Origin of the sequence: Motilimonas sp. 1_MG-2023 (assembly GCF_030547455.1) — a bacterium.
In the GTDB taxonomy this organism is placed as follows: domain Bacteria; phylum Pseudomonadota; class Gammaproteobacteria; order Enterobacterales; family CBDFNC01; genus Motilimonas.
The window spans coordinates 1-57,671 of sequence record NZ_JAUOPX010000012.1; the positions used below are offsets into that span (position 1 = coordinate 1).

The following is a 57,671-nucleotide window of genomic DNA, read 5'->3' on the forward strand; positions in this document are numbered from 1 at the left end:
GGTAAAGCGGCGGTGGGCAGTGTGTTAACTTTGTCATTGGTTGATGGCACAGCAGATGGCAGCGACTATGAAGCGGCGTTTGAAGTGAGCTTAGATGGCGGTCAAACGTGGAGCGTGTCAAATGGCACGGTGACGCTGACTAATGGCGGTGACCAAGAAGTACTGGTGCGCACGCAAACCATCGATGACGCGATGAAAGAAGCGCCAGAGACCTATGCACTTAATGCCACATTAGTGAGCGGTGCGGACACCCTCAATGCAACGGGCACTGCGACCATTAACGATGAGCCCGTAGGCCAAGAGGACACCGTGCTGGTGTCGATTGCCGGCCCTGGCAGCGTGGTGGAAGGCAGTGTTGCGCAAGATTACACCGTGACCTTAAGTGAAGCGGTGCCAGCAGGGCAGTCAGTGACCGTTGATTTGGTTTACAGCGGCGTAGCCCAAGACGGCAGCGACTTTACCAAAGTGGCGCAAGTGACCATCCCAGCGGGTGAGACCAGCGTTAAGTTTGATATTACGACACTGGACGATGTGCTTGCCGAAGGCAGTGAAGACTTCACTATCACCTTAGGCAACATCAACGATGGTGGCGTGTTTGAAGCCATTAAAGCCGATCCAAGTAGCAACGCAGTGACCACCACCATTAACGATGAGCCCGTAGGCCAAGAGGACACCGTGCTGGTGTCGATTGCCGGCCCTGGCAGCGTGGTGGAAGGCAGTGTTGCGCAAGATTACACCGTGACCTTAAGTGAAGCGGTGCCAGCGGGGCAGTCAGTGACCGTTGATTTGGTTTACAGCGGCGTAGCCCAAGACGGCAGCGACTTTACCAAAGTGGCGCAAGTGACCATCCCTGCGGGTGAGACCAGCGTTAAGTTTGATATTACGACACTGGACGATGTGCTTGCCGAAGGCAGTGAAGATTTCACCATCACCTTAGGCAACATCAACGATGGCGGCGTGTTTGAAGCCATTAAAGCCGATCCAAGCAGTCACGCAGTGACCACCACCATTAACGATGAGCCCGTAGGCCAAGAGGACACCGTGCTGGTGTCGATTGCCGGCCCTGGCAGCGTGGTGGAAGGCAGTGTTGCGCAAGATTACACCGTGACCTTAAGTGAAGCGGTGCCAGCGGGGCAGTCAGTGACCGTTGATTTGGTTTACAGCGGCGTAGCCCAAGACGGCAGCGACTTTACCAAAGTGGCGCAAGTGACCATCCCAGCGGGTGAGACCAGCGTTAAGTTTGATATTACGACACTGGACGATGTGCTCGCCGAAGGCAGTGAAGATTTCACCATCACCTTAGGCAACATCAATGATGGCGGCGTGTTTGAAGCCATTAAAGCCGATCCAAGTAGCAACGCAGTGACCACCACCATTAATGATGAGCCCGTAGGCCAAGAGGACACCGTGCTGGTGTCGATTGCCGGCCCTGGCAGCGTGGTGGAAGGCAGTGTGGCACAAGATTACACCGTGACCTTAAGTGAAGCGGTGCCAGCGGGGCAGTCAGTGACCGTTGATTTGGTTTACAGCGGCGTAGCCCAAGACGGCAGCGACTTTACCAAAGTGGCGCAAGTGACCATCCCAGCGGGTGAGACCAGCGTTAAGTTTGATATTACGACACTGGACGATGTGCTTGCCGAAGGCAGTGAAGACTTCACCATCACCTTAGGCAACATCAACGATGGCGGCGTGTTTGAAGCCATTAAAGCCGATCCAAGTAGCAACGCAGTGACCACCACTATTAACGATGAGCCAGTAGGCCAAGAGGACACCGTGCTGGTGTCGATTGCCGGCCCTGGCAGCGTGGTGGAAGGCAGTGTGGCACAAGATTACACCGTGACCTTAAGTGAAGCGGTGCCAGCGGGGCAGTCAGTGACCGTTGATTTGGTTTACAGCGGCGTAGCCCAAGACGGCAGCGACTTTACCAAAGTGGCGCAAGTGACCATCCCTGCGGGTGAGACCAGCGTTAAGTTTGATATTACGACACTGGACGATGTGCTTGCCGAAGGCAGTGAAGACTTCACCATCACCTTAGGCAACATCAACGATGGCGGCGTGTTTGAAGCCATTAAAGCCGATCCAAGTAGCAACGCAGTGACCACCACCATTAACGATGAGCCAGTAGGCCAAGAGGACACCGTGCTGGTGTCGATTGCCGGCCCTGGCAGCGTGGTGGAAGGCAGTGTGGCACAAGATTACACCGTGACCTTAAGTGAAGCGGTGCCAGCGGGGCAGTCAGTGACCGTTGATTTGGTTTACAGCGGCGTAGCCCAAGACGGCAGCGACTTTACCAAAGTGGCGCAAGTGACCATCCCTGCGGGTGAGACCAGCGTTAAGTTTGATATTACGACACTGGACGATGTGCTTGCCGAAGGCAGTGAAGACTTCACTATTACCTTAGGCAACATCAACGATGGCGGCATATTTGAAGCCATTGCAGCGGATAGCAATAACAACCAAGTGATCACAAGCATTGTGGATAACGACTTACCTACGTTTACGTTAACTGCAATCGATGGTTCAGCTAGCAATGCCGTTAATGAAGGAGAGGTCGCGGGATATCAAATTCGTATTGGAAATAAAGGCGTTGCAGATGGGATTGATGTGACTCTCGAGTTAAAAGTGACTGAGGGTACGGCACTAAACCCTGAAGACTTTACTGGCCTACAAGGGATCACATTCGATGCTGCTAAGGGCGTATATGTTGTGACCTTAACAGGTCCATTAGCGCCAAATTCAGTGGTTGCTAATCTAAGCGCTAATACAGTTGAAGATACAGTGTATGAATCAAATGAGAATTTCAACGTTTCCCTTGAATCCACTTCTTTAGGCTCGGTTAGCGGTAGCGTTGAAACAACGATTTTAAATGATGATGCCGCTGTATTAAATCCAATTGATGTGGTGGTAAATGAAGCTGGATTGGTGGATGGCAGTAACCCTGGCATTGGCCACATTGTGACAGGCAACTTATTGGGTAGTGATGCGAGCTTATCCATCAGCAATATTGCAGGCGGTGTATTAGATGCAAATACGGGCATTATTACAGTAACCACAGTGCAAGGTGTGTTAACGGTTGAGACCACGGGGGCTAATGCAGGTCAGTACCAATACCAGTTAAATGATACCTTTGCTCATCAAGCTGGCAATGGCACCAACACGGCTGATAACGCTAATTCATTTGATATCACTGTTTCAGGTCATAATGGTGTGGCTACTAACCTGAAACTTAATGTGGATATTGTTGACGATATCCCAACGGCGAATATTGTATCGCCAGATCCTATCGACTTTACCCAACAAACCACAAACCTCATATTTGTTCTTGATGTTTCCGGATCTATGGGTTGGGATATGGAAGGTGACAGGTCTGGCGATGCCAATTGGGGTGGCACAAGTCGTCTTGAAATTGCAAAACAAAGCTTGTCTAAGCTTATCGATGCTTATAGCAACCTCGGTGATGTCAATATTAAGATAGTGTCTTTCCAATCATCAGTAGACAAAGAATCGGGTTGGTTAACCCTTGCTGAGGCAAAATCATTTCTCGCCCAATTAAATGCGAGTGGTGGAACAGATTACGATGATGCTCTTAGGGCACTTGTAGACGGCTTTAATCCGCCAACTAAGGCTGATGGAAGCGCTGCTGATTTAACTAAGGTTTACTTTTTATCTGATGGGGAGCCCGGCTCTAATACTGATAGGAGTGAAATCACTAGCTACCAGCCAACTTGGGAAGCTTTTGTTAATGAGCAAGGCATTGAAGCTGAGGCAGTTGGTATCGGATCTAATGTACCATCACAATATCTTGATATAGTTTCGCATCCCTCTAAACCTGACGGTAGTGAGCCAACCCAAATTGTGACCACGGCAAATGGCTTGATGACAGTATTATTAGATTCGGTTAAAGCTGTCGTCAATGGAGATGTCGATACTAAGGTTTTAGGTAACATATCAACGGGTATTAATTATGGCGCTGATGGTGGCTTTATTGAGTCAATAGAGGTTGATGGTAAAGTCGTCAATAGACCGAGTGGCACTGATCTTAAAGTTAAAATTGATACGCAAAATGGCGGGGAGTTAGTATTTGACTTTGCGACAGGTGAGTACTCTTATGTAGTGACTATGGGTGACAAACCTGCCAATTCAGACACTTTTGCTGACAACATCATCGTTAATATTGTCGATAATGATGGTGATAAAGTGAGTTCTGATTTTGATATCAGTGTTAAATTCCCAGTGATTGACACTACTCCTGTAGCTAATGTTGATGCTGATCAGGTCAATGAGGTGGTTAGCCAACCTGATAATGACCCTAGTGCAATGATTAACGGCAACGTGTTAGTTAATGATATGTTCGGTAAAGATGTTACAAACCCCGTTATCGGTGTTGTTGCGGGGACGCAAAACGGCAATGTTAGCGGTGGAACAAGTCAAACGATTGCCGGCAGCTTTGGTAGCCTAGTACTGAATACGGATGGTAGCTATGTATACATCTTGAATAATAAAAACGCACAAGTCCAAGCGTTGAATGAAGGTGAAACATTATTAGATAGCTTTACTTATACCATCACCGACGATAATGGTGATCTATCTTCTGCGGTTCTTAACATCACTATCAATGGTGTAACCGACCCAATGCTTGATGCCATCGATGATTCTGCTAGTACCTTTGTTGGTCAGCCTGTGTACATTGATATTTTAAATAATGATGTCAATCCTGCTGATTCAAATCCTAATGATGCCAACACCGAAATAACCATTACAGGTATTAAAGTCATTAGTGGTAGCGGCGAGGCTTATATTGTTAATGGTGAATTAGTTTATGTGCCAGGCAAAGATCAAGAAACCGCGCAAATAGAATATTATGTCACCAACAGTCGTGGTGAAGTTGATACTGCTGTGGTCACGGTGAACGTTACTCAGAGAGATTTTACTGGTTCAACCTTGACTGGCGAAAGTGGTAATGATCAGATCACCACTGTGACAGGGACTGATAGTGGTTCAAAAGAGTTCCAGCTCCAATTAGGTGGCTATAATGGTTATAAAACCGAAAATGGTCAGCGAGTTTGGGTAAACATTGGTGCGCGTGACGAACGATTAATTGCGACGCAAGAGGAACAGTTGATAGATTCATCTGGTGGTAATGATTACGTTAAGGGATCGATTGGTTCAGATACCATCTATTTGGGCGATGGATTCCGAGAGCTTGATGCTGCTTCAACTAAGGCTTTCCTTGATCAAGAAGCGTTAAAAGATCAAGCTGAGTTAGATGCATATCATACTAGTTCTGTTTCTAGTTCTATTGTGGATATAGCTGATGGCGGTGCAGGTGATGATGTTATCTACGGTGGTAGTCAAGGCGTTGATGATCCAAGCGTGACACAAGATGCACTTGAGCGTCCTATTTCTCATTACGACTATATTTATGGTAATGACGGTAACGATATGATCGATGGTGGTTTGGGTTACGATGTGCTTCGTGGTGGCTCAGGCAATGATCTTATCAAAGGCGGTGAGGGTGATGATGATATTGCCGGTAACTCAGGTAATGATATCTTAATTGGCGGGGAAGGAAGTGATACTTTCCGTTTCTTTGCTGAAGACATCGTAAAAGAAGCAGACAATACTAAGCAAGATACTGGGGTTAAAGACACGATTATCGACTTTGATATTAATAGCGATAAACTTCACTTAAGCGATTTACTACAAGGTGAATTACCAAGCACCATAGATGATTACTTAACGGTATATGAAAACGCTAACGGTGGAATTGATATTGTTGTTGATGCAGATGGAAAAGGCGCTTCAACAGATACCATGACCATTACTCTTGAGGGCGTAAGTTACAGTGATGCTGGAGCAGGTATTGATACCGGCAGTGAATTTATTCAAAAATTAATTCAAGATGGTAAGTTAATCATCGATTAATTGTTTGCTATTTTCTTCACTGAATTAGCCATCATGCTTTGTTAAAAAGGCATGGTGGTTTTGTTTACCAAGCAAAGGATGCAAAAACTACGTGCCAAACCAAGGTGATAAACCAGTCAATGATCCACTTGTTGATCCATTATTAGAATGTTTGGTTTTTCTAACCAAGCATTATGGTGAGCCGCATTCTGGGGATGTGCTAACCGCAGGTCTTCCTATGATAGATGGTAAATTGTCACTGCGTTTAGTGAGTCGGGCTGCTGAAAAAGGAGGCTTGAACTCGCGGATCAGCGCGATGGCATTGAAAGATATTTCAGCGTTATTACTTCCCTGTATTTTAGTGTTGGATGAGAACCAGGCTTGTGTGTTGTTGTCGCTCGATAAAGAGAACAGCACTGCTAAAGTGATTTTCCCACTCGCCGGGGAAGGTGAAACCGAGATTGAATTAGCTGAACTTAAAGCACTATATCAAAACCAAGTTATTTTTGTAAAACCACAACATCGTTTTGATAAGCGAACGCCTAAGCTAATTGAAACCGGTCATGGTCACTGGTTTTGGAGTACCATTCGAGGATCTTTACCTATTTATCGCGATGTATTAATCGCTTCTTTGCTGATTAATATTTTTGCTGTGGTCAGCCCCTTATTCGTAATGAACGTTTACGATCGCATTGTGCCTAACTTGGCATTTGACTCTTTGTGGGTGTTAGCTATCGGTGTGTCGATTGTGTTTGTGTTTGATTTTATCATGCGGCAAATGCGCAGTTATTTTATCGATGTTGCTGGGAAAAAATCAGATATTTTATTGTCTTCTAAGATTTTTTCCAAGGTAATGGGGATGCGCTTAGAGGCCCGACCCGCTTCCACAGGGGCTTTTGCTCGTCACTTACAAGAGTTTGAATCGGTACGCGATTTTTTTACCAGTGCTACGGTTGCTGCGCTAGTTGATGTGCCTTTTGCGTTATTAACATTAACTGTGATCTGGTTAGTTGCTGGCCCGATGGTATTCATTCCTGCAGCCTGCTTGTTCATTTTGCTCGCCTATAGTTTTGCTATTCAGTTGCCGTTGCGACGTAGCATTGACGAAGGCTCTCGCTTGGCCGCGCAGAAATATGCCAACTTAGTCGAAGGCCTTAATGGCATTGAAGGGATTAAGGTGACGGGAGCAGAAGGGTTATACCAACACCGCTGGGAAGAAGCAGTTGCTCATATGTCGAACTGGAGCATCAAAACCCGTAAGTTAAGTAATTCTGTTTCCAGTCTCTCCTCTTTTTTACAACAAATGCTCAGTGTGTGTTTGATTGTATACGGGGTGTACCTGATTAAAGATGGTGAGCTTAGCATGGGTGGAATGATCGCAGCAGTCATGCTGAGTGGTCGTGCTTTGGGGCCTTTAAGTCAGCTGTCTTTATTGCTCACCCGCTACACCCAAACAAAGTCAGGGTTAGCTATTTTAGAAAATATTATGGCAATGCCAGATGAAACGGAAGAAGGCAAACGCTATATTCATCGCGCTCGAATGAATGGAGACATCGAGTTTCAAGGGGTAAGCTTTAAGTATCCAGATCAAGAAAACAATGTGCTCTCAGATATTAACTTGAGTATTCGAGCTGGTGAAAAGGTCGCTATTATTGGCCGAATAGGTTCGGGTAAAACCACGTTACAAAAATTGTTAATGGGTTTGTACCGTCCCACTGCAGGCGGCATCCACATTGATGGCATTGAGCAAAATCAAATCCATCCGGCAGACTTACGCCGCACCATAGGCTGTGTGTTACAAGATGCTCCTCTCTATTTTGGCTCGATTAGAGAAAATATATGTTTAGGAGTGCCATTTACGTCTGACGACTTAATTTTAAAAGCCGCTCGTCGCGCGGGTGTGACGGGATTTACTGACCGTGACCCTAATGGCTTAGATCGTCAGGTAGGTGAGTGTGGTCGTTTTTTATCCGGTGGACAGCGTCAATCTGTGGTTATTGCACGCTCTTTATTACTTAACCCCAATGTTTTGGTCATGGATGAGCCTACCAGCGCGATGGACAATCGTTCAGAGCTGCATATAAAACAACAGCTAGCCAGTTTAGATAAGCATCAAACGCTCATTTTGATCACTCATAAAACCAGCATGTTAGACATTGTTGATCGTCTAATCGTAATGGACAGCGGCAAAATAGTTGCGGATGGGCCAAAAGAAGCTGTGCTTAACGCGCTTAAAGAAGGGCGTGTCACCATTGCAGGCCGTACCATGCGGGAGGCAAGTAATGGATAATTTACACAATCAAAATAAATTGCCAAATAAACATGATGTTGAGTTTGTTGATGAAACCAGCTCCGCCAGTTTATTAAATACCGCATTCAGAGCCCGCTTGTTACTTTGGGTGATGTTTTTATTTTTTGTTTCTGCGTTGGTTTGGGCTTACTTTGCTGAATTAGATGAAGTGACGGTTGGGACGGGAAAAATTATACCATCTTCGCAAGTTCAGGTAGTGCAAAACCTAGAAGGCGGTATTTTACGTGAAATTTATATTAAAGAAGGCGACGTCGTAGAGAAAGGCCAAGCTTTAATGCGTATTGACGATACTAAATTCCGAAGTGACTATCGTGAACAAGAACAAAATGTTTTCACTCTAAGCAGTGATATTATTCGTCTTAAGGCAGAGCAAGCAAGTGTAAAGGTATCAAAAGACAATAATGTTCCTTGGCAGGAGCAAGTAAGCATTGATATGGTCGAACTTGAATATAGTGATGAGTTTGAACAACAGCACCCGATGCAAATTTCGGCAGAAACGGCGCGTTACAAACAAGGCATTGCGGGGTTGAATAATCAGTTGCTGATCATGGCGCAACAAATTCAGCAAAAAGAGCAAGAGTTAGTCGAAGTCAATTCAAAGATTAAACACCTACAACGCGCATATGGTTTGGTACGTAAAGAAATAAACCTAACACGGCCATTAGCAAAAGAGGGTGTGGTATCTGAAGTTGAGATTATTCAATTAGAGCGTGACCTTAACAGTACAGCATCAGAATTAGACAGCGCTAAGCTGAGTATTCCAAAAATAAAGTCATCAATAAAAGAAACGATCAGTAAACGACGCGAAATGGCGTTAGAATATCGCCGTAAAGTCTTAGAGCAATTAGATGAAGCTGAAGGTAAAATGGCTTCCCTTAGTGAAGTGCAAGTTGGATTGAAGGATCGGGTTTCACGAACCAATGTTATCTCACCCGTTAAAGGTAAGGTTAAAACGATTAATATCAATACGCTGGGCGGTGTTATTAAGCCTGGTATGGATTTAGTTGAGATCGTTCCATTAGAAGATAACTTGTTAGTAGAAGCTAAAATATTACCCAAAGACATTGCATTTTTAAGGCCTGGTCTTCACGCCGTGGTGAAGTTAACGGCTTATGATTTTGCTATTTATGGTGGCTTGTCTGGAACGTTAGAGCATATTAGTGCAGATACGATCATGGACGAAGAAGGTAATAGTTTTTATTTAATTCGCGTGAGAACTGAACAAGGAAAGATAGGGGTTGGCGACAGTAAATTACCTATTATTCCAGGGATGCTCGCGAGTGTTGATGTGATGACAGGTAAGAAAAGTGTGCTTGATTATTTACTCAAGCCTATTTTAAGAGCAAAGCAATCAGCCTTAAGAGAAAGATAATTATAATCATAATTAAATGGGATATTTATTAAGATGAAAAAAATGTTTTTCAGTACAGTATTGGCTACGGGAGTCTTTATTTCAGCGTCCGGTTATGCTGAGACTCTCGAAAGTAGTGTGGCAAAAACCTTAGTATCAAACCCTGAAATCAATCGAGTGCTTAGTCGTGTTGGCGCGTTTCAAAAAGCTAATGATGGTGCTTTTGCTGGTTATTTGCCAACTATTGATATTAATGCTGGCATTGGTCGTGAGCGAACAGACCGGGATAATTTTGATACCACTACTTACACGCGTAAAGAGTTGGGCTTCAGTCTGAGACAAATTCTGTTTAATGGCTTTGCAACAGGGGCCGAATATGACCGAACCGCTTTTGAAGCTAACGCTGAGCAGTATGCGTTATTGGCGGATGCGGAAGATATTTCTCTAAAAACCATTACAGCCTATTTGAATGTATTGAAATACAGTGAAACTTTATCACTGGCTGAGCAAAACTTAGAAATCCATGAAAAGATATACAAAAATATTAAGAAACGTACTGACTCTGGTATTGGCTCGACATCTGATCTATCGCAAATTGAAGCTCGCTTAGCACGCTCCCATGCTAACAAAGTGAACGCGGAAAATAATCTGTCGGATGCGGAAACACAATATTTACGTTTGGTTAATGAATATCCAGAGAATTTAGAGGTTCCCCAGCCAGATTTTTCAGGTGTGCCGGAATCATTTGCCAATATCGTGCAACGGGCGATGGATAATCATCCGCGCTTAAAATCTTCTCGCCAAGATATTTACGCAGCCAATGCACAACACGAAGTGGCCAAGTCTAAGTACTACCCAGAAATAGCGATTGAAGTTGAGAACAACTTTCTAGAAGACGCCGATGGCACGTTGGGCCGTAATGATGAACTAGTAGGCATGGTACGTATGCGCTATAACTTGTTTAATGGCGGTAAAGATCAAGCCTATGTGGATGAGACGGCATATCAGGTAAACGAAGCAAAACATATCAGTGAAGGAACACTGCGCGATCTTCATCAAGGAGCACGTTTATCTTGGGATGCAAAGCGTTTCTTAGAGCAACAGCAGCGCTTTTTAGAAAAGCATGTGGTTGCTAGTGAACAAACTCGTAATGCTTACGGCAAGCAGTTTAATTTGGGTAAACGCACATTACTAGATGTTCTCAACACAGAAACAGAGCTATTTGAAGCCAAGAAAGATTTGGTTGCCACGCGTTATGAAGTAATGGAAGCTAACTATAGAATCCTTAATTCAATGGGCAGTTTACTCGCTTCATTGCGTATTGCTCCACCAGAAGATTGGCGTCAACAGTTACGCGACATTCAGTAATTTAGTCACAGTATGGATTGGCTTAAAGGCGTATTTACCTCTAGATTTGTAGGGGGAAATACGCCTTTTTTATACGCTTCGTTGTTGATTTCTTCAATGGTTTTTTCTGCTCTTGCCAGTTCACAGATTAACGAAGCGGCATTACTTAAAAAAGTGTTTTCGGTTTACCAAAGTGAGAGAGCGGTAAAGCGTGTAAAAGCTTGGCGAACGCTGGTAGATGAACAGCAAAGTAGTAGCGAACAGCAAAAGTTAGCGGAGGTGAACGCATTTTTTAATCAGTTGCACTTTGTTGACGATATAAAACTGTGGGGGAAAGTGGACTATTGGGCGACGCCTGTCGAGTTTTTGGGGGTTGCTGGAGGGGATTGTGAAGACTTTAGTATCGCTAAGTATTTTACTTTAACAGAGCTTGGGGTTGCAGAAGAAAAGCTGCGTTTGGTCTATGTTAAAGCACTCAGTTTGAATCAGTTTCATATGGTGGTGGCCTATTATCCTGAGCCTGCTGCCATGCCATTAATTCTGGATAATTTAGACGCAGATATTAAACCCGCTAATCAAAGAAAAGATTTGGCACCCGTATATAGCTTCAATGGTAAAAATTTGTGGCTAATGAAAGAAAAGGGCCGAGGCCAGTTAGCGGGCAAGGCTTCGAGATTAAAAAGTTGGAATGAATTGCGCGGTGGTTTGAAAAATAATCGTATGAATTTACCCTTAGTTAGCTTTGATTAAAGGATCATCATGACTCTGTATAAACAATTAAGTCTTGCTGTGTTTTTTATTTTTACTTTGGTACTTTGCGTCGCTTTTTACTATGGTTTTTTGGCCATTAAAGGAGAGACCCTAGGGAATGAGTCGCGCCAGTTTGTACAACTTTCGGAGCAAATAAGTAATGATCTACAGCCTGCTTTATTCGAGTCTCAGTTACAAGGTGCTAAATATATCTTAAATGAGCAGTTGCTGCAGCAAGGGATTGCGCGAGCTAAACTGATTGACAATCAAGGTAAAGCTGTATTAATTATTGATAACACTAACATAGTGGACAGTGCGCCATCTTGGTTTAAAGCGCTGTTTCATGTTCCCGTTTTGTCGCAATCTTTACCTGTTTCAGACTCTGCCATTGGTGAGTTAGTGCTCACCTTTGAGTCATCGCCGTTACCTGTTTATGGCTTATTGTGGCAACAAGTTAAGGAATTAATTATTTGGCTGCTATTTATTTATATCTTTTCCGTATTACTGGCGTGTACATTAATAAAGCGCTTACTCAAGCCATTAGACGATCTTAGCCATGGCGCTGAAGACTTACAGCATCATCACTCAGTGGAGCCGATTTCAGTTCCCCATGTGCAAGAGTTGGAAGGGGTTGCCAAAGCATTAAACGAGATGAGCTCTACGATTAACTTACAGTTTCAACAGCAAGCGGAGGTAGCTGAAACGATCCGTGACAAAATTTTTCGTGATGAGGTTTCAGGATTAGGTAATCGAGCTTACTTTATGGGGCAAGCCAAAGCGTGGATAGACGAATCAGGTAGCGGCGGTTTGGCTTTATTATCGATAGATGTACTTGATGATGTTTACGTAGAGCAAGGAGAAGATGGCAGAAACCAACTTGTTAGTCTATGTGCTGGCGCACTAGTTGAGGCTTTAAGCAGTGATGACAGCTTTGTAGTGGCTCGATTGTCGGTGAATGAATTTGCTTGTTTGTTACCAGGACAGGAAAAGGATCAGTTGCTGGCTATCGCACAGCGTATGCAGTGGGCGGTGTCAGAGTTGGTTGTGAGCCCGATGGATGCCGCGCCATCTATTTCTTATATTGGTTTAGTTCAGCGAACCGAGAATGAATCTGTGACGGAGTTACTTAGTCGAGCCGACAATGCCTTGCAAATTGCTCGTTCGCAACGAGGTGCGCCTATTCATCTAATTGAGTGCACCGAACAGTATAATTTAGGTCGAGTGGGTTGGAAGCATTTAGTACAAGAAGCTATCCATCAAGATTTGTTTTGCTTTAAGGCACAGCCGGTATTGAGCAAGGTCGATCAGCAGGTATTACATGCAGAACTATTTACTTACATTGTAAAAGAAGATCATACTTATTTTGCTGGTCAGTTTATGCCTGCGATAGAGCACTTTAAACTAGGGTGTTTGTTTGACCAATATGTACTGAAAAAACTGCCTCAGCAGCTAAACTTTTCTTCCTATGAGTCGATAGCGGTAAACTTAACGCTTACTTCATGTGTAGATAGTGATTTTCACGATTGGCTAGGACGCTTCTTGGAGCAAAATAAGGCTTTGAAGCATAAAGTTATTTTAGAGTTACCAGAAACAGTTTTTGTTGCTCATGCCGAAGACGTGGCTCCTTTGATAGACATAATAAAAGAGGCTGGTTTCTGTTTTGGGATTGACCAATATGGGCGTCATTTTCAGTCTCTAAATTACTTGGAACAGTTGCGACCTAGTTACGTTAAGGTTGACCACAGCTATACCAATCAAGTGAATGAAATTAAAGGAGATAGCGAGTTTTTAGAAGCGGTTTGTCAGGCTGCAACTAAGCTAAATATCCTCACTATAGCCACGCGAGTTGAAAATCAAATTAAATTAGATCTCTTGTCAGGTTTGCATATCGATGCTTACCAAGGTTTTATCTCACCACCAATGAAACTAGAAAAAATTGATATTGAAAGCTAACCCCTTTTTCTTAAAAATGGGTTAACAAAACGGTATATTAATTTTTGGAGTATCAAACATGCGCGCGATCATTATTTCACTTTGTTTATTCAGTTCCTCATTATTTGCAGGGCAACTGCCCGATGGGCCACATGTTATCACTACAGGTTTTGCTGAAGTCAAAGCGAGTCCTGATATGGCGATTATTGAAGTGAGTGCGGAGGTGATCCATTCTGATGGGTTGCAGGCAAAACAAGAATTAGACAAACGTGTTGAACAGTTTATTGGTTTGGCTGCGAAGCAACTTGGTTTAAGTGAACAGCAAATTGTGGCGCAAACACTTTATACTCACCCTGAATATCAGTATCCAGAGCAAGGTAAAGGCAAACCTGTTTTAGTGGGTTATAAAGCGTCGCGTAATTTAACGGTATCACTGACGGAGCTAGACAAATTAAGTCAATTACTTGATCTGATTTTAAGCCAAGAATTGCAGCAAGTTAATAATATACGATTTGTGATGCAAGATAACACCGCCCTTGCTATGCAAGCTCGCCAATTAGCGATTGAAAGTGCTAAAGAAAAAGCGGCAATGCTAGCTAAGTCGTTTGATGCCACGTTAGGGCCTATCTACCAAATAAATTACCAGCAACGTAACAATGTGCCAGTTGTGCGAGCTAAATCGGCGATGTTAATGGAGAGCGCGCCATCAGGCGGTTATCTCCATGACGAATTAACAGTAAGAGATGAAATACAGGTTGTTTTTACCCTCAATGTGAAAAATAAAAAGTAAAACTGTGACCTATAATTATTATAGATAAGGCACTTTTACTAAGGAGTGTGTATTATTTTACAGCGATATTACACGCCTCTTAATGTGTGACTAACGGACTGAATGAGCGACATGGATATGTTGCATGCTATTTACTAATAATCTTTCTAGGTCTGTTATGTTAAAAAAGAGTCATGGGTTTACCTTAGTTGAAGTGCTTACCGTCATCGCAATCGCAGGCATTATGCTAATGATTGCTGCCCCTAATTTTGCTTCCTTGTCTGCCGATTCTCGTGCTTTTAGCGCTGTTAATGGTATTGCTCGAGATTTAATGTATGCACGAAACCAAGCCGTTAATAATATGACCACCGTTGCAGTTTGTCCGCTAGCTGGTGGCTCTGCGTGTACCAGTGATTGGAGCAAGGGGGTTGATGTATTTATCGACACGAATGAAAACGACAAGCTCGATACGGGTGAAACCTTACTTAAGTCGGGTAGTGCTTTTCATGAAAGTGACCAAGTGAGTTTTGAGCAAAAAAGTGTACGCTTTGGCGCCGATGGCTTAACCCGAAATGTTTCAGGATCTGCCATTTTCTATTATTGTGATGACAAGGAAAGCGTTAAAAAAGGTGTCGTTATTAGTAGTTCAGGCAGAGCTAAAGTGGCTGAACAGGGCTCTATTTCAAAGTGTCATAGTTAACGTCAATTATATAATCTATCTCAGTATCAGTAACCTCATTTGTAATGACTTTGCATTTCGGTTTCTCCCGTCGTCACTTAAGGTTGACGTTTATCAATGCAAGACCAATAAGATAGCTTTAATTGCCGGCCAAATAGTTGCCTGTCCTTTGAATTATTGATCAAAGGTTTGCTCTATATTTTGAGCCGCTTTTGTTTGAAAGCTATTTGTCTTTGCGACACATTCAACCCATTTAGTGATGCCGATGGGGGTTTTTCCATCAGTGTCGTATACCGTTGTTATGTTAGATTTTTTTATATCCTGTTGCATTTTATCGTCTGAGGGATAATTGGAAAAGTAAGAAAAGTGGCCTAAATAGGGTTCGCCATTCTCAAGTTGCAAGGCACACTTATACTCTTGCTTGATTATCGATTCTTGCCCATAAGTGAAATGAGGGACAATTAACAAAAAGCCCCCCACAAGCGAGACTAAGGGGCGACTATTGCCAGCAGTCATCATGAGTGGCTCCTTTTATTTGTTGGTGATTTAGAGTGAAACTCGCGCAATGGCTGTCTCCCGCTTGGCGGTTGATAGGGGTGGCGGTAACGGTAAAGTCTATCAGCCGATCTGTATTGCTTAGCTTCACCTTGTAGCTGCCTCCTTGTGTTTCTATGCTCGCACTAGGATAACCAAGCAAACTCAGATCGTCAGCATACTGATTGTGGTCAAGGTAGTATTGCTCTTGTAAGTTAGCAATCTCTGTCAGCTCCACCGTCGCTTGGCTACGATTACTGGTTAGTATGTATTGCATGTAGCTAGGGTAAGCAATAGCGGCAAGAATACCAACGATAGCGACCGTTATCATAACCTCTATTAGTGTAAAACCTTGGTTAGGCTGTGTGCTGCTCAAGTTATTGCTCCTCAAAGAAACTGTAGATGCGTTTGGGATTCATGGTTGCATTGGTTGTTTGTGAACCACTGTTGACGGTTTCAGTTTCAGCATTCTCTTCTGGATTATCACCAACGACTACATTCACCTGTTCACCTTGTCCGACACCGAGTAAGCGTAGTTCTGATTTGCCCTCTTGGTTGGTGCCAGAGTGAACTACTAATGTGTCGGGCACGCGGTTACCTATTTCTTTGTCGCGCCATGAATGTTGACTAGTCCCATCAAATAAACTGACAGCATAGAGCTTGCCTAATCCAAGGTCATCTATTCCGCAATCTAGGTTTGCCGTCGCATTGGGTGAAAAAGAGGTAAAATAAACCGTCCCTGATATAACGAGCGCACCGCCGAGTGATTTCTCCCCTAGATTGCCAAAGTCATAGCGCCAGCCGGCATGGCTGCTTAGGTTAGCGCGGGATAACATTAAATCGGTACTGGTTGCGATTGGGTTATCGGTTATATTAAATAGTTCGGTGAACGTCACCGGGGTCGGCTTTGTTGCGCTAAATAGGGTCGGGAGAATATAGCTATCTTTCACCATCACAAAGGTATCTTGGTTACTGATATCTGAAGCAGGTTTGGCTCTGTTGCCCGTGCCAACCAATACCATGTCAATAGCCTGATCGAATACTTGATAGCTATCATCAACAGCCACGATTTTTTGAATTAAGGTTCGAGCAACAGTAGGCGCATTAAATATTCTTCGGTCGCCTTTAGTGCTGTTGTCACTTAAACTAGCTAGTTTTATATGAGTCCAATTACTAGGCTCGCCAACCATATCAATACGCCAAAGATTCCCTCCTGTATCTCCCGCATAAACTCGGTCGAGATAGCCATTATCATCACTGTCAAAAGCCGTTACTTCACTTGGAATACTGTATTGCATACAGTGCAGATCACTACTGTCACAGCTAATATTGCTAGACCAGATTTTTTCCCCTGTTTGCGCGTTTACCACAAACACACCGCGTCCCTGGCTATCGATGCAAGGGTCGGTTGCGCTTTTGCTACAGGTATCTTGATTAGTGTCGTAACCGGCACCAAATATAAACACTGGTGTTACTTTGCCATTGATAGGGAGAAAGCCCGATTGCGGTTTTGACCACGTTTGTCCAAGCTCTTCAAAGCCTAGTGAGTTATTCGAAATCTGCCACAGCAGACTTGGGGATGTTGGTGAAGTGAGATCAAAGGTGTAATAGCTTCTCCCCCCTCTGCGCATGCCAATTATGGCAATGATTTGTTTTTCCTCACCGTTCATTATTTCCATCACCGCCGCACTGCCATCCATGCCATATGGATGTTCAGGGGCATCAACATCTTTAATTAGGGATAAGCCGTGGTCAAGTAACTCATCTGGAATAAATGCCCATTCTTCAGTAACCGTTTCCCCTTTATCGTGAAAAAAGTGCACAAAACCAGCGTTAGTTCCAACTAGTAATCTTGTATTGCTGCTATCACTGGAAGGATAGTTAATGGTGGTCGGTTTTGAGTGGAGTGGATCGGCAAAAATATCGTTGCGATAGTCAGCAGTATTACCATCATCGTCAAGGTCATCAACATCTAGGCCTAACAGCCACTCAACTTGTCGGGTTAAACCAGTTTCGTCAGTGCCAAGTTCCGTTGCCAAAGCTAGATTAGTGCTCGCTGAATAGTGTGTTTTTATACTATCAAGTGATAGAGTAATTAAGCTATTACCTGTGTTGGTATAAAGTGTTCGAGAGCTTTGTGCTGCAATGGCATCTGCAACACCACCTTGGGTCACTGAGTTACCATCATTAACCCCGCCCCAAGCGGTCGAAGCGCCTTCTCGAATATTGCCATTGTCATCTATTGCTGCCGCTTTATTCGCATCGCGCAGTACACCTTTATTGTCTATGGTGAGTTTTTTAATGTTGCCTCGCCAGCGCTGCTTTTTACTGGGCATAAACATCGAGTAATAAATAGTGTTTTGATGTTGCGTGCGGTCAAAGCTGGTGGCTGATACCGCGGGGGCATTAAAGCTTGAAGATTGATCGAGTATTTTAATGATGGTTTCTTGAAAAGCTTGCTGTAAGTCGGCAGCATCCGTTGCTGGGAAATATTCACCTCCGCCTTGCTTCGCGGTTTCAAGTAATAACCCACCTGCGCCAGAGGTGGCGCCATCGCCAAAACCTATTGTGTAGGTTGAGATGATTTGCTTACCTGTTTTATTGAGATTAATGTCGTTGTTATTCATGTATTTTGCCAGTGCAGGCATATAGCTTGAATATGACGAGCTACCCTTGGTTAGGCTATAGATAAGCGAATCCGCTTTACCGTCCTGAGTGGGTTCTCCATCTGTCATTAAAATGACGTAGGCCTTATCCTGACAGGTTTTATAGGGGGAGGCATAGGTGCCTTCGGGGCTTTCAGCTTTCAGATCTCTTGGCGGTTTATTTGCTAAGTAAGAGCCGTAATCATAGTCATCATCGCCAAAGTAAACACCTAACCCTGCAAAGTAGCGATAAACTTCATATAAAGACTCACATAATGGTGTATTTCCCATCGCTTGTTGAGCATTAATAGTATTACTAAAGCTGGCTCTGTCTAGCTCAGTCATATTACTAAGAGCTCGTACAATCCGGCCTCCATTACGAGTGCCATCTGACGCGTTGTAATTAAAAACAGTGAGGCCAAAATTAACTGAAGGGGTGGAGCGCACCAGCTCAGAAATGGCATCTTGAGCTATCGCTAAACGGCTTTTCGAAATGGTATTATTTTGATAGTGCCAATAAAGGTATTTTTCTGTATAGAGCGTAACGCCATCGTTACCGCGAAATATATCGGTGCTAGCAGTACTACTATAGGGATTATTTGAACCATTTCTTGGGTAGCCAACATCACCACTGGCTGGGTTGCTGGTGACTTTGTAGTCGACATCTTCACGGCAGTCGAACCAAGCTCCATTATCTGAAGAAAGGGTTCGCCAAGTGCGTTTTTTTGCATACCAACGGCGCATATTACCCGTGTATTTACCTGATGAACTGAGGGGGGCAATAGATGATTGACAATTGTTCTTGGTTGTTAAAAAATAGTTGTCATCATCTTTACTGGGGACTCCATCACCTGCTTTTGACCAATATATTTTACCGCTATTAGGCTCTCCATAGTCTGTCGCAGGGTTGAAGGGCTCTTTAGTTAATAGCTCGGTATTGCGCATACTGCCAGAGTTATCAAAGATGATCATTACTTGCGGTCTTAACCCATTTTGAGCAGAAACATCCGCGATATAGAGCTCTGTGTCATCTGCAATAACCGCACTGCACATACTAATAGTGGCTGCGGGAATTAAAAATCGCTTTTTCATGAGTCACCCTATTCTAGATAAATACTGCCGCGCGCGAATGATCCATGAAGGCGTTAAGCAGTGTGTTTATCCATGCTTATTCATCCAGAATAAGTATGTTCTATTTTTTCAGTAACTTTTGTTCTACGCCCAGTCCTGCAGCGTTTTCACCTTGATGACCACCGCCTGTTTTGGCGCGGCCATATTGTTTCGATAGCCGGGTGTCTAAATAGCGACAAGAGAATAAGCCGACCGAGCTTGGCTCCTTACTACGTGCGCAGCTAGGCTGTTCATTTATGGCAATAATAGCGGTGCTAATGTTCTTAATGTGTTTTACTTCAAATTTAGTATCGAGTGCGGCCGTAGCAAATTGTTGACTAGCATTGGCATTCGTTAATATTTCGCTGATTGCGCCTTCTAATTGTTGGTCGGCATCTATCCGTTGCGCACTGGCCCCCGCCATTTTGAGATCTAGACTGGCATTAGACATTAGCAGTGTCGTTAATCCTGATAATAGGAGCAGTAAAATGATACTGATAAATAGTGCAATGCCTTGCTGAAATTTCATTTCTGCCTCCATCAGATTGCCTTATCTAGCCACATTGGATTACTAAAGCTAATAACACTGGATACCAATAAGCGTCTAAAATTATCGTTCACTGTGATTGTTTTGTCCGCTAGGGTATAGGTATTTTGGTTTAAGTAACTTTTACTCTCTTCTAAAGCTCTAACTAAAATAAAAACTTCAACGCCAATCACTTTGTCATTTGATAATGCCGAGGTCTGGTAATTAGTATTGCCATTGGCTTCTTCAACGATATAGAGTAATTGCATGTCTTCAACGCCAGATAATAAAATTGGCTCCAAAGCCATGCCGCTGTTATTAAGGCTCATTCGGCGAAGTCGAGGAGTATTGGTACTGAGAGAACGATCTAAAAAGTACACATGATGTAAGTATTGCCAAGCATGACTACTAGTGAAAGATGGGTCACTTGGCGGGGTTGAGCCGGATGCAAAAATAGCGGCTTTACTGTGGCTACCCATTAATAGAAAAGGACCGTCTGCAGTAACAGTACCTGCTGCTGGTATTGGCTCTCTTTTGCCCATTAAGCGTTTTAGCGTGATAACATCCGAACCGCGTTTAAGTTGTGAGTCTGGGTCGTCATCAATAATACAGCGCATATAGCTCAGGCTCGACAACTGAGGGATTTCAAATGACCAAAATTGCCGAAATTGAACGCTGCCTTTGGGGAAGGAGCCTCCGCCTAAATCGTCAGTGCAATCACTACTACTGCTAAGCGTTGGTGTGGTAATTTCTTTGTTAACGGTCGCATTCAGCCTTGTCATTAAGTGTGAGGTGGCCACTCCCCAAAATCCGACTTGCCTAAGGTCTTGGCTGATTAATTGCAGTGCAATTCGTCCTGTTTCCTGTAGTTCACCCATTTGATTGGTGTTTTGTGAGCCAGCACGAGATTGAACAAATACCGCGGTGATCCCGCCAATTAGAAATAGCCCGATAGTCATTCCTATCATCCATTCGATGATGCCGAATCCTCGTTGCTTTAGCCTTGTTCTACGCATTTCTGACCAACGTTGTAATAGTGATTTGCCGGCGCTCTTTGCTTTCTGCGCCACAGTTCTTGGCTAACGTCACTGAGGTATCTGCACCATCTTCAAGTTGTTGTCGGCTTTGCCAGCTAATAATGATAGTGACCAAGCCTGATGTGGTTTCGTAACCGATACAGGCATCGGCCTTTGTAAGGCCACCAATTGCGCGTGCGTTGTCACTAACTTGCGTTCCTTTAAGCAGATTTTGCCAATGGATCAGATCAATAGTACGGCGCTCGCTGGCTGAGCAGCTGGAGCATTTGGGTTGCGTTAACGTCTTAGCGGTTTCAATAACACTGCTAACAGCATAAAGGTCGGGGGCGTTGATAAATTCGCTGCTATTTAGGTGAATGCGCTCGGCTATGTCCATCGCGATAAAGCTAGCAAGGGTTCGCTGTTGCGACTCAAAAGCTGATTTTTTAGCGATTCCTTGGGATGCTGCCACACCTAATAATCCGGTGGTTAATATAAACAGCGTGATCATTGCTTCAATTAAACTAAAGCCGCGCAAAAACGTAGTTTTCATTTGGGGTCTTTGAAGCCAGTCTGTTGTTACCATTACCAGCCTCCTTTTGGTTAGAAAACAAATAAACTAATCCGTCTAGTACTTAAGTATATCTGCGTTTTTTTTTCTTGCTGTCAGGATCCTTTACAACTATGACCTTTAATGTGATCATTTTTGCAAGGTGTTTGATTATGCTTGTTTTTATTTTTTGATTTTTGTTGCGGGCAATAATTACGACGGGAAAATTATTCGAGATAAAAGTCCCCTCATCACGAGGGGAGAACATTAATAACCTTGTTCTGTTTCTATGTGGTTTAGTAATGACTTTAGGTACATGACTAAATCACAAACAGAGTTATGTGTTACTGACTAGAAAATTTTAGTAATCAAAATTTTCTTCTACTGCCTTTGCTGCGTCAGAGGTAAAGCTCTGGCCTGAGTGTGCGCATTCAAGTACTTTTTTCACTGCGATTAAAGTTGTCCCGTCTGCTTGAAATACTGATTCTCCGGCTTTTTCTATGGTGCTTTTTTGCATTTTATCCATTGATTTATATTCTGATTGATATTGGTAACGACCTATATAGGGTTCATTATCAGCCAAGATCATAGCGCAGCGGTATTCTTGTAATGGCTTTTGCGCTTGCGCTTGCGCTTGCGCTTGGCTCAGCAGTAGGCTTGATACTAAGAGCACTCCAATGCGATGACGGTAGTGTTTAGGGTTATTTTTTCCAGCAATCATTCGATGTCGCCCCTTTTTGTTGCTGATAATTAAGCGTGAACGTTAAACACGCCGTATCTTTTAATTGCTGGCCGATGGCTTTTGCCGTTACAGTAAAATCAATTTCGCGGTTTGTTGAACTTACCTTGATGTTAAATCGGCCATTTTCGGTCGAGATGCTACTACTGGAGTAGCCTAGCTGATCTAAACTGGCTGCATAACGATTATGATCGAGATAGTATTGTTCCTGTAAATTGGCTATTTCAGTCAACTCTGTAGTTGCTTGAGATCGGCTGCTAGTGAGTACATACTGCATATAACTAGGGTAGGCTATAGCAGCCAATATGCCGACTATTGCTATTGTGATCATAATTTCAATAAGGGTAAAAGCTTGCTGGTTTTTCACGTATTCGCCCCTCATTATAATTCCTCAAAGTAGCTGTAGATCCGGTTTGGTTTCATGTTGGCATCGGTTGATTGGGTGCCAGTGTTCACTTCTTGCTCTTCAGTGCCGTTGTTGGGATCTTCTGGGATCACTACTGATATTTGTTCGCCCTGGCCGACGCCAAGAAGACGAATGACTGATTGTCCCTGCTCATCTTCACCAGAATGCGCCACAATGGTATCAGGAACCTGGTTACCAATTTCTTTTTCACGCCAAGTTTGAGTATTGGTGCCATCAAATAGATTAACGGCATAGAGCTTGCCTAGACCAAGATCACCAATACCACATTGTAAGTTTGCAGTGGCATTAGGGGAAAAAGAGGTAAAGTATACTGTGCCAGCGAGCACTAAGGGGCCCCCCAGCGACTTTTCACCTTTGCCTTTGAATTGATAGCGCCAGCCGGAATTGCTGCTTAAAGTGGCGCGAGACAGCATTAAGTCAGTACTACTTTCAATCGGGTTATTAGTGATATCGAACAGATCGCCAAATTTAATGGGGGTTGGCTTTTCCACGCCGTTACTGCCAAAAGTAGTGGGTAAAATATGAGTATCTTTAATCATCACGAACGTATCTTGATTACTGATGTCAGAGGCGGGTTTGGCGCGATTACCTGTGCCAACCAGCACCATATCAACGGCTTGATCGTAAACTTGATAGCTTTCATCTACTTTAATCACTTTTTGGATCAAGCTACGAGCAATGGTGGGTGGGGTGAAAATACGGCGATCACCTGTGGTTGTGGCATCACTGAGTTTTGCTAGCTTGATGGTACTCCAAGCCGACGGTGAGTCACCCTTTAAGTCGATACGCCAAAGGTTGCCACCAGTATCACCTGCATACAGGCGATCAATAATGCCATCACTATTGCTGTCTAGAGTAGCTATTTCACTCGGAATACTGTGCTGCATACAGTGCGCATCAGTGGCGCTGCAAGTCGTATTATTCGACCAGATCAACTCTCCTGTTTTAGCATTGACAATAAAAATGCCGCGCCCTTCAGTATCTAAGCAGTTGTCGCCTCCACTACAATTATCTTTATTGACGTCGTAACCGGCGCCAAAAATAAATACAGGGATTGTGTCACCAGAAACATTAAGCCAACCGGATTTTGGTTTTGACCAAGTTTGTCCCAGTTCACTAAATGAGCTATCTGATTTGCTTTTTTCCCAAAGTAGTTTTGGTGAGGTTGGCGTCGTAATATCAAAGGCATAGTAGCTTTTACCACCACGGCGCATGCCCATTACAGCAATCAATTGCTTTGTGGAGCCTTGGGTCACGTCAAATACTGTTGCTGTGCCATCCATGCCATAAGGGTGGCTCGCTGCATCTTTGTCATTGATTAATCCTAAGCCATGACTGAGTAATTCAGCAGGAATAAAGGCCCAGTCTTCTGTGACAGTTTGGCCTTCATCATGGAAAAAATGGACAAAGCCAGCATTGGTGCCAACCATTAATCGAGTGGAGTCGTTACCACTTGGGTAAACAATGGCGGTGGGTTTTGAGTGCAGTGGATCGGCAAAGATATCGGTGCGGTAGTCGGCAATGTTATTATTACCATTGGCGTCATTGATATCGTAGCCTAATAGCCAATTTAAGTGTTCATCAAGATTGGTGACATCTATCCCTAGCTCAACAGCTAGGTCACTATCTGTGGCGACATTAAAATATGTTTTAATGTTTTGCTTGTTTAGCGTAACCAAGGCACCTTGAATATTGGTGAAAATTTTACGGTTAGTTTGTTTAGCTATTGCTGCGGCTACACCTCCTTGGCTGACAGAGTTACCATCATTTACGCCGCCCCAACCAGTTGATGCATTTTCACTGATGTAACCATTGGCCGAAATAGCGGGTAAATTGTTGGCGTCGCGTAAAATTCCTTTTTTATCAATAGTGAGTTTTTTAATGTTGCCACGCCAGCGCTGCTTTTTACTTGGCATAAACATTGAGTAATACACGTTGTTTTGATGTTGGGTGCGATCAAAGCTAGTGGCTGAAACAGCAGGTGCGTTAAAACTAGAGGATTGGTCGAGAATTTTAATGATCGTTTCTTGAAAAGCTTGTTGTAGCGCTTTTGCATCGGTGGCGGGGTAGTACTCGCCGCCACCTTGAGTCGCGGTTTCTAACAATAAAACACCAGCTTGTGTTGTTGCAGCTTCACCAAAGCCAATAGTGAAAGTGGACACTGTTTGGGTGCCTGCTTTATCGCTATTAATGTCTTTTGTGTTGAGATGTTTTGCTAGTGTTGGCAAGTAGCTCGAGTACCAATCTTTAGCGCCGGTTAAACTAGCAATTAAACTGTCGGCCATTTTATCTTGAGTTGGCTGACCGTCGGTCATCAGGATTACGTAAGCCTTATCTTGACAGGTTTTGTAAGGCGATTTATAAGTGCCTTCTGGCGCTTCTGCATTGGTATCTCTGGGCGGCTTATTAGCTAAATAATATCCACCGTAGTCAGCATCATCATCACCAAAGTAAACACCTGTTCCAGAAAAATAGCGATAGACTTCATAGAGTGATTCACATAACGGCGTGTTACCTTTGGCTTCTTGGTTATTAATGACGCTACTAAAATCCAGTCGATCTTGAGTGCTCATATCTTTAATGGCGCGAACCACACGGCCACCGTTGCGGGTACCATCACTGTCATTGTAGTTAAATACCGTTAAACCAAAGTTAACCGAAGGTGTTGATTTGACCAAATCGGAAATCGCATCTTGAGCAATACTTAAGCGACTTTTCTTAACTGTATCGGGTTGATGATACCAAGCGAGGTATTTCTCGGTATAAAGGGTAATACCATCTGAACCGATAAATACACTACTCCCTTTTGTTGCTTGGTAGCCCGTTTTCGTGCCATTTATAGGGTATCCGTCAACTTGAGAGCCTGGATTTTGTAGTAAATCCTTGTCTGCATCTTCGCGACAATCAAAATATACCCCTCTACTTTTTTTGAGAGTCAGCCAAGTTTGGCTTTTACTACTCCATCTCCTCAAGTTGCCTGTATATTTACCATTATCTATCAATGGGTTAATTGATGATTGGCAGTTGTTTTCACTCATGTTGAATTGATTGCTACTGGTTACGTCAGGTACCGGTTGTCCGGCCGCGCCCCAATAGATTTTTTGTTGTCCCGATTCGCCATAATCTTTATTGGGATCAAATGCTTCTTTAGTGAGCATTTCTGAGTCACGCATGCTACCCGAGTTATCGAAGATGATCATAACTTGCGGGCGAAGGCCTTTTTGCGCAGAAATATCGGCAATATATAACTCTGTATCATCTGCGAGCGCATTAGTGCAGAGCAAAGCAGTAAAGGGTAGTAAGAATTTGAATCTGTACATTAGTATCCTTTCCATGTTTTTTGGAAATTGAATTAATACGTCCTATGCGTGCCGCGGTAGTATCCGCATCACTTTCCCATCCTAGGAAGGCGTGTTTAGTTTTTAAGTGTTTTTTGTTCTATGCCTAAGCCAGCACTGTTATTTCCTAAGCGACCACTGCCCGTTTTAGCGCGGCCATAATCACGGTTTAATTTTGTGTGCAGATAGCGGCAAGCAAAAATGCCGTCAGAGCTTGGTCTACGGCTGCGTGCACAACTTGGTTGGTCTTGCACTTGTGCGACAGCTGAGCTAACGCCGCTAATGTGGGTTAAGGTGAATTGACTGCCTTTGATGGCGCTAGCAAATTGCAGTGCGCTATCATTTTTGGCTAGTAACTCTTCAATTGCGCCTTCTAGCTGCTGATCCGCATCAATTTTTAATGCCGCGGCGCCTGCCATTTTTAAATCTAAGCTGGCATTTGCCATCAGTAAGGTTGTTAAAGCAGATAGTAAGGCCAGCATTAACATGCTAATAAAGAGTGAAATTCCTCGTTGAGTATGGGGGGTTCTCATAGCTTAAATTCCTTGGCTTAACCATACTGGATTATTAAATGTTACTGAAGTTGAAACTAATAGACGGCGATAATTGTCATTTACCTGAACGGTTTTATCTCCCAGTTGGTAGCTGTTGTTATTTTTATAACCGTGGCTTTGGTCGAGCGCTCTAACCAATACAAACACTTGGGCGCCAATCACCTTATCATTAGGTTGTGCATTGGTTTGAAAGCTGGTCTTACCGGTTGCATTCTCAACGATGTATTGAATCTGCATGTTTTCTATGCCTGATAATAAGACGGGCTCCAATGTCATGCCTGATGTATTTAAAGTTAGCCTGCGTAAATTAGGTGTATTGGTTGAAAGTTGACGATCTAGGTAATAAACATGATGTAGAAATTGCCAGGTTTCACTGTCGTTTAAGGTTGGCACTGAGGGGATGGCAGCATTGCCTTTGAAAATCATCGCTTTAGTATTATTTGCTTGGAAGAAAAAGGGGGCTGTTGCGGTTGTTAAGCCGGCACTAGGCACAGATATTGATTGGCCTAGTAAGCGTTTGATGCTTATTACATCGGTTTCCTTAGTCAGCTGTGTATTGGCGTCATTGTCAATGAGACAATGCATATAGCTTAAACTGCTATTAGCTGGCAGCTCGAATGACCAAAACTGACGATACTGCACACTACTTTTCGGAAAGGAACCATTACCTAAATCATCAAGGCAATCTTTGCTACTTGCTAAATTGGGCACGATTACTTCGTTGCTTTTTACCGCATTGTAACGTGTTACAAGGTTAGCTGTGGCCAATCCCCAAAAGCCAACTTGGCGTAGATCTTGGGTTAATAATTGCAGTGCTACTCTGCCGGTTTCTTGTAGCTCACCCATTTGGTTGGTACTTTGAGCGCCGACTCTTGAGTTTATGAATACTGCAGAGAGGCCTGCGATCAGAAATAGTCCAATAGTGATAGCTATCATCCATTCAATTAAGCCGTAACCAGCTTGATGTTTTTGAGTCGGGGAGTTATGCATCTTTTACTAGTGTCCGTAGTATTAGTTGACGACGCTCATTACTGGATGTGCCACATTTTTTCTCAAAGTTGTTGCTGTCAGTGGCGCCATCAATAAGCGATTGTCTACCAGTCCAACTGATCACAATAAGTACTTTGCCGTTGTTGGTGTCGTAATCAATACAGGCGTCTGCTTGTTTGAGGCCACCAATGGCACGAGTGTCTTGAACGACTTGTTGCCCTTGTAGTAATGCAGCCCAGTGTAAGAGATCTTTCTCTCGCTGCTGAGCTTGCCCACAAGCGGAACATCTTGGGGTTACGATTGATAGAGCTGAGGTTACCACGCTATCAACAGCGTATTGCTCTGGGGAAGAAATTAACTCTTGGCGATTAAGGCGTAGGCGCTCTGCGATATCCATGGCGATGAAGCTAGCGAGTGTTCGTTGATTGGATTCATAGGCAGATTTTTTGGCTATGCCTTGAGAGGCCGCCACGCCAAGCAAACCAGTGGTGAGCACGAATAAAGTGATCATGGTTTCGATTAAGCTAAACCCCTTTTGGGACTTAGTTTGATGTCGGCAGAGGATCATATGGCTCATGTTGAGTTACCTACGACTAAAAATTTAACAAATGAATGAGCGTTCCGCTGCTCGACAAAATCGTCAATTCTTAGCAATCCTTGCTGCGATGTTTTATATCAATAAAAAATTAATAGTTAAAGGAGTATTTTTAAAGTGAGTAAACCAACTAACTAATCTGCTTTTTTGGTTTTTTTTAGCATTTTAATCTGCCTAATGCGTTATTATTAGAAAGCGGTTTTTTTTAATCCGTTTAGGCGGGAAAGGCTTGATTGATAGCGCTATCACTAAATGAAAGGGCTATTTTAAATAGCGTATTAGGTGGTCATAATTTTACAAGATTGTTACATAAATTCATGCTATTCAGTATTTTATGCTGTTTCAATTGGAGAGATATAATTGAGAAGAACGTCTTTTTAATGACTGTTTTGTGAATATTGTGATCTTACTCATCATCACTTTCATCTTGTTTTCGTTTCTGTTTAGAGCAATTAAAAATAATGATAGTTAAAAAACAGAAGGGTAGGATTGATACCGTTAAATTTAGGCCATAAAAAAGGTGGCTAAAGCCACCTTTTCTGAGTCAAAACGCTCGTTGTCAAACTTAGTGTAATACGCGAGCACGTAGTGTGCCTTTAATATTTTTAAGTTTATCAAGTGCGCCTTCACGATCATCACTCGCAACATCGATGACTACGTAACCAATGTTCTCGTTAGTTTGTAGATATTGACCAACGATATTAATACCTTCATCAGAGAAAGCTTGGTTAATTTGGATCATGATGCCAGGAATGTTCTCATGGATATGCAGTAAACGGCTAGTTTTAACGTGCTCTGGTAGCGAAACTTCAGGGAAGTTAACTGCAGACAGTGTTGAGCCGTTATCGGAGTATTTCACTAATTTACCAGCAACTTCGTAACCTATGTTCTCTTGTGCTTCCTGTGTACTACCACCAATGTGCGGGGTTAGGATCACGTTGTCAAAACCGCGAAGAGGCGATACAAACTCGTCGTTATTTGATTTAGGCTCAACTGGGAACACGTCGATCGCAGCACCGAATAGCTTATCTGTTTTCAACGTTTCAACTAGTGCGTCAATATCAACTACGGTACCACGTGATGCATTGATTAAGATTGAGCCTTGCTTCATTTGTGACAGCTCGGTCGCGCCGAACATGAGTTTCGTCGATGCCGTTTCTGGTACATGCAAGCTAACAATATCAGACATAGCTAGCAGCTCTGGTAGGCTGGCAACTTGGGTTGCATTACCGAGCGATAGTTTATTTTCGATGTCGTAGTAGAAAACGTTAAAGCCAAGGTTTTCAGCTAGAATACTTAGCTGTGTACCTATGTGACCGTAACCAATAATGCCCAGTTTTTTGCCACGCGCTTCGTACGAATTATCAGCAGACTTTAGCCATTCGCCGCGATGTGCTTTGGCATTTTTCTCTGGAATACCACGAAGTAGCATTAAAATTTGGCCTAACACCATTTCAGCTACGCTGCGTGTATTTGAAAATGGCGCGTTAAAAACAGGAATACCTTTGATTTGCGCGGCTTTTAAGTCAACTTGGTTAGTTCCAATACAGAAACAACCGATAGCAACAAGCTTTTCAGCTGCGTTGATCACGTCTTCTGTTAAGTTTGAACGAGAACGAATGCCAACGAAATGAACGTCTTTGATCTTTTCTTTCAGATCTTCTTCGCTTAAGGAGGTTTTTAACGCTTCAATGTTAGTGTAACCCGCCGCTCTAAATGTTTCTTCAGCGCTGCTATGTAGTCCTTCTAACAGAAGAATTTTGATTTTTTCCTTGCCTAATGAAAAGGTGGTCATGCTACTTCCCTCGAACCCAAATGTGTCAATTGCTCAAATTTTGTCAATCTTGACAAGATACAATTATTTTAGAAAATTTACTACAAAAAACCCATATGTGGCGCGTTAACACCACTTTTTTTGATCTAATTATAACGTTTTAACGCCATCAGGGCTGCCAACCAGCACTACATCTGCACCTCGTTGGGCAAACAGGCCATTGGTCACAACGCCAACAATGTTGTTAATTTGTTGTTCTAGCTTGATCGGGTCTAGAATTTTTACATTATGCAGGTCAATGATAACGTTACCGTTATCGGTGATTACGCCTTCTCGGTATACGGGATCGCCGCCCAGCTTAACCAATTCGCGTGCTACATAACTACGCGCCATTGGAATCACTTCCACTGGCAATGGAAAATCACCTAATACATCAACGTGTTTAGTGTTATCTACAATGCAAATAAATTTGTCAGCTACCGCTGCCACGATTTTTTCACGGGTTAATGCCGCACCGCCGCCTTTAATCATGTAGTTGTGGGCATTTATTTCATCGGCACCATCTACATAGATGCTCAGGTCGCTCACGTTATTTAGGTCAAATACTTCAATTCCTAATGCTTTTAAGCGTTCAGTTGAGGCTTCAGAGCTGGATACTGCGCCTTTTATGTCATGTTTTATCGTACCTAGGGCATCGATAAAATGATTCACGGTAGAGCCTGTACCAACACCAACAATAGAGCCTTCCTCGACGTATTTTAGTGCAGCCCAACCAGCGGCTTTTTTCATTTCATCTTGTGTCATGCTTATGCTCCGAGAGTACGCTAAAAGAAGCGCGGATTATAGCGTATCATCAGGTTTAAAAACACTCCCCCAAGACCAGATTTTACTGGGGGTGATGACTTCCGGTAGAGGAATGTCCCATGCTTCAATTGGGAGTTTAGGTAAGCATTGTAGATCGTGTGCCAAGCCGATGGTGTAAGGTGATGTGCCGATATTGTTTAAGCTTGCTAAGGTGCGGTCGTAAAAACCGCCGCCCATACCAAGTCGATTACCAAAATGGTCAAACGCCACAAGGGGGGTGAAGATAACATCAAGCTGCTCAATGCTAGTTTTCTGGTTAGAATGAAGGCAAGGCTCAGCAATACCAAACTTGTTAGTTTGCATTGGGCTATTAGCGTGGTAGTGCAAAAACAACAGGTGGCCTTCATTGATTGGATCAAGTACCGGCAAATATGTTTTGATGCCTTGTTGCCAGCACCATTCTATTAATGGCTGTGGACAAAGTTCACCGTCGTTAGCCAGATAAAGGGCGACCTTTTTGGCTTGGTTTAGCTTGGGGTGCTGAGTTAATTGTTGCTTGAGCTGATGACTGTAATCATGTTGTTGCTGGTGGCTAAGTTGACGCCTAAGTTGGCGAACATCTTGTCTAATTTGATGACGGGTTTTCTGCATGACGAAAAGTCCGTATGGCCTGTTGCATAAGCTCATTGTATGTATGGGCCTATAAGTGGAGTACCCAGGGTGCCGTTACACGGTATAAGCCCTTGAACCCGACGGCTCAAGGTGGTGATTTTGTTATTACCGTAGGCTTCTCAGTACATGCTGAGCCTGCGCAATAGTAGCAAGCAAAATCCCCGGTGTTGTAATTATCGGCTCAGGGACGTCACCGTATTGACAAACACCCCAGGAATTAAAATTGTATTGTTGTGCGAGACTTACTTCTCGTTAGAGCTGACGCCTTTTTCGATCAACGCATTTTCAATGGTACTTTGTAACATTTGAATACGCTGAGCCATGGTATCAGCATACTCATTGTTTTTCGCTTGTTCTAATTTTAGTTCATGGCAAAAGTTTAATGCGGCCATGACTGCAAGTTGTTCACTTTTAGCTATTTTAGTGCGCTGTTTTAGGTCAGCAATTTTCTCATTCAATATTTCTGCTGCGCCAAGCAACGCATCTTCTTGTCCTTGGGGACAAGCCATTTTATAACATTTGCCTAAAATATTGATCTCGACAGCCGATTGGCTCATCACTGAACTCCGAACACAAGAATTAACCGAACATCTGTTTCAGATGTCTAACTGCTGCGACTATAAAGGCCAACGGGTGAACTTTCAAGTCCTAGCTAGCGCCAACAGTAAGGCAATGTTAGGATTTAAGGTAATATATTAATTTTAATTGTGAGTTTAGGTTAACCATGGATAAAAACACATTGCCGGATTTTGATGAAGTTACCCGTATCTTCGAATCTGCGTCATTAATGGTAGGCGCGGCGGAAGTTCATGGTGTATTAGCGGGACTTGTTTGCGCAGGTGTAAAGCTTGATGCGACCAGTTGGGAAGCGCCATTTAATGATTTAATCAATGAAGGATTGGGTTTACCTGCTGAACCTAAGAAAGTGGCTACGCAGCTTTATTCTGCTATTTGTGAGCAACTTACAGACGGTAACATGGCGTTTACCTTATTGCTTCCAGATGATGAGCAACCCCTTGATGAGCGAGCGGAAGCAATGGCGCAGTGGGCGCAAAGTTTTCTCGTGGGCTTTGGCATTATGCAATCTAAATTAAATAAAGCGCCTGAAAATATTCAAGAGTTGATTACCGATATTCGTGACATTTCACAAGTCTCCCTCGATTTTGAACAAGAAGATGAAGAAAGTGAGCTGGCCTTCAATGAAGTTGTTGAGTATTTACGTATTGCTGCTCTTCTGTGTTTTAACGAATTTGCGCAACCCCTCACTACGACGAATGATAAGCCTACGCTGCACTAAGCTTATGCTTATTGATTATCTTTAAGCTCACGCTTATTGATCGTCTTTAAGCTCACGCTTATTGATTATCTTTAAGCTCACGCTTATTGATCGTCTTTAAGCTCACGCTTATTGATTGTCTTTAAGCTCGCGCTTATTGATTGTCTTTAAGCTCGCGCTTATTGATTGTCTTTAAGCTCGCGCTTATTGATTGTCTTTAAGCTCACGCTTATTGATTAACGCTAAGTAAGCCTTAACCATTAATTTTTTTTAACATAGGTTATTTAAATGCAATCTGAATTTCATCTACGCCAGTCAGCATTCGGCGAGTTGATGCTAGACAACAGTGCTGCGATTTTTGTCGCAGCAAACGAGCAAACACGTAGTCGTGATACGGAGTACCGTTTTCGCCAAGACAGTGATTTTTATTATTTAACGGGCTTTAACGAACCCGATGCATGGTTAGTATTGGTAAAAAAAGATAATCAATTAACGCGTACCTTGTTCTGTCGCCCAAAAGATACTTTGGCTGAAATTTGGCACGGTCGACGTTTAGGTGCAGAAGCAGCTATTAATACGTTGGCGATTGATCAAGCATTTGAATTAACCTCGTTAGATGAACAATTAATCGAGTTGTTGAATCAGCGTGATAGTTTATATTTTGTGCTTAACCAGTATCCTGCCGCTGAGGCCACGGTACAACAAACCCTAACACGTCTGCGCCAAGGGGGGCGTCAAGGTTGGCGTGAACCGCGCCAAATTATTGATTGGCGTCCGCAACTACATGAAATGCGCTTGTTTAAATCAGCTGCTGAGATTGAACTAATGCGTAAAGCGGCAGATATTTCTGTTGCGGGTCATATTCGAGCGATGAAAGAATGCCGTGTTGGCGCTTGGGAATACCAGCTTGAAGCCGGTATTTTACACGAGTTTGCGATGCACGGTGCGCGCGACGCAGCCTATAGCACTATTGTTGGTGGTGGCGAAAATGCCTGTATTTTACATTACACCGAAAATGAATCGCAGCTGGTGGACGGTGAGTTAGTTCTCATTGATGCTGGCGCTGAGTATGCGGGGTACGCGGGTGACATTACACGTACGTTTCCTGTTAATGGCAAGTTCAGCTCAGAACAAAAAGCGATTTATCAATTAGTGCTTGACGCACAAGAAGCTGCGCTGGCGGCATTAGGTCCAGGTAAATCTATTAAGCAAGCTAATGATATTGTTTTAAATATCATGGTTTCTGGTTTGCTTGAGTTAGGTATAATGCAAGGTGAAGTCGAGCAGTTAATAGAAGAACAAGCATATAAAGCTTTTTATATGCACGGACTCTCCCACTGGTTAGGGTTAGATGTACATGACGTGGGCGATTATCAATCTGTTGACCGTTCACGTTTACTCGCGCCTGGCATGGTGATTACCGTTGAGCCCGGTTTGTATATTTCATCGTCTGCGGATGTCGATCCTAAGTGGCACGGTATCGGCGTTCGTATCGAAGACGATATTGTTATCACGCAGCAAGGCATTGATAACTTAACGGCTGCGGCGCCTAAGTCCATTGCCGATATCGAGGCGTTAATGGCGCAATCTAAATAATAAGAAGTGAAGAGGCACATGGTTGAGACCAATGCGACGCTAGATGTTGATTTAATCATAGTAGGAGGGGGCATGGTGGGAGCCTCCTTTGCTTGTGCGGTGGCTTATTTAGCGCCGCATCTTAATATTGCATTAGTGGATGCGGTCGCTGCAAACCAAAATACGCACCCTGGCTTTGATAGTCGAGCCATTGCGTTGTCGTATGGTTCGGCACAGCTACTACAACAAATAGGTCTTTGGTCTGAGTTTTCATTGCAAACCACACCTATCACTCATATTCATGTTTCAGATCGCGGCCATTCAGGCTTAGTTCACTTAAGTGCGAAACAAGAGCAGCTTGACGCGTTGGGCTATGTTATTGAGCTTATCAATGCGGGTGACATTCTCAATAAGCGTTTATCCAATTTGCCAAACTTAACTTGGATCCGTCCTGATAGCGTTGTCGACATTGTGCAATACCAGCAATGTGTCACTGCTACCTTAGCTTCGGGGCTGCAATTACAAGCTCAGTTATTGGTGGGGGCCGATGGCGGTCACAGCCGTTGTCGCCAATTACTTAAATTGCAGCAACAAACGGATGATTACGGTACTAGCGCTATTATTGCCAATGTTCTGACCAGTGAGTTGCATCAAGGTCGTGCCTTTGAGCGATTTACTGATGCAGGACCTTTGGCGTTATTGCCTATGTCTGATAACCGTAGCGCATTGGTTTGGTCGGTGCATAATCATCAGCTTGAGCCGTTAATGGCTTTATCTGATACTGATTTTAGCGCCGCTTTACAGCAACAATTTGGTTTCCGTTTAGGTGTTTTTACGCGAGTAGGCTCTCGCACCGCCTATCCGTTATCTCTCACTCAGTCCCCCATGCCGGTCAGTCACCGTTGCGTGTTAATTGGTAATGCCGCTCATACTTTACACCCTGTTGCAGGACAAGGTTATAATCTCGGCCTGCGTGATTTGTTCGTTCTCGCTAAGACCATAGCCCAAACTTCTGATATTGGAGCGTTTACAACACTTGATCACTATTGGCAGCAACGGGAAGCAGATCATCAACGAACCATTTTTATGACCGATTTATTAGCTCGTACATTTGCAAATAACTATTGGCCTTTAGCCAAGGCTCGAAATAGTGCGTTACATTTAATGGATACCTTTGACACTTTAAAGCAACCCTTAAGCTACCAAGCCTTGGGCCATTTTGAACTTTTTCAGGCGAAACCTTTATGATCCAGTCTTTTGATCTTGTTATTGTTGGTGGCGGTATGGTCGGGTTGACATTGGCCCGAGCACTACATGATGTACCCATTAAAATTGCGGTAATAGAGGGGCGTGAGATCGAGCTAGAATTTAGTGAGATAGCAGACAACCGTGTTAGTGCGATTAATGCCGCCAGCCAAACCGTGTTAGAAAAACTGGGAGTTTGGTCAAACTTAAACCTTTTACGAAGCCAGGCATATGAACAAATGCAGGTTTGGGATCAAGATAGCTTTGGGCAATTACAGTTTTCAGCCCAACAAAATCGGACTGCAAATCTAGGTCATATCATTGAAAACCGTAATTTACAGCTGGCATTACTTCATACCTTAGAAAGGCAAGAAAATGTGCAAATATTTTGTCCTCAGCGTATTGCCCAGTTAGCTTTGGGAGAAGGTGAAGCTTGGATCACCCTAGATAATGGCCATGCTTTGACCAGTAAATTGGTGGTTGGTGCTGATGGGGCAGAATCTTGGGTACGTAAGCAAGCGGCTATTCCGCTGACCTTTCGTGATTATCAACATCATGCGTTGGTGGCGACGATAGCGACTACCGAATGGCATCAAAATACAGCTTGGCAAATTTTTAAACCTGAGGGGCCGCTGGCTTTTTTACCGCTGTTTAATCCACACCATTGTTCGATAGTTTGGTCAACTAGCCCAGAGCAAGCATCAAAGTTGATGGCATTACCTGATGACGAATTTAATAAGCAGCTTGCGATGGCATTTGATAACCGATTAGGTTTATGTCGGGTACAAGGTGAGCGCCATAGTGTGCCGCTACGAATGCGTTATGCGCGAGACTTTGCCAAACATCGCGTGGCCTTAATTGGTGATGCCGCGCACACCATTCATCCCCTTGCAGGGCAAGGCGTTAACTTAGGTTTAATGGACGCGGCGGCATTGGCACAGGAAATTAAGAAAAACGTAACCCTCGGTTTAGATATTGGTCAGTTGCCACAGTTACGGGGTTATGAGCGCTGGCGTAAAAGTCAGGCAATGGAAATGATTGTTGCAATGGAAGGGTTAAAGCAAGGCTTTAGTGGTAATCATCCGTTGAAAAAATTAATCCGAGATGTCGGTTTGAGCCTATTGAATAATGCTCCTTTAGTGAAAAAGACCTTACTTAAGCAAGCCATGGGGTTAGCGGGTGAACTGCCAGATTTAGCCCGTCAGTAGTGTACTAAGTTTGATCGTTATTTTTTTATTTAAACTTTAAAAATCAATACGAAATCACCTTGCAGTTAAGTGTTATTTGGCTACGCTGTGTAAGTGATAACGCATTCGTTAATGACCTGTTTTTTATCAAGGCCTATTTTATTGGGAGAGTAAAAATGAGCCAATTGCCAAGTGATTTAAGATATACCGATACTCACCTTTGGGTTAGAAATGAAGGTGATGGTATTTATACCATAGGCATTACTGATCATGGCCAAAGCCAATTAGGAAATATATACAATATAGAACAACCCAATGTTGGTGATGAGTTAGATGCCGGCGATGAATGTTTTGTCATCGATGCTGAAAAAACGACGGTTGAAATATACTCCCCGTTGAGTGGTGAAATTGCTGAGCTGAATGAAGAACTTGCTGATTCACCTAGTTTAGTAAATGCCGATCCTTATGATGATGGTTGGGTGCTACAAGTTAGAGCGTCTGATGATACGGAATTTGAAAGTTTGTTAGATGCTGACGACTACCTTGAAGGAATCTTGGAAGAAGAGGAATAAATTATTTTTCAGTGTGTTAGTAGCTGTCTTGCGTTAGCGCACTGAACGGGAAATCATTTTTTCCAATTGGGTTAACCGTGTTGGTGTGGTTTAGCACTGCTTCATAAAGCTTATTATCTTAACTAATTGCCTGCTACTTATTTGACGACCTTAGATTAGCTTATTGAAATAGCTCTCAGTTTTTTATTTCTGTTTTTGTATAGTTAAAATTGTCAATTATATGTTGTTTAATTTATTTGACCCTTGTCTAGTGTAACTGAGATGATGAGTTGGGCACTTTTGCCAAATAAGATTAATCATTTAAGTTAACTTTTTATTGGGTAGCTTATTAACTATGGAGCGTGCTATGCAGTCAAGGTCTTTAAGTACAGGCTTATTGTTTTTGGTACTCTTTTCAGTGGTTTTGCTGTTTGCCTATCAACATAGTTTTAATACTAGCTTGGTGATTAATTCAGAATCTGATTATGGGTTCAAAGCGATTACTGATGAATCCCAAGGTGGTAAAACAACCGCAACTTTAACCCGAACACCGCAAGGAATGGTACTTGAGTGTAACATCGTAAAGGCTTATGCATGGCCTTTTTGTGAACTAGCGATTAAGCTTTCCGAAATATCAGAAGGTATTGATATCTCTAAGTATAATACTGTTTCTCTTGATGTTCGCTATGAAGGTGAAGGCTCGCAACGTATCCGCTTCTATATTCGTAACTTTCACCCTACTTACAGTGATATTCATAACGATACGACTATGAAGGTGAATGAGATCGAATATGAGCCTAATTTATATGCGTCAGAAGTGAAAATACCCCTTAAAAACTTTCAGGTTGCATCATGGTGGATTTCAGAACATAGCATTCCACTAGAGCATTTTGCACCTGATTTTACTAATGTTGCGGTGTTAGAGGTAGCAACGGGTAGCCTTATTTCTGAAGGTCCGGTTAAGATTGTCGTGGAAGAAATAAGATTTGACGGTAAGTTAATCCCTGAAACTGTCTTCTTAACCGGGATTATCGGAATATGGATTGCATTTGCGCTTATTTATCTCCTCTCTGATTTAAGGCGTCTTAAAGGGGATCTGTCTAGTACGAGACAGAAGGCCGTTGAACTGGAATCACTCACTGAAGCGTTAAAGCTAGAAAGTAAAAAATTTGAAACCATGGCTAAGCGAGATCCCTTAACAGGTGCTAGAAATAGAGCAGGCATTCGAGATTCACTGTTTGAGCAAGTTCAATTGGTATATCTGCAGCGAACACCATTATCAATAGTGTTTATGGATATTGACCATTTCAAGCAAATTAATGATGTACATGGCCATGATATCGGTGACGAAGTACTGAAAGCATTTGCTGGCTTAGTCACAGGACAAACTCGCCAAGGCGATAGCTTGGTTCGCTGGGGAGGAGAAGAGTTTCTATTGGTTTGTCCTAATACTGAGCTTAATCATGCGGCTCAACTTGCTGAAAATATTAGATCCTTATTAGAAGTGTCAGAATGGCCTGATGGGGTTAAAGTCACTTGTAGTTTTGGTGTTACCCAGATGGGACAGGAAAGTACAGGGGAATTTATCGCGCGTGCCGATGAAGCTTTATACAAGGCTAAATCCAAAGGCCGAAACAGAGTGGTTAGCTTTCACCCCCCTAAAGAATAGTGTTCATTTTAAGGCTTGGGCTTTTTCGCTCAAGCCTTACTTTTAATCGAGCTTGTTACTTGAAACTCTCTTTCTAGCATTAAAGTAAGTTCCTCTACATACTCAACTAATGCATCATTACTGATCAGTTTACTGAGCTCATTTCCTACTTGGGTAAACTTATAGTAATACAGCTTTAGACGTTTACCGTTAGGCACTAAACTAATAGGTAAGTCATGATAATTAATATTAAGAGGCTGGCCTGGACTCATTTCTCCTGATTCTAATTCACTTTGATAAATTAAGCCTAAGTCAGCCATTAACATGAGGTTAGAATAGGGGAAGCGGAATTTACCTAACGATAGCTTTTGACTATGAAGTGGCGTAAAAAGTTGGAATGAGCTAGGTAAGCGAACATAGCCGGTGATTATTTTACGCGCTGGGTCGCCTGAAAATGTTGAGCTGAGCTGACACAGCTTTTGAAAAATAATGGCTTCTCGGTTAGTCATTTGCTTGAGTGTTTCGAGAGCCCGCACTGAGTAGCTCGCTGGACTGGTAATTTCTTGAGCTAATATTTTTCCCCATAATGTTTGCATATTTTTGCTGCTAATGGTTTCAGCTAGCCGCAAATAAGCTGTCATCCAATCGGGGTCAACCTCTCTCGCAGCATCATCTTCACCACACTCTGAATGAGTCGCTAACATGATTTGTTCGAGGTTGTGCTGCTTTTGTGACAGCTCTAAGGCCATGCGTTTTTTGGCTCTCGCTAGTACTGTTGTGTTTGCAACATTTGTGAGACTGCCTTCAATCCCGTATTGTCGAGCCAATGCTAAGGTTTTATGTTTACTATTAAAGAGCTGCTTCTCCGATTTTTCACTTAGTTTATCAAGGGAGCTTTTTGCGTCAGCCATGCCCTTTCCTCGTTTGTTATCATTATGTTAAACAATAGCGGTTGCGCATTGTTGCTAAAATGTTAAAATTATTAACAGGTAAAGCTAGCGTTTGTTATCCAATGTAGATAGACAGGCTCTAAAGGAGAATGGCATGATTATTTTGAAAAAGAAAGTATGGAATATTCTGTTAGGTGTCGGCTATTTAGTGGGGCTGGTCGCGTTGGCCGCTTATATCTATTAATTTTATTGTCATTCTGCTCGTTATTCTGATTGGCGATAGCGTTTATTTAGCTATCACCAATCAGTAAGTGTTATTCTTCGTAAACCTCAACTTTAATGCCTTCCATAGTGTATCCAACCGTAGCTAGATCATTACTCATGGTTTCAGCTTTAATGGTTCCTTCAACCCAAACGGCTCCCCAAACATCATCAACAGGGGCTCCTTTTGGATATTTTACGTAGATGATTTGGTTTGGTGGTGGGGGTGGCACGTGAATACAAGCGCCAAAATAAGGCACTAAAAAGAATTCCGTGATGTTATTCTCATCACCCTCTAAGGGCACCACGAAGCCGGGAAGGCGGATTGTTTTGCTGTTAAGATCGCTGCGAACATTCACTTCCTGACTCTGAGGTTGATTAGCTACGCTACCGTCATGGTTGAGCTCAGCAGCTTTGGCTTGTGCAATACGTTCCGCTTCGGGCAGTAACTCTTCCCATTCCATAGTGACAACTTCAGCATGAACAAGCATGGGTAAAGTAACTATCGTGCTTAAGAGTATGCGTTTTAAGTATTTCATTTTTTATATCCTAATAGTCATGCCATCAGCAAGAGACATGCGGTACGCGCGCCATGCAGGTATTAAACCTATTACAAAACCTGATATTACCACGATAGATAATAAAATAAGTTCATAATGGGTTAAAGCCGATAACCTTACATATATACCAAACATATCCATAGCAATAGGTCTTATCAGCAAAATTAATGCATACAATAAGCCGACACCGGTTAAGGCTCCAGCCAATGCGAGCACGCCCGCTTCTGAAATAAGCAAGCTAAATATATGACTAGGTCTTGCGCCGACCGAGCGTAAGATAGCCATTTCGCGACGACGTTCATTTAAGCTAGTGAGTAGGGTGGTTAGCATGCCTAATAAACCAGATACCACGACAAAACCGGATACCACTAACAAGGCATTTTCGGCCATATTCATCGTGCTCCATAATTCTTGCAGCGCAACACCTGGAAGTACGGCCATGATGGCTTCTTGTTGGTATTCATTAATTTTACGTTGTAATGCAAAGGTATGCATTTTGGACTTTAAACCAACGATAAATGCCGTTATGACCTCTGGCTCAAGTGTTACTTGATCTAATTGCTCTGCTTGTAATTTGCCACCTCTTGGTGCGCCATTTTGCCAGCCAAAATGAATCGCTTCAATGCCTGCTAAAGATACATGTACCGTACGGTCAACAGGGGTCCCTGTGGGGTCAAGAATCCCCACAACTTTAAAGGGCAAGTTGTCGTGTTTAGTAAAAGACACATCACTGCTGCCGTGAGCAATAACTATTTTTTGACCAAGTTGGTAGTTAAGCTTTTTAGCCACTTCGGCACCAAGCACAGCTTCAATGGGGCCGTCAAAAGACTGGCCTTGATTAAAGCTTAAATTTTGTTTCTGACCAAATCGGTAATGTTTAAAGTAGTCGGGGGTGGTACCTAGAACACGAAAGCCTCGATGTGAATCACCTAGGGAAAAAGGGACGCTCCATTTTACGGCTTTATCATTGGCAATTTCTTGATAGGTTTGCCAAGAAATATTATTGGTGGCATTGCCAATTCTGAATACAGAATAGAGTAACAGTTGTACTTGTCCGGTACGTGCGCCAACTATTAAATCGGTGCCTGATAACGTGTTAGCAAAGTTTTCTTTGGTCTGTGTTCTAACTCGCTCGACTCCGAGTAGCAAGGTGACACTAAGCGCAATTGCAAACACCGTTAAAATGGCTGTGCCACGGCGATTGTATAAACTTTTGAGCGCTAATTTAGCAATGGCCATATTATGCTCCTGTTTGAGTAGCTTTGTTGAGTGTTGGCAAGTCTATTTGATGGTCAAACAAGCCTTGTAAGCTGGCATCGTGACTGACAAAAATTAAACTAATATCCGTTTCAACACATTCGTTAAACAATAACTTGATAAAAGATTCTCTGGCGTCGGTATCAAGAGATGAGGTGGGCTCATCTGCAATAATAAATTCCGGCTTACCAATTAATGCTCTCGCTGCTGCCACCCGTTGTTGCTGGCCGATACTGAGTTCAGTTACTTGGCGATGAATTAACTTATTTGGTATTTCAAGATGACTCAGTAAGCGTTTTGCCTCTTGCTCTAATGAGCCGGAGCTGGCCAATGCTTTGTCCTTTCGTGCTTTGGAAAAGAAACATGGTAGCGTTACATTTTCAATCACACTCAAGTAAGGCAGTAGATTAAACTGCTGAAAAATATAACCTAAATGATCAGCTCTAAAGTGATCTTTTTGGCTCCCTTTCAGCGCTGTCAGCTCTTTACCCAACATCGAGATGGTTCCGCTATAGGGTTGGTTAATCCCTGTCATTAGGCCTAGTAGTGTGGATTTTCCACAACCACTGGGCCCTTTCAAAAATACTTTATCACCTTTGTTAATACTAAGGTGATCTATCTCAATAGTGAGCGGTTGGCTTTTCAGCCAACCGAACTTGAGATCCTGAATAGTTAAAATAGGTAATTTATTCATGGATACTGAGCTGATGCTCCCTTACCAAGTTAATGAGTGATCTTTCGGCGTCAGAGTTTTAGCCATTTGTTGACTGTTGATGATACCTTGGATTTGCACTTTTTCGGTTAATGAGAAATGGTCAAATAAACTAAAAGAAAGAGATGATATTTCGTCAGGGTTAGCACATTCAAAGTGATAGCTTACAGTGACGTCAGAGTGAGCATCCTGATGCTCGTCTTCATGATGTTTATCGTCATGATGTTCGCCGTCATGATGCTCGCTGTCATGATGCTCGCCGTCATGATGTTCGCCGTCATGATGTTCGTCGTCATGATGCTCGCTGTCGTGATGTTCGTCGTCATGATGCTCGCTGTCGTGATGTTCGTCGTCATGATGCTTGTCGTTATGCTTCTCTGGGCTTAGGTTCATCGTGAAAAGTTCACTGTCGATATTGTGCTCTGTCACTTTACAACCTGCCGCGTCGGGTAAGACTAGAATATGCTTTGGTTGTGCGAGTAGAGATGCCACTTCAGCCAGTTTCTGCTTTTGCTCGTCATTTTTCGCCTGATGTTCAAAACCGAGTAAATTGGCCGCGGGCGACATCCAGTCAAAAGCGAGCTCATTACCTTCGAGCACTAAATCAATGTTAGCTGCGCCATGCTCGTGACTGCCGTGGGCACGGTGTTCATGATCGTCCGCCAATACGTGACTACTGATGCAGGCTAATGCGACAAAACTTAATGAACCGATTTTTTTTAAACGAAATTGCATGTTAAACACCTTAATAAATGGTTTTCATAGTATGTAATAGATAAAAGCATTGATGATATTACGTTTAATAAGGTGGTGCGCGTGGGCCTGCTGCATAAAAGGGTCTAGAAGACGCGGTGGCAGGTATTCGAGTGATATACAATAACAGGGTGATGGCCACGAGTGAAATGGCTATCGGTAAATTAGCTGAAGTATATTGTTTTGCATGAATGCAAAGTGCACAAGAAGCATCATTTAATGTGTTGATTTCACTTAAATGGTCGTGTTGCCAGTGCAACGCAAGTACCCCTTGGCCAAGCAGCCAAAGGGTTAAACAAAGCATAGATAACACACGCTGAGACGACGGCAAAAAAGTCCCTACAAAGCTAAATAACAAACGAGTGTTATGTTATATCAACCTGTCTGAAGTTTTTACTATTTATTCGACCTTTTTATCCAACCACTAGGGTCTGTTGATCTTTGATGGTTAATTTTCGTTCGAGAGGGGAGACTTTGTCTAAAAGCGTTTTGAGCAAGGCGAGCTGTGTGTCGCTTAGCATTCTAAGTAAATACTGCTCAACGATGGGCAAAACGCTTTTGGCCGAATCCGTAGGACAGCGTTTGTTGGTCATTTCTACCGCGTTAGCACCTTTTCGCGTAGTTCACTATGCCACAAAGGTGCTGGCCACAACGTTTTGTATATATCCCCAACAAATTGCTGCAAAAATCAGGACAAAAGTTCAACAGACCCTAGTAAACAGCGGATTATCAATTTGGGCCTGTATTACAGAGCGCTAATACAACGGTTCACTGACCATGGGAGTTTGTGTGGTCATCATTTCTTTTAATAGTGCTGGTGAGCCAGTTAATAAGGTGTGTTCATTATTATCTATCACTACTGGTGTGCCACTTGCACCACTACGGGCTTCAATGGTCAACCAAGCGGGTGAAGCACTGCCATTGCTGTTAGCGGGATAAACCAGAAACATACGGTAATCTGGCGCAATCTGGCTAATCAAGGTTGCCAATAGTAACGCGCGTTCATCGCTGTCAGCCACGTTTTCTAATAACACGGTGAGCGGAGGGGAAAAGCGGTCATGGTGCTCCTCAGCATTAGGAATATTGAGTAACCAACTCTGCGCATTTTGAATTGAGATCGATGCGCCTTCATGGGATCTTAACTGCTCGGCTAAGCCGCTAAATGACTGGCGATAGCTGTAAAATATCTGTGAGTAATTTGGCCTAATGCAAGGGCCATCTACCTCATTTTGCGTCAAGCAAGGGCTAACTCTTAAAAGATTAAAGGCGTCATCTTGGTATTGATAATAAGCTTGCCAAAACAGAGTTGATTCTGGGCTGGTATCCTTGACAGAAAAAGCATGTTCGATACTAACAAATTTTGTCGCATGTTCGGGCGATACTGAATTTATGCTATCTAGTACATGCATCAGCCGTGGACCAATATAACCATGTAAGGCTCGGATAGGGGCGTTGAGGGTAAAATTAATTTTTTGTTGGTCTTGCACTCCTTGCTTCACCTGATTGCGGGTAAATAAGGCTTGCACTACTTGTTGTTTCCCTGATTCATTCTGCCAAAACCAATCCAGTTTTAACGTCGCTCCGTCATTTTCTTGGGGAAGAACAGCATACGCCTGAGTGGATATTAGCAGTGTTAGCAAAGTTAAAAGTTGTTTCATCATATCCACCTTATAAAACTTACCCTGCTTTAACAAATAGGACAAAAACTCGATCTAGATCAAATTTTTTATTGTGTTTTTTTCTAAGTAAATGGAATAAATTTTGCTTTATAAAATGGCTTCTAGCGCGAATAAAGTTACTAACAAAAGAGTTGGGCTAATGAAATATAAACAATGGGGCTGCTTGCTTTGCTGCCTGCAAATATTTTTCCCGGTGTTCGCTGGAACGGTGACCGTACAAACAAGCACCGAACAAAAAACCGACCCATGGACGCTTAAGCAGCAAATTTTGGCTGATCATCAATGGCGTGAACAGCTTAAAAACCAACAAGGGCTCAACTGGTTATATCAGTTACCTGTGGGTTGTGTGCGCTGGCCTAAACCGCAGCTGTTCTACCAATGTAACGACCTATTTTATCGCCCTTATCATGGCGCAGGGGCGTCGATGTTTATTCAAATCGATCCGCCGGAAAGTATGGTTCCTGTTGATCCTATTAAGCCTCCTAGACAGGGGAAAACCGAAAAAGGGCAATTAAAGCCCTAGGCCAATGCTGTTTTGACTGTGCGTTAACTCGGTTTAAGTTATGGGTGTTCTAGCCTTAGTTTTGTGGTTACGTTAACATGCTTTCAATGGAGCCTAAGTCGTTACTGGGCTCAATAAATTAGACAGAGAGAGCAGTATGCACATTCATATTCTAGGCATTTGCGGCACCTTTATGGGTGGTTTAGCTATTTTGGCCAAGCAATTAGGGCACCGGGTAACGGGCTCGGATGCTAATGTTTATCCGCCGATGAGCACACAACTTGAAGAGCAAGGCATCGAGCTCATTCAGGGTTATGACCCATCTCAATTGAACCCTACGCCAGATTTAATTGTTGTTGGTAACGCCATGAGCCGAGGTAACCCTTGTGTTGAAGCCATGCTTAATCTTAACTTGCCTTACATTTCTGGACCGCAATGGCTGAACGAATTTGTGCTCAAAGATAAATGGGTGCTAGCAGCATCAGGTACTCATGGTAAAACTTCTACTTCCAGCATGTTGGCTTGGGTATTGGAGTTTGCAGGGATGGCTCCGGGTTTCCTTATTGGCGGCGTACCAGAAAATTTCGGTATGTCTGCTCGTTTGGGCGACACGCCATTTTTTGTGATTGAAGCCGATGAATATGACAGTGCTTTCTTTGATAAGCGCTCGAAGTTCGTTCACTACAAACCGCGCACGCTGATTATTAATAACTTAGAATTTGACCATGCGGATATTTTTCCTGATTTGGCCGCTATTCAGCGTCAGTTTCATCACCTTGTCCGTCTTGTTCCGCAACAAGGGCAAATCATTTATCCAACCGAAACACCAGCCATTGACCAAGTATTAGAGCAAGGATGCTGGAGTGAGTTGCAAACATTAAATGGTGATTGGTCAGCGGAAAAGGTGATTGCTGATGGCACCGTATTCGATGTTTTTTACCAACAGCAACTACAAGGGCGCGTGAGCTGGTCTTTATTGGGAGATCATAATATTGCTAATGCGTTAGCCACCATTGCCGCAGCGAAACATGTTGGCGTGTTGCCTGAACACAGTATTGCGGCGTTAGGTGAGTTTAAAAATGCCAAACGTCGAATGGAGCTAAAAGGCGAGGTGGCCGGGATTAAGGTTTATGATGATTTTGCCCATCACCCCACAGCAATCAAAACAACATTAGCAGGACTGCGGGCTAAGGTCGGTAAAGGGCGTATTTTAGCTGTATTAGAGCCGCGCTCCAACACCATGAAAATGGGCACTCACCAACATGAATTAGTCACGTCATTACAAGCCGCGGATATGATCTATTGCTTGCAGCCAGAAGGGCTTAACTGGTCATTACCCGCATGTTTTAGTAATAGTGATACCCCCGCCATCATTGAATCTGATCTCAGTGCCTTACTTGAACATATACTGTTACAAGTAAAATCAGGAGATAGTGTATTAATCATGAGTAATGGTGGTTTTGGTGGTATTCATCAGCGGTTGATTGAGCGACTGGCTCAGCGAGAGGAGTTATAGTGAGACAATTTAACGGTAGCTTAACCTTAGGCTTAACCGGTGCCTCTGGTGCTGCTTATGGCACCAGACTATTATCTGCTTTAGTTCGGGCGGGTTACCAAGTGCATTTTTTAATGTCTGACGCGGCTAAAATAGTGGTGCGTACTGAACTAGAAGAAGTTTGGCCTGATGAGCCACAGGCATTAGCGACGCATTTAACCGAGCAGCATCAAGCTCAGCCGGAACAAATTAAGGTCTGGGCATCGAAAGATTGGTTTTCTCCCGTTGCATCAGGCTCAGGCGCACCTAAAACCATGGTTATTTGCCCCTGTAGTGGCGGCACGTTAGCAGCAATCGCTCACGGCTTATCCGATAATTTAGTGGAGCGCGCGGCTGATGTGATTTTAAAAGAGCGTGGCCGGTTAATTTTGGTGCCACGTGAAACGCCATTTTCGACGCTACATTTGCAGAATATGCTGAGCCTATCGCAAATGGGGGTAACTATTATGCCTGCAGCGCCAGGTTTTTATCATAAACCAAGCTCAATAGATGAGTTGCTCGATTTTATGGTGGCGCGAATTCTTGACCATCTTGGCATTGATAATAATGCCAGTCAGCGTTGGGGCTGTGAGGATTAGCGTAAGCGTTAAATTGAAGAAAAAAAAGCTGCCGAAGCAGCTTTTTTATTATGTATTACTTAGCAGTTGGTCTTAAGATTGCGGTGATGTAGTTATAAACAAACTCTATCACTTTTTCTTGCGACGGATTGCTAGGCTGATTGATCATTTGAATGATCATATAGCCACAACCTGTTAATGCTCGACAAAACTCATCGACGGTTAAGCTGCACTCAAAGGTGTTGTTATCAAACCCAGGTTTAATGACTTTTTTCATTAACTCAGTGTTATGCGCCAGCAATTTGAGATAGCGAGGCCAGATTTCTTCACGAACTGAAGAACTCCATTCTAACCAAATGTGGGTATAATCGGGTTTGGTATATGCTGCTTCTACTACAAAGGCAATGTAATCGTGGATGGTTTCCATCGGATCTTTACTTTGCACGAATGCGGCAGAGGCAATACCTCTGAAATAAAGCTCTACTTCGGTGAGTACAGCATTTACTAGGTCTTCTCGGGTGTTAAAATAGTTAAACACCGTGGCGACTGATACTTGGGCTAACTCAGCAATTTCAGCGTGGCCTGCACGTCCGATTCCTCGTTTAGAGAAAACTTCAAGTGCACATTCCATGAGCTGTTTGCGGCGGGCTTCCGGTGCCAATCTTGTTCGGCGTCTAAATTCTGCGCGTGGTTCCATGATATTGTCTACTGTCTACTGCTGTTATTATTATGAAAATATAATTTTATTTTATACGGCGGAAGACTATCATTTACGGCCATATTAGTACACTCAATAGACTGTAAAATTACATTTTCAGTATATTAAAAACGCATAACTCAGAATAATTCGCTACTTGAGTTTGAACTCACCGAGTTTTGTTAGTTACTAATTTATTATTAACTGTGTTATTAAAAAAGCAATATTTAGGAATCGAATATGAAACATTCAGTAGAAGTTTTAATCTCTGAACAAGATGTGCAACAACGCGTCAGTGAAATGGCAAAAGAAATAGAATTAAAATACAAAGATACTGAATGCTTAGTCATGATCGGTTTGTTAAGAGGCTCTTGTATTTTATTGGCTGATTTAAGCCGAAAAGTAAACTTGCCCGTGCAGTTAGACTTTATGACGGCATCAAGTTACGGTAATAAAATGGAAAGTTCACGTGAAGTAAAAATCAAAAAAGATTTGGATGATGAAATTCGTGGCAAAGACGTGCTGATTGTTGAAGACATCATTGATACAGGTTTTACTTTAAACAAAATTCGTGAAATGTTGCTGATGCGTGATCCTGCGTCGCTGACTATCTGTACCCTGTTAGATAAGCCTGTCCGTCGCCAGGTAGAAGTACCTGTTGACTGGGTTGGCTTTTCAATTCCTGATGAATTTGTGGTGGGCTACGGTATCGATTACGCACAAAAATATAGAAATTTACCTTTTATCGGTAAAGTGGTACCTGAATAATAGATACTATATAAAAGAGTTTAACCGCTCAAATCGAGGTACCGTAATTCACTCATTATTAATAAAAGGATGACTTGGTTGAACGCGATTGAAATTAAAAATTTAATAAAAATTTATAAAGGTGGTAATACTGCTTTAAAGGGAATTAGTTTAACCGTCAAGCAAGGCGACTTTTACGCTTTGCTCGGTCCTAATGGGGCAGGTAAATCGACAACTATTGGTATTTTAAGTTCACTAGTGAATAAAACTTCAGGAGAAGTGAAAATATTTGGTGACGATATAGACACGCACCTTGAAGATGCCAAACGCCATATAGGTTTAGTACCTCAAGAATTTAATTTCAATCAGTTTGAAGCGGTTGAACAAATACTAGTAAATCAAGCTGGCTATTATGGTTTGCCCCGCAAGGAAGCGTGGCAACGCGCTGAAATCTGCTTAAAGCAGTTAGACTTGTGGGATAAGCGTAAACAGCAAAGTCGTACCTTATCGGGGGGAATGAAGCGTCGTTTGATGATAGCGAGGGCCTTAATGCACCAGCCTAAACTGCTGATTTTAGATGAGCCAACCGCCGGTGTGGACATTGAACTAAGACGCTCAATGTGGGTTTTCTTGCAGCAGCTAAATAAAGAGGGGATTACCATAGTGTTAACCACTCACTACTTGGAAGAAGCCGAAACCTTGTGTCGAAATATCGGCATCATTAATCAAGGTGAGCTGATTGAAAATACCAGTATGAAGTCGTTGCTTGCTCGTATTGCAAAAGAGACCTTTGTGCTCGACACCAGTACTTTGCCAGATCAACTGCAGTTAGGTGAAGAGTTTACTCGCATAGATGAGCACACTTTAGAAGTGGAAGTGCTGAAAGATGAAGGACTTAATGCCACCTTTTCAAAGCTTACCGAGCAGGGAGTTCAAGTATTAAGTATGCGCAATAAGAGTAATCGGCTGGAAGAGCTATTTGTTGAACTAGTACAACAAGGAAGTCACTAAAATGAAAGGTCAGCTGTATTTCACTGCTTTTAAAAGTATCTTAATTAAAGAAATCTATCGTTTTACACGTATTTGGGTACAAACCTTAGTGCCGCCAGCGATCACTATGAGCCTTTATTTCGTTATTTTTGGTAACTTGATTGGCTCTCGCATTGGTGAAATGGGGGGCGTGAGCTACATGTCTTTCATTGTACCGGGTTTAATTATGATGTCGGTAATCACTAACTCATACTCGAATGTGGCTTCTTCATTTTATAGTGCTAAATTTCAGCGTAATGTCGAAGAGTTGCTGGTGGCGCCTGTACCAAATCACATTATGATTTTGGGTTACATCGGTGGCGGTGTGGCTCGTGGACTATTAGTCGGCTTGATAGTGACCTGTATTTCGCAGTTTTTTGTTACCTTACAGATCCACCACTTCTTTACATTAGTTGTTACTGTACTCTTGACGTCCATTACCTTTGCCTTAGCAGGATTGATTAATGCTATATTTGCAAAGAGCTTCGATGACATTAGTATCATCCCTACGTTTGTGCTTACTCCGTTGACGTATTTAGGCGGCGTATTTTACTCAATCAGTATGCTGCCTGATTTTTGGCAAGGGGTGTCTCAGCTTAATCCAATCGTTTACATGATAAATGCTTTTCGCTATGGCTTTTTGGGTGTATCAGATGTCTCTGTTTGGGTCTCATTGCTAGTGATTTGCAGCTTCATTGCTGTGTTTTATAGTGTCGCATATTATTTAGTAAACAAAGGCATAGGGTTAAGAAGTTGAACGAATTGGGTAATTCTCGTAAGGTTGTTTCAAATCAAGTTGGGCTTAACGAACAGCTTGAAACGGTAGTACGAAAGCATTTAACAACTGACTTTCAAAAACCATATCAAGAGCACACGTTAACTGCATTTAATGCGTTAGCACAGCAATTAGCAGGCGATAGCCGGCCGATTATTTTTGACTCTTGTTGTGGTGTTGGTGAAAGCACGGTGAAAATTGCGCAAATGCATCCTGACGCGGTGGTGATTGGCTTAGATAAGTCAGCTCATCGTTTGGCTAAAACGCCGATCAGCTTGCCTGACAATGCGGTATTGTTACAAGTTGATTTGAATGACTTTTGGCGTTTAGCGGTAGAAGCTGGCTGGCAGCTAAGTCATCATTACTTACTCTATCCAAACCCCTGGCCAAAAGCGAAGCACTTTCAACGTCGTTGGCATGGCAGTTCGGTGTTCCCTTACATTCTCAAGCTTGGCGGTAAGTTAGAGGTACGCAGTAATTGGCAAACCTATGTTGATGAGTTTGCGGCATCGTTAGGGATCGCAGGTTTTGAAACTAAAGTCGAGCAATATCAAAGTGAGGAAGCAATTACGCCATTTGAGCGAAAATATTGGGCCAGTGGTCAGGATTCTTGGCGGTTACAGCTGCATTTGTAATTTTTCATAGGCAATAAAAAAGGACGAGTTATCGTCCTTTTTTATGCATCGTAAAGCTGACAGTTTATGCAACTTGGATAGGAACGTCTTTACTCGTGCGCACTATGTTATTTTGCGCATCTAGGTAAACTAAGCTTGGCTTATGTTGCTTAATTTCAGCATCGTCCATTGAAGCGTAAGTACAAATGATCACGCGATCACCTACTGCTGCCATACGGGCTGCTGCGCCATTAACTGAAATGATCTTCGAGCCACGCTCACCGACGATGGCGTAAGTTGAAAAACGCGCACCATTTTCGATGTTATAAATTTCAATTTTTTCGTACTCAAGAATACCGGCCGCTTCCATAAAATCTTGGTCGATAGCACATGAGCCCTCATAATTAAGCTCTGCGTGAGTCACACGCGCTTGATGCAGTTTGCCTGTTAACATTACCTTTTGCATGGCAATTTTTTCTCCGTGTTCAACTCAAATGAATTAGGGCCTATTTGAGCGGTGCAATATAAAATAAATTGTCTAAGGGTGCAAATTTACTGTGCGATTATCAATCAACCTTGCCTTGCCTAAAAAGGCTGCCATCAGTATTACAGCTGTGTTACTTGTGGCGGACAGTGGCAGCAAAGAATCAGCATCGACAATATCAATTTGATCTGTTTTAAACCCTTTAGCATCGAGTTGCTTGCTAAATTCGTTGACTAACCCTGACACATCTCGCTCACCTGCCGTTATTTTATCAGCAATGGCCTGCATAACTTGATGTAAATAGGGCGCTATCGCTAATTCTTCAGGAGTAAGGTAACCATTGCGCGAGCTAAGGGCTAAGCCAGACTCGGCGCGGACTGTCGGCACGCCGATAATTTCAATTGGCAAAGCAAGATCGGTGGTCATTTTTCGGATCAAAGCCAGTTGTTGGAAATCTTTTTCGCCAAAACAGGCTACATCCGGCTGGACGATATTAAACAATTTGGTAACCACAGTGCTAACACCGCGAAAATGGCCTGGCCTGAGGGCGCCTTCTAGCAATTCTGATATACCTGGCACGTGCACATAAGTATGCTTTTCCATGCCTTGTGGGTATATAACTTCTGGCGTTGGCGTAAAGAGCAAATCGGCGTGGTTAGCCACTAACAACTGCGCATCTTGATCTAGGGTTCTCGGGTAGGCTTGTAAATCTGTGGCATTATCAAATTGCATCGGATTAACAAAAATACTCACAACTACTTTGTCAGCGTGTTGTTTCGCTGTGTTCACTAAGGTGAGATGACCTTGATGCAGGTTTCCCATAGTGGGTACAAACGCAACTGTTAGCCCTTGTTGGCGCCACTCGTTTACCGTGGCGCGAATTTGCTCGATATTATGGGTGATGTCCATGTATTAATGCCTAATAAAAACTGTGCTCTTGAGCGGGGAACTCACCACTTTCAACTTGGCTTTTGTACAAAGCCACGGCTTTTCTAATATCGCCAGTTTCAGTGAGAAAGTTCTTTGAAAACTTAGGGCAAAAGCCTGCTGAAATACCAAACGCATCATGCATCACGAGAATTTGTCCATCGGTAACGTTGCCCGCACCGATACCAATAACGGGAATGCTCAGAGCTTGAGTAATTTTTTCAGCAACGGGAACCGGTACACACTCAAGTACGAGTAATTGTATGCCTGCTGCTTCTAGTGCTAATGCGTCTTGCAACAGCTGTTCGGCTTGTTCTTCGTCACGCCCTTGTATTTTATAACCGCCAAACACATTCACCGATTGTGGCGTTAATCCCAAGTGACCACAAACAGGTACACCACGCTGGGTAAGACCGGTAACGGTTTCAGTTAACCATTGTCCACCTTCAAGCTTAACCATATGGGCACCCGCGCGCATAAGTTGCGCTGAGCTAGCATAAGTTTGCTCTGGGCTTGAGTAAGTCATAAAGGGTAAGTCAGCAACCACTAACGCTTTTTCTGCACCCGCTTTAACGGCACGCGTGTGATAACAAATATCGTCAATGGTGACGGGTAAAGTAGAGTCATGCCCTTGAAGTACCATCCCAAGAGAATCACCAATCAGTAATACCTGAATGCCTGCTTGATCAAATAGGCTCGCAAAGCTGGCATCATAGGCGGTAATGCAGGTGATTTTTTGCTGCTCTTGCTTCATTTTCAATAGGCGGGATGCGGATATTTTACTCATCTTGTCTCCATTACGCTCAGCCAGGATAAAAGCTAACTGGTCTGATAGATTTCTAAGCCATTTCTGTCACATTGAGCAGCAAGGCTGATTAGACTTGCGCCACATGGTAGCATAAGCTGCGGCGCTATCTCTAAAAGGGGGTATATTACAAACTCTCGCTGTTTCATGCCATAGTGCGGCACTGTTAAACGCGCGTTATTAATGTTTTCTTGACCATACAACAGAATATCGAGGTCTAGGGTGCGAGGGCCCCAGCGTTCATTTTTACGCTCGCGACCGTGTTCTAGCTCAATTTTTTGCAGTAAATCCAGCAAGGCAAGAGGGGGAAGTTCGGTTTCTAGTGCGATAACGCCATTAATATAGTCGGGTTGATCTTGCGGTCCCATTGGCGCGCTGCGATACAAGCTAGAAACAGCCGTAATGTTTAGCTCTGCAGTTTGTTTAAGCACGGCTATGGCGGACTGGGCTTTGCTCACGGGATCGCCCTGATTACTGCCCAGAGCGATATAGCAAAGTTTGGTCGCGCGGGTCATGATGATGTTGGCCTAGGCTTTTTTTTGTAATAACGACGTTTTTTAGTCGCAGGTTTACTTAATTTAGCCACCATCGAGCGTTTGCCGTCTTCATCTTGCTCTTGGAAATCGGTCCACCATTCAAATAGCTCAACCAACTCACCACCTTCGTTGTCGGCACGAAGTTGTAAGAAATCGTAGGCAGCACGAAATTTAGGATGATGGAAGATGCGGTAAGCATGTTTGCCATAACGCTTTGACATCCGCGTTTGCAATACCCAAATATCCCGCATGGTCGAGGTAAAGCGTTTTGGTATTGCCACACTTTTCACTTGGAAATCGAGTACTTCGTTCATTGCCATTAAAAACGCGTCGTTAAATGGCAGACCACTTTCAGTTAAAATTTCTTGGGTCTTTTGTTCGACTGGATACCATAAGATAGCGGCATACAAGAATGCAGGCGTGACGCGTTTGTCGGCTTTAATTCGCTCATCAGTGTTGGCCAGTGCCGCGTGGATCAGTGCTTCTGACTTAGGATCGTCACCATTAACAAAAGATACTGGGTAAAGCTGTTGTAATAGCTGGTATTGCTGCAGCATTTTATAAGTTGCTAAACCTTGGCCTGATAACATCAGCTTTAAGCTTTCTTCAAATAAACGGGCAGGTGGAATATCTTTCAATAGCGGAGCTAATTTTGTAATGGGGGCTTTGGTTCGCTCACTAATTTCCATCTGTAGTTTTACCGCAAAGCGCACTGCGCGCAGCATGCGTACGGGGTCTTCACGATAGCGAGTTTCAGGATCGCCAATTAATTCAATGCGGCGACATTCAAGATCGTCTAGGCCATGACAAAAATCACGTAGTGAGAAGTCGGCTATATCATAGTAAAGCGCATTAACGGTGAAATCACGGCGCTCAGCATCTTCTTCTATTGAGCCATATACGTTGTCACGTAGCAGCATGCCTTCTTGAGATTGAGAAGAAGTATTCTTTTCCGTTTCTTCGTCACTGTGATGGCCGCGTAAGGTCGCCACTTCAATAATGTCGCGGCCAAATAGTATATGGGCTAGACGAAAGCGACGACCGACTAAGCGGCAGTTTCTAAATAATTTTTTAACCTGTTCCGGTGTTGCATCGGTTGCGATATCAAAATCTTTTGGTTTTAACCCGAGTAATAAGTCGCGAACACCGCCACCAACTAGGTAAGCTTTGTGGCCAGATTTATGTAAGCGATACAATACTTTCAATGCATTCTCACTGATGTCATTGCGTGAAATGCTGTGTTCACTGCGATGAATAGAGGTGCTATTGGTCACAGGCACACTTGCCTTTACCTTTGCTTCTTTTGGCGTGACAGGTTTGGTTGTAGTTGGGGTGTTTGCTGACGCAGCTGGAGTTGTGCGCGGTTGAGATTTTTTACCCAACACTTTTTTGCAAAATTCTTTTATACGCTTAATGGTCTATGTCCTCTAGATCGCGCTGATATTTTAGGCGCCTATAATATGCAAGGGTTAAGTTAAACACAACTTAACTCCGTATTTGTTCAGTATTCGCTTGGCATATTTACAACATTCGTGCAGTTCTTTTTATGCAAGCAACCTTAAGTTGGCTTATTAACTGAGTATTATTTCATCTTGGTGCGCAACTTTATCCAACGACCAATGAGCAATCGCCCAATCTAGCAGGGTTTGTTGACCACTTGATTGCAGTTCTGGTGGTGGTTGTTGGCCAAGAAATGCAAGCGCTTGCCAAGTTGTTAAGGTTACATCTAAGTCTGAAATGGCTGGTGCGTGATTCTGTTTCGACAGTTTAAAGCCTGGTTTTGTTACTGCTAAAGGTAAATGTACATAGTCAGGCACGGGCGCATTAAGTTGTTGCATTAAGCCAATTTGTCTTGCTGTTGGCAGCAGTAAGTCTGCGCCTCTGACAACTTCGGTAATGCCTTGCTGAATGTCGTCTAAAGTAACCGCTAAGTTATAGGCAAACAAACCATCTTTACGCTTAATAATAAAATCTTCCGTTGCCATGTTGTGCGGAATCGTCACTTCACCTTGTAATTTATCATTAAACGCGGTGATGCCCTTATCGGCTTGCAAGCGAATAGCGTGTCCTTTAGCGCCTAGGCCAAGGTGGCGACAATGGCCCAAATATAGACCACCTTGTTGTTTAATCTGCGCTCGGGTGCATTGGCAAGCGTAACATAAGCCCCGTTGCTTTAGCTCTGCTATCACATCCTCGTAGTAGTCAGACTGCTGGCTTTGATACCGTACTTCTTGATCCCAATGTAAGCCATATTGTTCTAAACTCCGCAAAATGGCTTGATCTGCGCCAGCTACTTCACGCGGTGGATCGATATCTTCTATCCGCACCAACCAAGTGCCTTGCTGTGACTTGGCTTGTAAATAGCTACCGAGAGCAGCAATCAGTGAACCAAAATGCAACGGCCCTGAAGGGCTAGGGGCAAAGCGGCCAATATAGTGATTTGGGACGCAGTGTGGGGTTGGGGGGGTCATTAGAAGTATTTATACACGCATTAAAGTGAACAAAAGGGGCCGAAGCCCCTTCAATTTCAACTAAGGGGGAATTAACCCACCAATTGACGTTCTTTGATTTCTGCAAGGGTCTTACAATCAATACATTGATCGGCTGTCGGTCTTGCTTCTAAACGGCGGATGCCAATTTCGATGCCACAGCTGTCGCAGTAACCGAAGTCGCCATCTTCAATTTTTTGCAACGTTTTCTCAATTTTCTTGATCAACTTACGTTCACGGTCACGAGCACGTAATTCAAGACTGAACTCTTCTTCTTGTGCTGCGCGGTCTACTGGATCAGGAAAGTTAGCCGCTTCATCTTTCATATGGCCAACAGTGCGGTCCACTTCTTGTCTTAACTGGTTGCGCCAAGCTTCTAGAATGACTTTAAAGTGCTCAAGTTGAGCGTCATTCATGTATTCTTCGCCAGGCTTTTCCTTATAAGGTTCAAGCCCAGCAATAGCTAATACGCCCAGTGTTTTTTTAGCCTTGCCTTCTGGCATGACGTTTCTCCTTTTTCACACTTAACTAGTGATGGAAGCAAAAATAAGGCGGCTATCTATAGCAAAATAGCTGACTTGGATCAATTGCAATTTATATTTATTTGCTCAAGCTACAATTAATCCTAGGTTTTACTGCCAATTACACATGACGAACTCATCAATCTTGTTGGTTATTTAACCAAACTAGTTTTTTATTAAGATAAAGCTCTGTGGCAGAGAGTTCAGCCTGATAGACTAATATTTCTACGCCAGCCAGCTGTGCTTCATTGATCAACTGATTATAGATGGGATCTATTTGTTTTGCCGCACTGACGGTTTTTATCCCTGAATGCATTACTGCAAATAGCAGCACTGCACGTGCGCCAGTTTGTTTGATGGCCATCAGCTCCCTTAGATGTTTTTGTCCGCGCGGCGTCTTAGTATCTGGGAACCAGCCGTTTTCTTGATCCAATAAGGTGACGCTTTTTACTTCCACATAGCAATCTGCTAGCTCATCATCGTTTAGTAGAAAGTCAATACGGCTATTCTCATCGCCATATT

Annotated in this window: 53 protein-coding genes and 1 other RNA gene (1 of these 54 running past the window's edge); 21 read left to right on the forward strand and 33 right to left on the reverse strand. The window is 43.2% G+C overall.

Features of this window, described 5'->3' with window-relative positions; translation table 11 throughout:
* Positions 1-21: 21 nt before the first annotated feature.
* The 8 genes from Q4519_RS08235 (at position 22) to Q4519_RS08270 (ending at position 15,064) form a co-directional block, all read left to right on the forward strand.
* Entirely contained in the window at positions 22-5,925 is a 5,904-nt protein-coding gene (locus Q4519_RS08235) for a Calx-beta domain-containing protein (protein WP_303511513.1), read from the forward strand.
* 91 nt (positions 5,926-6,016) lie between these two features.
* Complete coding sequence (locus Q4519_RS08240) at positions 6,017-8,194, forward strand: type I secretion system permease/ATPase (protein WP_232803453.1); 2,178 nt, start codon at positions 6,017-6,019, stop codon at positions 8,192-8,194.
* Complete coding sequence (locus tag Q4519_RS08245; RefSeq protein WP_232803454.1) at positions 8,187-9,587, forward strand: HlyD family type I secretion periplasmic adaptor subunit; 1,401 nt, start codon at positions 8,187-8,189, stop codon at positions 9,585-9,587. Before Q4519_RS08240 ends, Q4519_RS08245 begins: the two co-directional genes overlap by 8 nt.
* 33 nt (positions 9,588-9,620) lie before the next feature.
* Positions 9,621-10,934: a TolC family outer membrane protein gene (locus Q4519_RS08250; RefSeq protein ID WP_232803455.1), complete on the forward strand. Its 1,314-nt coding sequence runs from the start codon at positions 9,621-9,623 to the stop codon at positions 10,932-10,934.
* A 12-nt stretch (positions 10,935-10,946) separates the two neighbouring features.
* On the forward strand, positions 10,947-11,663 hold the full coding sequence (locus tag Q4519_RS08255; protein ID WP_303511519.1) for a transglutaminase-like cysteine peptidase: 717 nt from the start codon (positions 10,947-10,949) through the stop codon (positions 11,661-11,663).
* A gap of 9 nt (positions 11,664-11,672) precedes the next feature.
* Entirely contained in the window at positions 11,673-13,616 is a 1,944-nt protein-coding gene (locus Q4519_RS08260; protein WP_303511521.1) for an EAL domain-containing protein, read from the forward strand.
* A gap of 58 nt (positions 13,617-13,674) precedes the next feature.
* Positions 13,675-14,385 (forward strand): SIMPL domain-containing protein, encoded by a 711-nt coding sequence (locus Q4519_RS08265; RefSeq protein WP_303511523.1) that lies wholly within the window; start codon positions 13,675-13,677, stop codon positions 14,383-14,385.
* Between the two features lie 157 nt (positions 14,386-14,542).
* On the forward strand, positions 14,543-15,064 hold the full coding sequence (locus tag Q4519_RS08270) for a GspH/FimT family pseudopilin (RefSeq protein ID WP_232803459.1): 522 nt from the start codon (positions 14,543-14,545) through the stop codon (positions 15,062-15,064).
* A gap of 153 nt (positions 15,065-15,217) precedes the next feature.
* Here Q4519_RS08270 and Q4519_RS08275 read toward each other — a convergent pair whose 3' ends face one another.
* The 17 genes from Q4519_RS08275 to zapA all read right to left on the reverse strand — a co-directional run bounded on the left by Q4519_RS08275 (position 15,218) and on the right by zapA (position 31,874).
* On the reverse strand, positions 15,218-15,562 hold the full coding sequence (locus Q4519_RS08275) for a hypothetical protein (RefSeq protein ID WP_232803460.1): 345 nt from the start codon (positions 15,560-15,562) through the stop codon (positions 15,218-15,220).
* Complete coding sequence (locus tag Q4519_RS08280; RefSeq protein ID WP_303511526.1) at positions 15,543-15,953, reverse strand: type IV pilin protein; 411 nt, start codon at positions 15,951-15,953, stop codon at positions 15,543-15,545. The genes Q4519_RS08275 and Q4519_RS08280 overlap by 20 nt, the downstream gene beginning before the upstream one ends.
* A gap of 1 nt (position 15,954) precedes the next feature.
* Complete coding sequence (locus tag Q4519_RS08285; protein ID WP_303511527.1) at positions 15,955-19,314, reverse strand: pilus assembly protein; 3,360 nt, start codon at positions 19,312-19,314, stop codon at positions 15,955-15,957.
* A 100-nt stretch (positions 19,315-19,414) separates the two neighbouring features.
* The gene (locus Q4519_RS08290; protein WP_232803462.1) at positions 19,415-19,861 is read right to left on the reverse strand and encodes a PilX N-terminal domain-containing pilus assembly protein; all 447 of its coding nucleotides are present in this window, start codon (positions 19,859-19,861) and stop codon (positions 19,415-19,417) included.
* An 11-nt stretch (positions 19,862-19,872) separates the two neighbouring features.
* Positions 19,873-20,874: a PilW family protein gene (locus Q4519_RS08295; protein WP_369293055.1), complete on the reverse strand. Its 1,002-nt coding sequence runs from the start codon at positions 20,872-20,874 to the stop codon at positions 19,873-19,875.
* Positions 20,867-21,427 carry a type IV pilus modification protein PilV gene (pilV, locus tag Q4519_RS08300; protein ID WP_303511531.1) on the reverse strand — a complete coding sequence of 187 codons (561 nt, stop codon included), beginning with the start codon at positions 21,425-21,427 and terminating at the stop codon, positions 20,867-20,869. The genes Q4519_RS08295 and pilV (Q4519_RS08300) overlap by 8 nt, the downstream gene beginning before the upstream one ends.
* A 358-nt stretch (positions 21,428-21,785) precedes the next feature.
* Positions 21,786-22,145, reverse strand: a complete 360-nt coding sequence (locus Q4519_RS08305) for a TapY2 family type IVa secretion system protein (protein WP_303511533.1) — start codon at positions 22,143-22,145, stop codon at positions 21,786-21,788.
* The gene (locus Q4519_RS08310; RefSeq protein ID WP_282561178.1) at positions 22,126-22,545 is read right to left on the reverse strand and encodes a type IV pilin protein; all 420 of its coding nucleotides are present in this window, start codon (positions 22,543-22,545) and stop codon (positions 22,126-22,128) included. Before Q4519_RS08310 ends, Q4519_RS08305 begins: the two co-directional genes overlap by 20 nt.
* Positions 22,545-25,910 (reverse strand): pilus assembly protein, encoded by a 3,366-nt coding sequence (locus Q4519_RS08315; RefSeq protein WP_303511536.1) that lies wholly within the window; start codon positions 25,908-25,910, stop codon positions 22,545-22,547. Before Q4519_RS08315 ends, Q4519_RS08310 begins: the two co-directional genes overlap by 1 nt.
* Before the next feature lie 95 nt (positions 25,911-26,005).
* Complete coding sequence (locus Q4519_RS08320) at positions 26,006-26,461, reverse strand: hypothetical protein (RefSeq protein ID WP_232803467.1); 456 nt, start codon at positions 26,459-26,461, stop codon at positions 26,006-26,008.
* A gap of 3 nt (positions 26,462-26,464) precedes the next feature.
* Positions 26,465-27,472, reverse strand: a complete 1,008-nt coding sequence (locus Q4519_RS08325) for a PilW family protein (protein WP_232803468.1) — start codon at positions 27,470-27,472, stop codon at positions 26,465-26,467.
* Positions 27,465-28,049, reverse strand: a complete 585-nt coding sequence (pilV, locus tag Q4519_RS08330; protein WP_232803469.1) for a type IV pilus modification protein PilV — start codon at positions 28,047-28,049, stop codon at positions 27,465-27,467. Before pilV (Q4519_RS08330) ends, Q4519_RS08325 begins: the two co-directional genes overlap by 8 nt.
* A 583-nt stretch (positions 28,050-28,632) precedes the next feature.
* On the reverse strand, positions 28,633-29,862 hold the full coding sequence (gene serA, locus Q4519_RS08335; RefSeq protein WP_232803470.1) for a phosphoglycerate dehydrogenase: 1,230 nt from the start codon (positions 29,860-29,862) through the stop codon (positions 28,633-28,635).
* A 129-nt stretch (positions 29,863-29,991) separates the two neighbouring features.
* Positions 29,992-30,645 carry a ribose-5-phosphate isomerase RpiA gene (rpiA, locus tag Q4519_RS08340; protein WP_232803471.1) on the reverse strand — a complete coding sequence of 218 codons (654 nt, stop codon included), beginning with the start codon at positions 30,643-30,645 and terminating at the stop codon, positions 29,992-29,994.
* A gap of 36 nt (positions 30,646-30,681) precedes the next feature.
* On the reverse strand, positions 30,682-31,296 hold the full coding sequence (locus tag Q4519_RS08345; RefSeq protein WP_232803472.1) for a 5-formyltetrahydrofolate cyclo-ligase: 615 nt from the start codon (positions 31,294-31,296) through the stop codon (positions 30,682-30,684).
* Positions 31,297-31,353: 57 nt separating this feature from the next.
* Positions 31,354-31,537, reverse strand: a non-coding RNA gene (ssrS, locus tag Q4519_RS08350) — 6S RNA.
* Positions 31,538-31,559: 22 nt separating this feature from the next.
* Positions 31,560-31,874 (reverse strand): cell division protein ZapA, encoded by a 315-nt coding sequence (gene zapA, locus Q4519_RS08355; RefSeq protein WP_232803473.1) that lies wholly within the window; start codon positions 31,872-31,874, stop codon positions 31,560-31,562.
* 167 nt (positions 31,875-32,041) lie between these two features.
* Between zapA and Q4519_RS08360 the strand changes: the two genes are divergently transcribed.
* The 6 genes from Q4519_RS08360 to Q4519_RS08385 all read left to right on the forward strand — a co-directional run bounded on the left by Q4519_RS08360 (position 32,042) and on the right by Q4519_RS08385 (position 38,820).
* A complete protein-coding gene (locus Q4519_RS08360; protein WP_232803474.1) occupies positions 32,042-32,614 on the forward strand; it encodes a UPF0149 family protein in 573 nt (190 codons plus the stop codon).
* Positions 32,615-32,881: 267 nt separating this feature from the next.
* Positions 32,882-34,189 (forward strand): Xaa-Pro aminopeptidase, encoded by a 1,308-nt coding sequence (gene pepP / locus Q4519_RS08365; protein WP_303511541.1) that lies wholly within the window; start codon positions 32,882-32,884, stop codon positions 34,187-34,189.
* 18 nt (positions 34,190-34,207) lie between these two features.
* On the forward strand, positions 34,208-35,416 hold the full coding sequence (ubiH, locus tag Q4519_RS08370) for a 2-octaprenyl-6-methoxyphenyl hydroxylase (protein ID WP_303511543.1): 1,209 nt from the start codon (positions 34,208-34,210) through the stop codon (positions 35,414-35,416).
* A complete protein-coding gene (locus tag Q4519_RS08375; protein WP_336623443.1) occupies positions 35,413-36,621 on the forward strand; it encodes an FAD-dependent monooxygenase in 1,209 nt (402 codons plus the stop codon). The genes ubiH and Q4519_RS08375 overlap by 4 nt, the downstream gene beginning before the upstream one ends.
* A 155-nt stretch (positions 36,622-36,776) precedes the next feature.
* Positions 36,777-37,172 carry a glycine cleavage system protein GcvH gene (gcvH, locus tag Q4519_RS08380; protein WP_232803477.1) on the forward strand — a complete coding sequence of 132 codons (396 nt, stop codon included), beginning with the start codon at positions 36,777-36,779 and terminating at the stop codon, positions 37,170-37,172.
* Between the two features lie 346 nt (positions 37,173-37,518).
* Entirely contained in the window at positions 37,519-38,820 is a 1,302-nt protein-coding gene (locus tag Q4519_RS08385; protein WP_303511545.1) for a GGDEF domain-containing protein, read from the forward strand.
* 29 nt (positions 38,821-38,849) lie between these two features.
* On the opposite strand, the gene Q4519_RS08390 is transcribed toward Q4519_RS08385, so the two are convergent.
* The 7 genes from Q4519_RS08390 to Q4519_RS08420 all read right to left on the reverse strand — a co-directional run bounded on the left by Q4519_RS08390 (position 38,850) and on the right by Q4519_RS08420 (position 44,890).
* Entirely contained in the window at positions 38,850-39,710 is an 861-nt protein-coding gene (locus Q4519_RS08390; protein WP_303511547.1) for a TIGR03899 family protein, read from the reverse strand.
* 293 nt (positions 39,711-40,003) lie between these two features.
* On the reverse strand, positions 40,004-40,489 hold the full coding sequence (locus Q4519_RS08395; protein ID WP_232803480.1) for a DUF3299 domain-containing protein: 486 nt from the start codon (positions 40,487-40,489) through the stop codon (positions 40,004-40,006).
* Positions 40,490-40,492: 3 nt separating this feature from the next.
* Positions 40,493-41,749 (reverse strand): FtsX-like permease family protein, encoded by a 1,257-nt coding sequence (locus Q4519_RS08400; RefSeq protein ID WP_303511550.1) that lies wholly within the window; start codon positions 41,747-41,749, stop codon positions 40,493-40,495.
* A 1-nt stretch (position 41,750) separates the two neighbouring features.
* Entirely contained in the window at positions 41,751-42,461 is a 711-nt protein-coding gene (locus Q4519_RS08405) for an ABC transporter ATP-binding protein (RefSeq protein ID WP_303511552.1), read from the reverse strand.
* Between the two features lie 21 nt (positions 42,462-42,482).
* Positions 42,483-43,214, reverse strand: a complete 732-nt coding sequence (locus Q4519_RS08410; protein ID WP_303511554.1) for a DUF2796 domain-containing protein — start codon at positions 43,212-43,214, stop codon at positions 42,483-42,485.
* Positions 43,215-43,278: 64 nt separating this feature from the next.
* A complete protein-coding gene (locus tag Q4519_RS08415) occupies positions 43,279-43,563 on the reverse strand; it encodes a hypothetical protein (RefSeq protein ID WP_303511556.1) in 285 nt (94 codons plus the stop codon).
* A gap of 424 nt (positions 43,564-43,987) precedes the next feature.
* On the reverse strand, positions 43,988-44,890 hold the full coding sequence (locus Q4519_RS08420) for a hypothetical protein (protein WP_303511558.1): 903 nt from the start codon (positions 44,888-44,890) through the stop codon (positions 43,988-43,990).
* Positions 44,891-45,050: 160 nt separating this feature from the next.
* Here Q4519_RS08420 and Q4519_RS08425 point away from each other — a divergent pair, with 160 nt between their 5' ends.
* The 3 genes from Q4519_RS08425 to Q4519_RS08435 all read left to right on the forward strand — a co-directional run bounded on the left by Q4519_RS08425 (position 45,051) and on the right by Q4519_RS08435 (position 47,546).
* Entirely contained in the window at positions 45,051-45,434 is a 384-nt protein-coding gene (locus tag Q4519_RS08425; protein ID WP_303511559.1) for a hypothetical protein, read from the forward strand.
* A 136-nt stretch (positions 45,435-45,570) separates the two neighbouring features.
* Complete coding sequence (gene mpl / locus Q4519_RS08430; protein ID WP_303511561.1) at positions 45,571-46,929, forward strand: UDP-N-acetylmuramate:L-alanyl-gamma-D-glutamyl-meso-diaminopimelate ligase; 1,359 nt, start codon at positions 45,571-45,573, stop codon at positions 46,927-46,929.
* Entirely contained in the window at positions 46,929-47,546 is a 618-nt protein-coding gene (locus Q4519_RS08435; RefSeq protein ID WP_232803487.1) for a flavin prenyltransferase UbiX, read from the forward strand. Before mpl ends, Q4519_RS08435 begins: the two co-directional genes overlap by 1 nt.
* A 55-nt stretch (positions 47,547-47,601) precedes the next feature.
* Here the strand turns inward: Q4519_RS08435 and Q4519_RS08440 are convergent, their stop codons facing one another.
* Positions 47,602-48,222: a TetR/AcrR family transcriptional regulator gene (locus Q4519_RS08440; RefSeq protein WP_232803488.1), complete on the reverse strand. Its 621-nt coding sequence runs from the start codon at positions 48,220-48,222 to the stop codon at positions 47,602-47,604.
* Between the two features lie 240 nt (positions 48,223-48,462).
* Here Q4519_RS08440 and hpt point away from each other — a divergent pair, with 240 nt between their 5' ends.
* The 4 genes from hpt (at position 48,463) to Q4519_RS08460 (ending at position 51,408) form a co-directional block, all read left to right on the forward strand.
* On the forward strand, positions 48,463-48,990 hold the full coding sequence (hpt, locus tag Q4519_RS08445) for a hypoxanthine phosphoribosyltransferase (protein ID WP_232803489.1): 528 nt from the start codon (positions 48,463-48,465) through the stop codon (positions 48,988-48,990).
* A gap of 69 nt (positions 48,991-49,059) precedes the next feature.
* Positions 49,060-49,980: an ABC transporter ATP-binding protein gene (locus tag Q4519_RS08450; protein WP_303511565.1), complete on the forward strand. Its 921-nt coding sequence runs from the start codon at positions 49,060-49,062 to the stop codon at positions 49,978-49,980.
* A 1-nt stretch (position 49,981) separates the two neighbouring features.
* Positions 49,982-50,755: an ABC transporter permease gene (locus tag Q4519_RS08455; protein WP_232803491.1), complete on the forward strand. Its 774-nt coding sequence runs from the start codon at positions 49,982-49,984 to the stop codon at positions 50,753-50,755.
* Positions 50,752-51,408 (forward strand): tRNA (guanosine(46)-N(7))-methyltransferase TrmB, encoded by a 657-nt coding sequence (locus Q4519_RS08460; protein WP_232803492.1) that lies wholly within the window; start codon positions 50,752-50,754, stop codon positions 51,406-51,408. The genes Q4519_RS08455 and Q4519_RS08460 overlap by 4 nt, the downstream gene beginning before the upstream one ends.
* 64 nt (positions 51,409-51,472) lie before the next feature.
* Here the strand turns inward: Q4519_RS08460 and panD are convergent, their stop codons facing one another.
* The 8 genes from panD to sfsA form a co-directional block, all read right to left on the reverse strand.
* Positions 51,473-51,853, reverse strand: coding sequence for an aspartate 1-decarboxylase (gene panD, locus Q4519_RS08465; RefSeq protein ID WP_232803493.1), 381 nt, complete (start codon positions 51,851-51,853; stop codon positions 51,473-51,475).
* Positions 51,854-51,925: 72 nt separating this feature from the next.
* The gene (gene panC, locus Q4519_RS08470; RefSeq protein ID WP_232803494.1) at positions 51,926-52,780 is read right to left on the reverse strand and encodes a pantoate--beta-alanine ligase; all 855 of its coding nucleotides are present in this window, start codon (positions 52,778-52,780) and stop codon (positions 51,926-51,928) included.
* Between the two features lie 10 nt (positions 52,781-52,790).
* A complete protein-coding gene (gene panB, locus Q4519_RS08475) occupies positions 52,791-53,585 on the reverse strand; it encodes a 3-methyl-2-oxobutanoate hydroxymethyltransferase (protein WP_303511569.1) in 795 nt (264 codons plus the stop codon).
* A gap of 32 nt (positions 53,586-53,617) precedes the next feature.
* On the reverse strand, positions 53,618-54,118 hold the full coding sequence (gene folK, locus Q4519_RS08480; protein WP_303511571.1) for a 2-amino-4-hydroxy-6-hydroxymethyldihydropteridine diphosphokinase: 501 nt from the start codon (positions 54,116-54,118) through the stop codon (positions 53,618-53,620).
* Positions 54,115-55,413 (reverse strand): polynucleotide adenylyltransferase PcnB, encoded by a 1,299-nt coding sequence (pcnB, locus tag Q4519_RS08485; protein ID WP_303511573.1) that lies wholly within the window; start codon positions 55,411-55,413, stop codon positions 54,115-54,117. The genes folK and pcnB overlap by 4 nt, the downstream gene beginning before the upstream one ends.
* 297 nt (positions 55,414-55,710) lie before the next feature.
* Positions 55,711-56,610, reverse strand: coding sequence for a tRNA glutamyl-Q(34) synthetase GluQRS (gene gluQRS, locus Q4519_RS08490; protein ID WP_232803497.1), 900 nt, complete (start codon positions 56,608-56,610; stop codon positions 55,711-55,713).
* A 71-nt stretch (positions 56,611-56,681) separates the two neighbouring features.
* On the reverse strand, positions 56,682-57,131 hold the full coding sequence (dksA, locus tag Q4519_RS08495) for an RNA polymerase-binding protein DksA (protein WP_232803498.1): 450 nt from the start codon (positions 57,129-57,131) through the stop codon (positions 56,682-56,684).
* Between the two features lie 157 nt (positions 57,132-57,288).
* Positions 57,289-57,671, reverse strand: partial view of a DNA/RNA nuclease SfsA gene (sfsA, locus tag Q4519_RS08500; protein ID WP_232803499.1) — the 3' portion only. The gene runs 334 nt beyond the window's last position; 383 of the gene's 717 nt are visible here — the last part of the coding sequence; its start codon lies beyond the right edge, outside the window — the gene reads right to left on this strand; the stop codon is at positions 57,289-57,291.

Excerpts from the sequence above, each read along its gene's own strand:
- panC (WP_232803494.1), bottom strand. The coding sequence starts at position 52,780 with ATGGACATCACCCATAATATCGAGCAAATTCGCGCCACGGTAAACGAG.
- Q4519_RS08305 (WP_303511533.1), bottom strand. The coding sequence starts at position 22,145 with ATGATTGCTGGAAAAAATAACCCTAAACACTACCGTCATCGCATTGGA.
- Q4519_RS08410 (WP_303511554.1), bottom strand. The coding sequence starts at position 43,214 with ATGCAATTTCGTTTAAAAAAAATCGGTTCATTAAGTTTTGTCGCATTA.
- Q4519_RS08390 (WP_303511547.1), bottom strand. The coding sequence starts at position 39,710 with ATGGCTGACGCAAAAAGCTCCCTTGATAAACTAAGTGAAAAATCGGAG.
- Q4519_RS08245 (WP_232803454.1), top strand. The coding sequence starts at position 8,187 with ATGGATAATTTACACAATCAAAATAAATTGCCAAATAAACATGATGTT.
- rpiA (WP_232803471.1), bottom strand. The coding sequence starts at position 30,645 with ATGACACAAGATGAAATGAAAAAAGCCGCTGGTTGGGCTGCACTAAAA.
- Q4519_RS08275 (WP_232803460.1), bottom strand. The coding sequence starts at position 15,562 with ATGATGACTGCTGGCAATAGTCGCCCCTTAGTCTCGCTTGTGGGGGGC.
- serA (WP_232803470.1), bottom strand. The coding sequence starts at position 29,862 with ATGACCACCTTTTCATTAGGCAAGGAAAAAATCAAAATTCTTCTGTTA.
- pilV (WP_303511531.1), bottom strand. The coding sequence starts at position 21,427 with ATGAAAACTACGTTTTTGCGCGGCTTTAGTTTAATTGAAGCAATGATC.
- Q4519_RS08400 (WP_303511550.1), bottom strand. The coding sequence starts at position 41,749 with ATGGCCATTGCTAAATTAGCGCTCAAAAGTTTATACAATCGCCGTGGC.
- Q4519_RS08290 (WP_232803462.1), bottom strand. The coding sequence starts at position 19,861 with ATGAAATTTCAGCAAGGCATTGCACTATTTATCAGTATCATTTTACTG.
- pilV (WP_232803469.1), bottom strand. The coding sequence starts at position 28,049 with ATGAGCCATATGATCCTCTGCCGACATCAAACTAAGTCCCAAAAGGGG.
- Q4519_RS08270 (WP_232803459.1), top strand. The coding sequence starts at position 14,543 with ATGTTAAAAAAGAGTCATGGGTTTACCTTAGTTGAAGTGCTTACCGTC.
- Q4519_RS08315 (WP_303511536.1), bottom strand. The coding sequence starts at position 25,910 with ATGTACAGATTCAAATTCTTACTACCCTTTACTGCTTTGCTCTGCACT.
- gluQRS (WP_232803497.1), bottom strand. The coding sequence starts at position 56,610 with ATGACCCCCCCAACCCCACACTGCGTCCCAAATCACTATATTGGCCGC.
- Q4519_RS08345 (WP_232803472.1), bottom strand. The coding sequence starts at position 31,296 with ATGCAGAAAACCCGTCATCAAATTAGACAAGATGTTCGCCAACTTAGG.
- pepP (WP_303511541.1), top strand. The coding sequence starts at position 32,882 with ATGCAATCTGAATTTCATCTACGCCAGTCAGCATTCGGCGAGTTGATG.
- Q4519_RS08385 (WP_303511545.1), top strand. The coding sequence starts at position 37,519 with ATGCAGTCAAGGTCTTTAAGTACAGGCTTATTGTTTTTGGTACTCTTT.
- Q4519_RS08375 (WP_336623443.1), top strand. The coding sequence starts at position 35,413 with ATGATCCAGTCTTTTGATCTTGTTATTGTTGGTGGCGGTATGGTCGGG.
- hpt (WP_232803489.1), top strand. The coding sequence starts at position 48,463 with ATGAAACATTCAGTAGAAGTTTTAATCTCTGAACAAGATGTGCAACAA.
- panB (WP_303511569.1), bottom strand. The coding sequence starts at position 53,585 with ATGAGTAAAATATCCGCATCCCGCCTATTGAAAATGAAGCAAGAGCAG.
- mpl (WP_303511561.1), top strand. The coding sequence starts at position 45,571 with ATGCACATTCATATTCTAGGCATTTGCGGCACCTTTATGGGTGGTTTA.
- gcvH (WP_232803477.1), top strand. The coding sequence starts at position 36,777 with ATGAGCCAATTGCCAAGTGATTTAAGATATACCGATACTCACCTTTGG.
- Q4519_RS08255 (WP_303511519.1), top strand. The coding sequence starts at position 10,947 with ATGGATTGGCTTAAAGGCGTATTTACCTCTAGATTTGTAGGGGGAAAT.
- Q4519_RS08250 (WP_232803455.1), top strand. The coding sequence starts at position 9,621 with ATGAAAAAAATGTTTTTCAGTACAGTATTGGCTACGGGAGTCTTTATT.
- Q4519_RS08260 (WP_303511521.1), top strand. The coding sequence starts at position 11,673 with ATGACTCTGTATAAACAATTAAGTCTTGCTGTGTTTTTTATTTTTACT.
- Q4519_RS08420 (WP_303511558.1), bottom strand. The coding sequence starts at position 44,890 with ATGAAACAACTTTTAACTTTGCTAACACTGCTAATATCCACTCAGGCG.
- Q4519_RS08325 (WP_232803468.1), bottom strand. The coding sequence starts at position 27,472 with ATGCATAACTCCCCGACTCAAAAACATCAAGCTGGTTACGGCTTAATT.
- zapA (WP_232803473.1), bottom strand. The coding sequence starts at position 31,874 with ATGAGCCAATCGGCTGTCGAGATCAATATTTTAGGCAAATGTTATAAA.
- dksA (WP_232803498.1), bottom strand. The coding sequence starts at position 57,131 with ATGCCAGAAGGCAAGGCTAAAAAAACACTGGGCGTATTAGCTATTGCT.
- Q4519_RS08320 (WP_232803467.1), bottom strand. The coding sequence starts at position 26,461 with ATGAGAACCCCCCATACTCAACGAGGAATTTCACTCTTTATTAGCATG.
- folK (WP_303511571.1), bottom strand. The coding sequence starts at position 54,118 with ATGACCCGCGCGACCAAACTTTGCTATATCGCTCTGGGCAGTAATCAG.
- Q4519_RS08455 (WP_232803491.1), top strand. The coding sequence starts at position 49,982 with ATGAAAGGTCAGCTGTATTTCACTGCTTTTAAAAGTATCTTAATTAAA.
- Q4519_RS08295 (WP_369293055.1), bottom strand. The coding sequence starts at position 20,874 with ATGCGTAGAACAAGGCTAAAGCAACGAGGATTCGGCATCATCGAATGG.
- Q4519_RS08285 (WP_303511527.1), bottom strand. The coding sequence starts at position 19,314 with ATGAAAAAGCGATTTTTAATTCCCGCAGCCACTATTAGTATGTGCAGT.
- Q4519_RS08425 (WP_303511559.1), top strand. The coding sequence starts at position 45,051 with ATGAAATATAAACAATGGGGCTGCTTGCTTTGCTGCCTGCAAATATTT.
- panD (WP_232803493.1), bottom strand. The coding sequence starts at position 51,853 with ATGCAAAAGGTAATGTTAACAGGCAAACTGCATCAAGCGCGTGTGACT.
- ubiH (WP_303511543.1), top strand. The coding sequence starts at position 34,208 with ATGGTTGAGACCAATGCGACGCTAGATGTTGATTTAATCATAGTAGGA.
- Q4519_RS08450 (WP_303511565.1), top strand. The coding sequence starts at position 49,060 with ATGACTTGGTTGAACGCGATTGAAATTAAAAATTTAATAAAAATTTAT.
- Q4519_RS08310 (WP_282561178.1), bottom strand. The coding sequence starts at position 22,545 with ATGAGGGGCGAATACGTGAAAAACCAGCAAGCTTTTACCCTTATTGAA.
- Q4519_RS08405 (WP_303511552.1), bottom strand. The coding sequence starts at position 42,461 with ATGAATAAATTACCTATTTTAACTATTCAGGATCTCAAGTTCGGTTGG.
- Q4519_RS08440 (WP_232803488.1), bottom strand. The coding sequence starts at position 48,222 with ATGGAACCACGCGCAGAATTTAGACGCCGAACAAGATTGGCACCGGAA.
- Q4519_RS08360 (WP_232803474.1), top strand. The coding sequence starts at position 32,042 with ATGGATAAAAACACATTGCCGGATTTTGATGAAGTTACCCGTATCTTC.
- Q4519_RS08395 (WP_232803480.1), bottom strand. The coding sequence starts at position 40,489 with ATGAAATACTTAAAACGCATACTCTTAAGCACGATAGTTACTTTACCC.
- Q4519_RS08265 (WP_303511523.1), top strand. The coding sequence starts at position 13,675 with ATGCGCGCGATCATTATTTCACTTTGTTTATTCAGTTCCTCATTATTT.